Here is a 57,671-nt window from a genome sequence, read left to right as displayed (position 1 = left end):
CTTTAGAAGCTATTTTCAATGAACCATCTGATTCTGGTATTACAACTGTTATGGATGAGTTTTTTAGTGCTCTTCATGAGCTTAATAAGGCACCTGAGTCACTTACTACTAGAGCACTTGTACGTCAGAGAGCTATCGCTCTTCAAGAAGCAATTGGTGGTTTAAGTGAATCTCTAGAAAGAGAACAGAAAAACTTAGATTTTGAAATTGAAGTAGTTTCTACTCAAATCAATGGTTATGCTAAGCAAATTGCAGATCTAAACAAAACAATTTATAACACAGAACTTAATGGTCAAACTGCAAATGACTTAAGAGATCAAAGAAACCTTGTATTAGATAAATTATCTGAGTTAGTAGATATCAATTATTATGAAGATTCCATGGGAAGATTTTATGTAGATGTAACAGGTAGATCTTTGGTGTCTCACTATGACTATGATCAACTGAAATTAGTTGAAAGAACTTCACGAGATAATCCTTATGATATTGATCGATTAAATGATTTAGAATGGGAATCAGGTTCTACTTTTACAACAACAGGTGGTAAACTTAAAGCCCTAATCGATATGAGAGACAATATCGACGGTGAACAAAAGGGTATTCCATACTATGTAGATAAACTCAATGAGTTTACAGATACATTGATTACCGAAATGAATAGAGTTCATAAATCTGGTTATGATTTAAATGCTGAAACTGGAACCAACCTTTTTACCATTAATAATATGACAACTGCTGAGTTTGAAGATTATCTTTTAACATCAGGATTTAATGGTCAAGCAGGTATTGATGTGACAACAGCAGTATTAGAAGATACAGCTGGTATGACTGATCAAGAAGAAATTGAAGAAAAGATTCACGATAACATCACTGATATTCTTGAAAATAACCCAGCATATGATGGTAAATCAATTAAGTTTGTTCAAGGTAAATATATCGTTGTAGATAGAATAGAAGCAAAGGAATTAACTATTTCTAAAGATATAGAAAGTGACTTAGATAAAATAGCTGCTTCTGCTACAGCGGAAGGTGCACCGGGTGATGGTGGTAATGCTTTGACTCTTGCTGAAGTTAGACATAATACTGGTCTTTATGCATGGGGTTCTCCTGATGACTTCTTGAAATCTTTAATTTCAAACTTAGGTGTTGATGCACAGGATGCTTCAAGAAATGAAGACAATGAAACAGTATTATTAAAACAGATTGAATTTAACAGACAATCGATTATGGGCGTTTCCTTAGATGAGGAAATGACCAATATGATCAAGTTCCAGCAGGCATACAATGCGAGTGCTAGAATGGTTAACGTCATTGATGAAATGATTGACTTAGTGGTTAATAGACTTGGAACTGTAGGAAGGTAGGTAAGTTATGCGCGTTACAAATAATATGATGACATCGAATCTACTTTATAATGTGAACAAGAACTTAGAATATATGTCAGAAAGACAAGATGAACTTGCAACGGGTAAAAAAATTCAGAGACCATCTGATGATCCTGTTTTATCATCAAAAATATTATCAAGAAGAACAGATCTTGCGGAATTAGAGCAATATGACAAAAATACTAGAGATGCTTTAGGCTGGTTAGAGGTTACTGAAAAAGCATTAGAAGATAATGGTGATATATTTCAAAGAATTAGAGAGTTAACTGTACAAGCGGCTAACGGGACAAATACAGCTGGTGATACTCAAAAAATTAAGCTTGAAATAGAGCAGATGAAAGAACAGTTAATAACAAATGGAAACACAACATTTGCTGGAAGATATGTGTTTTCGGGATTTGAGACAGATAAGAAACTCTTAAATAAAGACGGTTCATACAATTTGGATTTAGATGCATACACAATTAATGAGAAACCAGTTGTCAAGTATGAGGTTCAAGTTGGTGAATCTATGAACGTTATGACATCAGGTCTAGATGTTTATGGCACTGTAGACGAAGTTAACATTTTAGATTCTATCATGCCAGTGGATGGTACAGATCCTACCAAAGCTGCAACTGATGAGGGTGTAGCTGCAACCAAATCTTACATGCAAGGGTCATTTGATATGTCAGGAACGTATGGACCAGGCTCATTAAGCATGACAATCAATGGTACTGCAGTAGTTATTCCACCGACAGCACCTGCACCAGGTGTGACTTTAGACGGTTCTGTTGCACCACTAAATAAAGAATTAGTTTTGGATACAATCAATGGTGAACTAGGTACAAATGGTACGGCATATTTTAATGCAAATGACCAATTAGTAATTGAGTCTGCAGGTTATGGTGCTGCTAATTCTATTACAGGTTTTACAGCACCAGCTGGTTATACTTTAGCAGCACCAGGAGTTGTTGCAGGTGTAGGTAAAGTTGAGGCAACGGTTTCTGGACCAGCTTATCCTGTTCAGCCACCAGCACCGAATTTTACAGCTGCAGAACAGGATTTATTAAGAGATAATCCCATGATGGTGGTTGTGGATGGTGTTTCGAAAAAATTATCACCACTTCCAACAGATACGTTGGACACCTTACAAGATTATGCAACTGCGATTAACAACAGAGCTATAGCAGAGTTTGGAGCTGATGTAGTTACAATAAGTGTTAATGGTGCAAATGAACTAACAGTTACAACTGCTAGTCCGGCTCCTGATACAGAAATTCATAAACAGCCAACTTTAACAGTAGATTTTCCTAGAACGAGAACATCAGAGATGATGGCGGATTTGGATGAATTAATTGCTGCGCTTGATACTGGAGATCAAGCAACCATTGATGCCAGTTTAGGCAAAATAGATGGCCATATGAATCGTATGCTTTCTTTAAGAGCAGATATTGGTGCAAGAGTGAATCGTATGGAGATGATTGCTAAAAAGATTTCGGCTAACAATGTTTCTTTTACATCGTTATTATCAGATGCTCAAGATGCAGATATGTCTGAAGTTATTATGAAACTAAAAAATGCTGAGAATGTTTATAAAGCATCATTGAATACAGGGGCAAGAGTTATTCAACCATCTTTAATTGATTTCATCAGATAGTTTAAAATATCTTGATAGAGGTATATAATTAGAGTAGAGGTGAGACTATGGCTTTGGAAATAAGAACAACCCCTGCAATACTGGGTCATAATATTACTAAACCACAGCATTCTATTGAGCAACCCAAAGCTCAAGTAGAAGGCGGTTTTACCTTGCCGACAATTAAGGTGGAAGTATCTTTACCTACAGTAGATATTGATCAGAATCAGTCGTTTAATGAATCAGGCCTAAAAGACAATCAGTCTTTTAGTGCCGATTATGTCGCTTACGCAAAGCAAAAAATGCAGGAGAGTATAGGAAGAATCGCTGACCAAGGTAACGAACTCACTAACGTTCATGAGGGTGGTAATCAAATTGCTGATCAAGCTCTCTACAATGCCTTTGATCAATTTTACAATGAGTTTGGCATGGTAACTATGCCGAGAACTAGACCTCAAATAACACTTATAGAAGGACAAGTAGATATTCAAGTTACTGAAGGTCAAAATAATCAAAGAGTTATAGCACAGAAACCAAGAATAGATTATCAACCTGGAAGGGTTGAAAGATATATGGAACAAAAAAATAGTATTTCAATAAAGTATATAGGCGAAAAAGTAGACTTGCAAGTTTGAAAAGGAGGTCAAAGTTGAAGCTAGTAACGGATTATAGAGGTGAAGTAGAATACACAGAAGAAGATGTAATAGAGTTTGTAGATTCTATATATGGATTTGATGGTAAGACAAGGTTTCTTTTAATTGGTAATGTAGAACCAGGACTTCCATTTCATTGGTTACAATCAATTGAAGAAGAATCACTGACATTTGTAATAACAGATCCATTTCTTTTTGTTGAGAATTATGACTTTGAACTTGATGATTTTACAGTAGAGCAATTAGAGATTGATACTGTTAATGATTTAATCGTTTATACAACTGTTATCATTCCAGACGAAATAGAGGATATAACAGTTAATTTGAAATCTCCAATTGTGGTAAATGCGAATAATAGAAAGGCAAAGCAAGTTATTTTGAAAGAGGAATTTGCCTATAAACACAAAATATTTGATAAAGGAGAGGATTAATGTTAGTACTCTCAAGAAAGAAAAATGAAAGTATAATCATTGGTGGTAATATTGAGATTAAAATAATTGAGTCTGATGATGGTAAGGTGAGAATCGGTATTGATGCTCCTAAAGAAATCGAAATACATAGAAAAGAAGTATTTGATTTAATTATGGAAGAAAACAAGGCTGCTATGAACACCAAATCGAAATTGGATCAACTTAAAGGTAAAAAGTTAAATCTTAATATGAAAACTGACAATAGAAAGAAACAGGATAAAATGTTAAAGTAAGTTTGGATGATTTTATTCAAACTTTTTTCTATAAATAGGGAGGAAAGATGTTAGTAACTCAAGCTTATCAACTATCTCAAAAAATTGCAGAATTATTTTATATCGGTGATGATCAAGTTGCATGGAATTTAGTTATTGAGTTTGTGGATGTTTTAGCGAAAATTGAAGCAAAAAACTCTGGAAGATTAAATGAAGTGTTTCTTGATTTAGAGAAAGTTTATGTTTATAAGGAGTCAATAAACTATCCTTTAATTGCTGATATTTTTATGTATAACATTGGACGACATATTTTAATGTTGGAGGAAGCTTAATATGATTTTAAAGAATTATGAATACTTAAAGAAACACATGTTACCTTTACATAATTTACTTAAGCAAAATCCATATAATATGGAAAATGCTATGATCAAGAATGATGATAAGGGAATGTATGTAGTTAGAGACAAGAAAGCAGTCTACCTTCATAGTACAGTTGATTCTTCAAAAGAAGCAGCTCTTGTGATAGATCAAATTGAAGACTTATATTCAAATGACGAAGTGGTAATATTTGGTGTAGGGAATGGTCAGATTCTGAAAAAGATTACTGAAGCTGTTAATGAGAGTTGTAAGATATATGTTATTGATTATATGAACACAATACAGTTATTGTTGAATTATTATGATCTTGAAGGTATTAATTTTGACAGAATAGAAACAGTTACTTTGATGAATAAAGACTCTATTTATGGTACTTTTTTTAAACAATTTTCAGAAAATACAAAGGGGAATTTTGACATAATTATTTTGCCGCAATACAAGAGACTGTTTAGTAGTGTTATTGATGAGTTTTACCATGACTTGACAAAAGTGGTCGAACATAAAAGAAGAAGTACAGTAGCAAATAATGCATTTGAGAAAAGATGGATTCTAAATGCTGTAAGGAATTTTCCTAAAGTAATGAAGACTTCTAATTTTATGAACCTATCTAATTATGATTTAAGTGAATCTACAGCAATTATGATTGCATCAGGACCATCACTTAATTATGATCTTGATATACTTAGAGATATATCTCAGAAAAACAATGTATATATGTTTGGAGTGGGATCGGCTAATAAGACACTACTGAAGAATTCGATTAATCCTGATGGTATAATAACTTATGACCCTAAGTTTAGAAATCAGTTTGTTATTAAGGAATATCTTGAATCAGATGTGATGACGCCTATTATATTTGGTTCCACTGTCGGTAATGAAACACTAGAACCCTTTGATGATCGATTTATGTATCATATTCTAATTAATCAGGACACAGTGTCAAATATTTTGATTAATCAAGAATATAACACGACAGTTATAAACGATAGCCCAACCGTTGCATTAATAACACTACAAACCTTAATTAAACTAGGTTTTAAGGAAATTATTTTGTGTGGACAAAATCTTGGTTTCCACAAAAAGAAGAAGTTTGCAGATGGTATTGATTATGCTCACATCCCAACTGCTGTTAGTGATAAAGAAATGGAAAATAGTATTGAGATAAAAGATGTTTATGGCGAAACAATGTATACTAATGATATGTATTTTACAATGAAGAAGCAATTAGAGATGTTAATAAATAGCAACCCTAATGTTAAAATAACAAATACTACTAAACATGGTGCTTCTATTGAGGGAACAAACTTTGAGGCATTAGAAAACATACTTGATAGACTGGAGTTATCAAAGAAACCTTTTGATTTGAAGAGTGATAAATTAATTAATGAATACGAAATTGATGAAATTCAAAAGAACTATAATTCATTAGATTCGGAAAGATATAAATGCAGAGAGGAGTTTAAAGTAATCGATCAAGTACTAAATGAAATCGGTTTTGCATTAAAGAATGGAAACATGACAAAACTTGATGGTCTGGATATTACTTTAGAGAAATCTATAAATAGGCTATCGAAAAATAAGTACTATGTTTCGATATTAAGACCAATGAATCGTACATACTATTCAATACTCCTAAGTGAACTGAAAAAGATTAATATTGAAAAAGATGTAGAAAAGAAATATTTGATGATTTTCAGCAAAATAGGAGGCTATTTTGCAAAAGTTTTTAATGACTACAACTTTATGAACAAAGAGTTTGAAAACATCAATAGTATTTTTTAAATCTATTCATAAAACTCCTGAGTCGAATGCGATTCAGGAGTTTTTATATTATTTTAGATTTTGATGTAACCAACTTTGAAGTGATGTGTAATAATCCCTATGATCAGATTCAAAACGAGTTGTTCTTTTTTTATAAAGAGAAGCTATTTCCTCACTATTTTCGATACTTTGATTAATAAATCTACTCAGTTCTACAATTTCGAGAGGATCATTTACTTTTATTAATCGGTTTTCTAATGAAAGAGTAGTATATAAATTTTCAACTTTTTCATAACTATTTAATCCAATAGAAGGTATTGCCTGGCCTATTGAACACACATTACTATGAAATCTCATACCTAAAATTAAGTCACATTTTTTATATAATCCAAAGATATATTCTTCTGAACCAGGTCCAGATAAGTATGGAGCAACTGATATTCTAGTACGTCTGAACTTGTCATCAATATGCTTTAAAAAGTCATTGATGGCTTCTAAATCGCTATAAATATGTGGGAATAGAACTAAGTTGTTCTTAGGATTTTCAATTAAAAAATTGTTCATTATTTTTGCAAATTCTTTTATAAATTGATCATATGTCCAATTGGTATTTGGGAATCTAAGTTCTTTCATATCTGTTACTATGTTAATACCAATCAAGTTATCCTTATACAATTTATATGATTCAAAGTTCTTGTCAGTAGTTAGATACATTCCAGCGTCTGGTATATAATGAATATTTGGGAACATATCATCATATAACGCCTCTATATTCTTTTGTGATCCATCATTTCTTAGACTAACAAAGAATTGATCACTTTCGGAAAGTATCTTCATAAAATTTTCGAATTTTTTTATTGAATTATTTGTAGTACCTTTAGCATAGTCACAACCTAAAGCATTAAATAGTATTGGTGTCTTAATTTGCAATAATGTTTCTTCGCTAATATCTATTGTTGTACCTGTATGTGAGTATTCCCACTGCAGTTCGAAAAAGTTTCCGCCACCAATTATGACCAAATCATGAGCATTACATAGATCTGTAAACTGACTTGTATTAAAAGACCTCAGATTCCATGACTTGTAGAATTCTCGTATCTCTAGCTCTGTAAATTCTAACTCATCTTCAATTAGCTTTTTAAGTAGATTACGAAAGCCGCTATGATTTGCATTGTCTCCAATGTTTCCATGAAAACTTGCGATATGCAATATTTTGTATTTGTTCATTTGCCTCTCCATTATGTTCTTCCATATATATCAGAGTATCGAATTATGTCATCTTCTCCAAAGTATTCACCAAGTTGTACCTCAGCAACAATTAAAATATTTTTAGTATGATTTTGTAAGCGATGCTTGCACCCTTTTGGTATATAAACGTGGTCTCCTGCATGTACTTCTTTTACTGTTTCACCAAGAGTGAGTTCACCGACTCCTTTAATAATAACCCAATGCTCCTCGCGTTTTTTGTGTTCTTGTAGACTTAGAGCGCCACCAGGAAATACCTTGATAATTTTTGATTGAGAGAAGTCACTAAAGAATGTAGTCTTATAGATACCCCATGGTCGATTATATATTTCGTATTCTAAAGTGTTTTCATCTAACTCGTCAAAGTTGTAAGATAAATCAAAACTGATATCAGACATTAATAGTATATGAAGATGTTTTTTAGTTAAGAAATTAACAAGATAACCTTTAGAATCCAGGATAGGCAAAAATCCAATTTTTTTGTTCTTAAATTTTGAGATTAAATCATCAATAGAACTGTCTGTTTGTAGATATTCATAATCAGTAGACATTATGGTTGTTATTGATTCTTCTAAAGAAGTTTCATTAAGCAAAGCTCTTCTGATATCGCCATCAGTCACTGTACCGAGCAGTTTATTACTCTTATTAGTCACGAATACAAAACTTTTCTTATTTAACTCAATTTGCCTAATTGCATTAATAATTTTTTGATCTTCTAGAACTATATAGTTTGAGTTCATAGTCACCATCCTTAATCAGCTAAGTATTTCAAAATCATATCAGATGCTTCTCTAACAGCACCATTGCCACCTTTGTGTTTTAGAATGAAAGTAGCTTTCTCTTTTACATCAGTATGTGCATCAGCAACTGCAAATGATAATCCAACAATCTCTATTGCAGGTAAATCATTAATGTCATCACCTATATAGGCAATTTCGTCTAATGGAATACAATACTTTTGGGAAACTTCTTGAATACAAGTTCTTTTATCTTTTATACCTAAGTAAACATCCTCTATCCCTAATTTTTTTGCTCTGGCTTTGGCGATGGGCGAGTTTTCTCCAGTAATCATTACAACAGGGATGTTGCGTTTAATCAAAGAACCTATTCCCATACCGTCTCGAGTATTATATTTTTTAAACTCTTCTCCAGACTCGCTGTAATACATTCCACCATCTGTTAACACACCATCGTTGTCTGTTACAAATAGTTTGATTTTTTTCATCGGATTGTCTATTCTTCGGTTGGAAAGAGTATTCTCTATTACGATCCAGTCATTTGGTTCATCAATTTCAAGATAGTTCTCATCTGACATTTCATAGAACCCGATTTGTCCAAACAAACGTGACTCTGTACTAATTAAACCTTTATAGTTCATGAAATAGAATGAACCATTTTCTACAAGGTAACCATCAAACTCTTGTCTGCGTGGTCTTTTGTTATAATCATAGTTTACTGGCGAGTAACCGAGGTCACTTTTCTTCCAAATGAAGCGCTTTTGTCTTACTCCTGTTAACATTGAATCGTATTTGTTTTCTACGAAATCGTGATAGGCTTCTTTAATGTCAGTTGCTGATGTGAGAGGGCTAGTGGCTTGTAACAAGCATAATGTTTGACATATATATTGATCTGCAAACTCAAGCAAGACTGATTCTGTAGAAGCTTCATCTGTAGAAGTTTCTATACTACGAGCAATAATTGTAATATTGCTCGAGTATTTATATAGAAATTTATTAATGTAGTCTATACAAGTTTTCTTTATTTCATCAGAATCTGTTGAAATAAAAATGTGATCAAAAACCTCGCTTTTAGCAGAAGCTTCTAGTATCCAAGCTAAAAGTGGTTTACCGGCTATAGTTTTAATGTTCTTTAAAGGGATAGATTTAGAACCTCCCCTAACTGGTATTATTGCTATGTTGTTACCGACATTTTTTTTCAAAATTACCTCTTTCTATACTTTAGCTTATCTCTTTGAACTTTTTCTATTTCTAGAATTTCTTCCTTTTTATATGTTAACGCTTCAAAAGTAGACATTAAGTTTCTTTTGAGTAGTCTAACACCATTAGGCTCTAGGGAAGCAGCATGATCTGTACCTTTCCAAGTACGATTAAGTGTATAATGCCTTTCAATCGTGCTAGCACCTAATGTATATGCTGCCACATCAATAGCAATACCATTATGATGTCCTGAAAACCCCACTTCTTTTACTCGATGACCATATGTGGAAATCAATCGAGTAATTTCAAGTAGAGATACATCTTTGAAAGGCACAGGATAACCAGAGGTACAACTATAAATAACAAGATCTTTGTTACGTTTTTTCTTTTCGAATAACTGGATGATTTGCTCTTCTTCTTCGTGAGTTGTCATACCGAAAGATAGATGAACATCTCCTTTGTAGTTGTCACATAGCCATTCAAGCATTTCAAAATGATTGTTGCAAGCTGATGGTATCTTAATCATTTTAGGTTCCAGAGATGATATTTCTTTAGCTGATGTCAAATCCCAAACAGAGGTACTATATTCAATATTGTACTCCTCGCACCATTCTTTTAATTGTCGATGTTGTTCTACATCGAATTCGAGAAATTCTCTATGAGCACCGTACGTATTACCATAAGAGTTATGTGGAACTGGATGAGGTGTATTATATTGTTCTTCAGTTAATAATTCCTTGTTGTTTCTTTTCTGAAATTTTACAGCATCAACCTGACAAAAATATGCAGCAACTTTTATAAACTCGTGAGCTAACTCCATATCGCCTTTGTGATTGCAGCCTATCTCTGCTATTACTTTTGGTTTTTTATAGTTCATGTTATTCTCCTTTACTTGTTAAATTTACATTAATATCATACCCATAACACTAGTCTCAAAACTACTCCACTTCAAATATTAGTATTATGGTATCTGAGATAAAGTTATCAGTTAGATAGCTTTTGAAGTAACTTTCTAACCATTGGTATTCGTTGCATAAATTAAAAGATGTATTGGTAATCTGTGGTTGTTTATTTATAAGCCAATTAAATGTATTCTCTATACTATATCTTTGAATACCAGAGGCTGATATAAGTCTAAAACCGCGATTTTCGAAGTAATCAATTAGTATATCTTTAGTAAAATATGATACATGAGCACTTTGATAGTAAAAATCAGAATATTCCTTACAAGATTTAACGAGTAGATCATCTGCATTAGGTACTTCTATTATTATTTTACTCTTATTGTGGGTTATAAACTTTAGACTATTAACGAATTTATCTAGGTCGATAATATGTTCGAGGACATGGAATAAGAGAATACCATCATACTTTGAAAGATGCTGGACCATATCAGGATGCGTGATATCAATATCTAATAAATCCACATTGTATCTTTCTTTTGCAATTTTTCTCCTATCATCTCCTAGCTCACAACCTACAACGTTAAATTGATTAGCTAACGCTTCATTAATAAAAGTACCATATCCTGAACCAATTTCAAAAATAGATGACTTTTGATGGAACTCTTTTTTTAAAAGCTCGAGTCTTCTTTTAGTGTCAGCAGTTGCTTTTTTTTCAATTAAATCCATATCAATGATTTTATATATTGTTTTCGCTTGTTTATTATTGGAATAGAAATCCTTTGCTTCATCATCTGTATATATAGGATGTAACTGAATGTGGTTACAATTATTACAGATATAAACTGATTGCTTATCAGAATCTCTTAATGTTTCCTTTACTAACTGAAAGTTGTTACTATGACAAATAAGACAATTTTTTTCCATAATTAAATCCTCCCAAAGTTTTATCGGTCATTTTTTAATAATTTTGAAGAAATTTAATAAAAGATGTAAAGTAAATACAGAAAATGACGATAATACTTATGAAGTCATCAATATATCGGCCGTAATATTGATGGTTTTGATTGGTAATGGACAAGGATGTCCTAACTTATAAATATATTCAAGGAGGAATATTATGAGAATTAATAATAACTTAATGGCTATGAATACTCATAGACAACTAGGCATGAACTCAGCTAATGGTGCAAAATCTATCGAGAAATTATCATCAGGTTACAGAATTAACCGTGCCGGTGATGATGCTGCTGGCTTAGCAATTTCTGAAAAAATGAGAGCTCAAATTAGAGGTCTTAACCAGTCTTCTAGAAACGCTCAAGATAGTATTTCATTAGTACAGACTGCAGAAGGTGCGTTAAACGAATCTCAAGCAATCTTACAAAGAATGCGTGAACTAGCTGTTCAGTCTGCCAACGATACTAACGTTGATGCTGATAGATCTGCTCTTCAAAATGAAGTAGACCAATTATCTACAGAGTTAACTAGAATTTCTAATAACACTGAGTTCAACGAAAGAAAACTTTTGAATGGTGGTTTACAAACAGGTAACCTTGATGGCGAATTAACTTTCCATATTGGTGCTAACCAAAGCCAAAATATGTCTTTAGGTATTGGTGCAATGGATGCTAAGTCATTAGGCGTATCTAGAGATGTTACTGCTGGGACATTAGATGCTACTAACGCTGCTGGTGTTTCTAGTGTTGCTGCTGACTCTGTTGACGTAGACAATGTATTAGCTGCTGGTGATTACCAAGTAACAGTAGCTACTGTAGCTTCTGGTGCAACAGCTTCATTCCCAAGTGGAACAACTTTAGCTGATGCTGGTTCATTAATTACTGGTACTCCAACTGCAGATTTTACTTCTACATTCACATATAATCATACAGTTGCAAACACTCCAGCTACAGCTACAGGTATTACTGTAGGTGATCAAAATGACTGGGCATTTGCAGGTGGTACGAATGGTAATATGTCAGGGATTTCGATTAAGATTCATGATGGTAATGGTGCATCAGATGGTGCTGCATGGTCTGGAAACACTTTAGTAGTTAATGTAAACAACACAATTGCAGTATCAGGTGGTTATGTTGAAGGTTTAATTCAAGCAGCTGCTGCTGGACAACCATCTGGCATAGATGTAACTCAAATAACAATAACTGCAGGTTCTGATGCAACCGCGGGTTCTGCTGGTGATACTTCAGGTGCTGCTGCGGCTATCAACTTAACTGGTGGTGTAGATGCTGCTGCTGCTAATTTCACTATTACTGGTGATGGTGCTCAAACAGTTGCTGCTTCAGGTACAGTTGTTATTAATGGTACTTCTATTGATTTATCACAAGTAAGTAACCGTGCTGCTGGTCAAAATGGTGACTCATTCACAATTACTGGTTATGCATCTGCTGGTACTACTGTTCAATTAGCAAATTCAAGTGGTACTGCTATTGGTTCAGCTGTAACAATTGATCAAGCTGCTGGTGGAGAATACACTATTGGTAACTCTGGTACTGGTCAAATGGACGTAACATTTGCTGCTGGTGGTGCAACTGTAGGTACAACTACTGTAACTGTTGCTCAAACAACTTCAGATGCTGCTACATTCACAGGTGGTAATACAACTGCTGCGACTGTACAAGGTGGTTTAAGTATTTCTAGTCAATCTGATGCTGATGCTGCGATTACTACAATTAACAGTGCAATCACAAAAGTATCTGATGAAAGAGCTAAGCTTGGTGCTGTTCAAAACAGATTAGAGCACACTATTAAGAACTTAGATACATCTTCTGAGAACTTACAAGCTTCTGAATCTAGAATCAGAGACGTTGATATGGCCAAAGAAATGATGAACTTCACTAAGAATAACATCTTACAACAGGCTGCTCAATCTATGTTAGCTCAAGCTAACCAAGCACCTCAAGGTGTACTTCAGTTATTAAGATAATAACTATATAGTATAATTAAAGGGATGCTTATGCATCCCTTTTTAACCTAGGGAGGTGTGATCATGCGAATTAATAATAATTTGATGGCTATGAACACACACCGTGTGCTTGGAATTAATCAGGAGAATGGTAGTAAGTCAATTGAAAAACTATCTTCAGGATTTAGAATCAACCGTGCTGGAGATGATGCTGCAGGTCTTGCAATCTCTGAAAAAATGAGAGGGCAAATTCGTGGTCTTAATCAGGCATCAAGAAATGCCCAAGATGGTGTTTCACTTCTTCAGACCACTGAAGGTGCATTAAACGAAACTCATGCAATTCTACAAAGGATGCGTGAACTTGCAGTTCAAGGTGCCAATGATACGAATGTTGATGAAGATAGAAAACAACTTAATGCTGAGATTTCTCAGTTAAAGAGTGAAGTTGACAGAATTGCCAACGCGACAGAATTTAACACAAAAAAAATGTTGAATTACGGTGCACAACTTCAAGCAGATGGCTTCGATGGTATTAGTCAATCAGTAATCAACACATTGAATACAAAAATACCGGAATGGATTAACGACTCTATGGTCGCTATTAATGAACGGTTTGGTATTGAGTTTCCAGATAGTCCAACTAATAGGACTATGAATATAATCTATGAACAAGGTGCATCTTACGGTGCTGCAATGGCTTCGCCACCAGATGCTTCTGAGTTAACTCTGAGAATTAATTTAGATTCTTTTGTAGATTCTAATGGCAACTTAAGAGATGAAGGTACCTTGGATACTTTAATAGCACATGAAGTCATGCATGCATTTGAGTTTACCGAGATGTCATCACTGCTTAATGCGGGTACATCACCAGAAGAAACGTGGTTTATGGAAGGCTTATCAATGTTAGTTCAAGGTGGAAATGGTTGGACTGCAAGTGAGTTAGGTGGTGCTGAAAACGCTGTTGTTTCAGGGGCATTTTCTAATTCATTAGCTGATTATGCTTCTGCATTTGTAGCCTTAAAGACGCTACATGAAATAACTTCTGGCGGTATCAACTCTGTTATTGATGCTATGGAATCTGGAGCTACATTAGATCAAGCGATTCAGGCGACAAGTCAAGGAGATAGAGGTGAAGTAACTTCTACTGGTACTTATGATCATGTGGCTAGTGGTGATACTGGTTATCACAGCTGGGCTGAGTTTATCACTGACTTTAATGCTGGTGATTTTGATAACTATTTAAGTAGTAGTACGGATTTTACTCAAGGTACAGGTACAATTGTGAGTGGTTCTGTAGCGGGTTCATCAAGTAACTTGTCTTTAGATGCTACAATACCAAATGGTACTGGAACGGCCGAAGTGTATACACACTATACTTTGAACTTTACTTCTGATAGTGCTTCAACCACAGAAAGCGATACTCCTGAGACTATTTTATTCCATATAGGCGCAAATCAAGGACAGAATTTAACATTTAACACCTTTGATGCAACATCTAATGGACTAGGAATTGACTCTGTGAATGTATCGACTCAAGCGACATCTGATTCTGCAATTAAAACTATTAATGATGCGATTATAAAGGTATCAGATAAGCGTAGTGAAATTGGTGCGATTCAAAATCGTCTAGAGCATACAATCAAGAGTTTAGATATTTCTGCTGAAAACTTACAAGCATCAGAATCTAGAATCAGAGATGTAGACATGGCAAGTGAGATGATGAACTTTACGAAGAACAACATACTTCAACAAGCGGCTCAATCCATGTTAGCTCAGGCAAATCAAGCGCCACAAGGTGTGTTACAGTTATTAAGATAAGATTTAGACATGATTTTTTAATCATGTCTTTCTTTTGCTAAATATTTTGAATTAAATGCCGATAATACTATTAGGAACCGTAAATAATTGTATAGGTGGTGAAATAATGAGTGATATGCTAAGAATCACAGGTTTGGTATCAGGAATGGATACTGATACAACCGTTAAAAAATTGATACAAGCTGAACAAACGAGAGTAGATAAAGCCAAACAGGAAAAGCAATTTTTAGAATGGCAGAAAGAAGATTACAAAGAAGCAGCCAATGTACTTAGAGCATTTAATGATAAATACTTTGACTACTTGACGCCTGAAACTAATTTTAGATCTACAACAACATTCAATATGTTCTCTGGTTCTGCAATTATGTCTGGCGCTTCGACAAGTGCTATTGGAGTGAGTACAACTGTGGACTCAAAGGTAACTAGTTTTACTATTAACAGTGTGTCAAAACTAGCGACTAAGGACAAGTACACATCTTTAAATGAAGTGATTGGTGAGATGACAACAGGGAATATCGATATCAATACTTTGAATACAGCTGTAGAGGCTAATAATGCCTTATCTTTTACCTTAGATGGAGTAACTAAATCTATTGCCCTTGATAAAACGGACTATTCTACAATTGATGATTTTATTTTAGATATTAACACTAAATTACAAGATGCTTTTAAAAACGTTGATATCACAGGTGTAAAAGATGGATCTACTGTAAAATTTGAAATAAGAGAAGATGGTGGGGCTTCTGTTGAAGAAGGTCATAGTTTTTCATTGAATAACTCTAACTCAACTCTATTAAGTGCTTTAGGATTATCAGGTGGTTATGAAGGGACGTTAGATACTAATAAGACGCTAGCGAGTGCATTTGGCTTAGGTGGCGAAAGTAAAATGGCCATCAATGGTGTTGAGTTCACCTTTGATGGTAGTGATAAAATAACTGATGTTATGGAAGAAGTGAATAAGAGTAGTGCAGGTGTGACGCTTTCTTTTGATAGTTTAACAGATCGGTTTACATTAGAAGCCAACCAAGAAGGGTCAGAACATATCATATCAATTACTGATACATCTGGGCTACTTGAGAAAATGAAGTTACAAGGCGCAGAATCAGATTATTCAGCGGCCGACAATGCTGTATTTGAATTAAATGGTGTAACAACTTCTAGAACAACCAATACAATTGAGTTTCAGGGCACAACTATTACACTAAATGAAATTCCTGATTCAGCTGTCACAATTAACGTTGAAGCTGATACCTCTGATGTCAAAGATATGATTGTTAAGTTTGTTGATGAGTATAACGAAATGATTAAAAAAATCAATGACATGACAGATACATCAAAAAACCGAGATTATGATCCATTAACTGAAGCTCAGAAAAAAGAGATGTCCGAAGATGACATTGAAGCATGGGAAAAAGAAGCTAGAAAGGGGACTCTTTATAATGATTCAACTCTTGAACAATTTACAAGTTCAATGAGACAAGCCCTATATGCTTCTGTAGATGGACTAGATATAACACTTTATGATATTGGTATTCAAACCAGTTCAAATTATAAAGATGCTGGTAAACTGGTAATTGACGAGGGTAAGTTAGATGCAGCATTAAAAGAACGTCCAGACGAAATTGTAGATTTGTTTACCAAAGAATCTGATATTGAGTATTCTGATTCTAGTAAGAGAAGTGATAGAACTAAAGAAAATGGTATTGCCTATAGAATTTTTGATGCTTTACAAGATAATATTAGAATTATCAGAGATGATAATAATAAAAGAGGTTATCTAATTGAAAAGGCAGGACCTGAAACAGGTGTTGATGTAAACTCAGATATAGCTAAGGCTATCCTTAAGATGGATGATGAAATTGATCGTTTATTAGAACTATTAGCTGACCAAGAACAAAGATATTATGAAGAATTTGCGGCTATGGAAAGTGCCATGAGCAGATATTCATCTCAATCGGCTTGGTTAACACAGCAGATGGGAGGATAAGTTGGATAAACTGAGCTTATTCGAGGCTTTTGAAAAAGTGACTGAAAAAATAATTAACTTAAATGTGTCTGACAAAAATGTTGTATCTCAAGTAGAAACTTTAATTGATGAGCGTGACAGTCTTATCAAGAAAATTGATGAGACTGACGGTCATGTTACTGAAGAGGTACTCAATCGCATTATGCAAAAAAATATTCAAGCAGAGACAAAACTTCAAGAGATTATGATGAATATCAAGGAAGATATCAGATCTGTTGTTAAAGAGAAGAGTCTGTCATCTAAAAAGAAAAAGGCTCATAGGGGATATTTTTATGCTGGACATCAAAATGATGGTTATTTTATAGATAAGAAAAAATAATTCTTAAGAATTATTGGGGTTGTGACGATATTAATATTAGGACATTAAAATAGGAGGTATTGTGATGAAAATCGATGGTATGAGTGGCTTACAAGGGACGGTAGCTTCAGCTGATAAGGTTTCGGTTGAAAAACCAGCATACCAACCAAAAGTGGCTAAATCATTAGAAACAAAAGATGTCTCAGGAGATGCACCAGCATTTCAAGAAGGTGTCGAACAACATCAAGATGTTATCAATGATGAAATGCTTGATAAGGCAATAGAAATGGCAAATAAGACATTAGCTAAGCATAATAACTTTATTGAAAGAACTGTACATGAAACAACTAAGACGATGATGTATGTTATGAAGGATACTGAGACAAATGAAGTTATCAAAGAGTTTCCACCAAAGAAGATTCAAGATATGATTGCTAAGATGTGGGAAATCGCTGGTTTATTTGTAGACGAGAAAGCATAATCTATGAAAAATGAACTAGCAAATCAAGTTATAGAAGAACTTATAGAACTAAGTAGTACAAAGCTTGGCTTTCTTAAAGTCGGCCGAGACACACTAAACATTGATATTCTATTTATTGAAAAGTACGCAACTTTAAAAGAGACACTAGGTTCTGATTTAGACACAATCGATATGACACAATTTCCTAAAATGAAGACTTTAAAAAACTTGATAGAAGAAATATCTTCTAAGGAGCAACCAAAAGAACGAAACGTTCGTATGGCAAATGCAACTAAGGCCTACCGGAAGAAATAGAATGGAGCGAATTTTATGGCTATGCAAAATATTTATAATTACTCGAAACCGAAAGTAATGCCTAAAATCAACAATAATTTTGGTAAGAAGCCACCAGTATTCGAAGCAAAAAAACAAGAAACTAAAGCAGATCCTTATTTAGAACAAAAGATTATGGCAGCTAAGCCTGAAGAGTTAACCTTAATGCTATACGAGGGCATGGTTAAATTCTTAAAGCAAGGCATACTATATAATGACCAGAAGAATATCCAGAAGACTCATAACTCTATTATGAGAGCTGAAGCGATTATCAATGAACTGAATGTTACTTTAGATGAAAACTATGAGATTAGTAAAAATCTAAGTGATATCTATATGTTCATGAAATCACGTCTAATGGATGCAAATCTTGAAAAGGACAGTGGTATTATAAGAGAAGTATTAGACTTAGCAGTAGAGTTAAGAGATACTTGGAAAGAAGCAATGCAGCTTGCTAAGTAGAAACCATGTTATATGGTTTTTTTCTTTTTTTTTTGTTAATTTACTCTTAATTTTATATACATATTTTATGGGGTATAATGGTATTATCTGGAGGTGGATTATGAAGATTCGTCATAATGTTTCTATGATGACCATTATTAATAATAGGTCTAATATCATGATGGAGTGGTCTAAGTCTTTTAGAAGGCTTTCATCAGGTAAAAGAATTACTTGTCCTGCTGATGATCCTGCTGGTTTTATGATATCAGAAAGAATGAAATCACAGATTAGAGGACTTCGTCAAGCATCTAGAAATGCTCAAGATGCCATATCACTTGTTCAGACTGCAGAATCAGGTATGGGGGAGATGGTTGATATCTTGCAGCGTATGAGAGAACTTTATGTACAGGCTTCTAATGGTACCTTAACAGATTCAGACAAAGAAAAAATTGGCTATGAAATAGATGAACTTAAAGAAGCTCTAGTAGGTATTCATGATCATACTGAGTTTAATACAATGGGTCTTTTGGACGGAAGAGACTTTACTTTTCTGACAGGTGGCAATGAAGGTGATTCCAGAGTATTACATATTGAAGATATGTCTTTAAGCTTTTTAGGTCTAGATAATCTAAAAGACATGTCATCTGATGATCTTGATTCAAATATTACTATAGTAGATGATGCTCTTAAAAGAGTTTCTAGTCAGAGGTCCTCCCTAGGTGCTCAGCAATCAGGTTTAGAAGCGACTATCAGACGATTAGATATTCAAGCAGAAAACCTTCAAGCTGCTGAATCGAGGATAACTGATTTAGATATTGCCAAGGAAATGATGAACTTTGCAAAACTTCAAATGTTGGCACAGGTCAATGATTTCTTATTGGCTCACGCTAAAAGCGATGCTGAGATGGTGCTTTCCCTTTTAAAACCTTTGAATTGATTAATACACTTTTTTTGACTATAATGAAATGGAACTTCAGATAGTTGAAAGAGGTGTTTTTATGTATAAAGAGAGAGAAGAGAATCATAATAACGATAAGAATGACTACTATGACGAACTGGTTAGATTTACATCGGCATGCTTAAACTTGTATGGTCTTATAAGCTTAAGTGATTATAAAGATCTACTTAAGAAGGTACTGGCACCAAGTGAGGACCTTTGTAATGAGTACATGTCTTATTTTGATAGACACATTGATCATGTTTCTGGGTGTGTATTAAAAGAAAATATACTGGTTACAAGTGATTTGGCTATTGATGAATCAAAAGACATTAGAGACCATCTTCTGTCACTTAGAATGAATCATTTTACATGTAACAAGGAAAACTTTCTAAAATTCTCTGAGAAAACTTATATAGAGCCTAGAAAAGAGTTAGAGGATTTAGTAGGTTTCTTGAATCATGTGATAGACTTATCTGATTCAGATTTAGATGAAAAAGTCATTCAGCTTACAGCAATGCTAGAAGCCTTATCTGTCAATAGGGCTCTTATGCTCATCAATGCGGACTTCTTTAACTTAAACAGAAAAGAAACTAAAGAGTTAAAAAGAATTTTAAATGCTTATAAGCCATGTATCAGGTCCTGGATGAATAGAGGACATACCAATAAAGAAATGAATCAGTTATACGCTGGTGTTAACAAAAGGGATTTATGTCCATGTGGATCTGGTAAAAAGTATAAGAAATGTTGTTATAGATAGAGAGCCTCTGCTCTCTATTGTTGTATATAAGAGAGACTTGTTAGAATGCTTTTTATAGAAAAAAACGAAACTCATATCTGAGCTCCGTTACTATTATTATGGCATAAAATAGTTGTATATTCAAGGTATTTTATCCATCTTTAAGAGGCCTTATTTTTCTCTTAAAAATCTTTGATAAACGTGATTATTTACCCAAAACTAGGGTATCATTATGTTAACAACAAGTTAAACTTGTTAGAAAGATTTAGACGAAACAGCAATAAAAAACGGGAGGAGAAAATCAAATAACAGGCGCATGTTTCTACTAAGTTCTTTTTAATTTTTTAAAATGAAGGGAGCTGGATGTATGAGAGTAATCGTAAGCGGAAAAAATATTAGTGTAAGACCTAGCATTAGAGAATACATTGAAGGAAAGTTGGACAAGTTCGATAAGTACTTTAATTCAGACGTAGACGTAAAGGTGACACTAGGTGTTGAAAGAGATCGACACACCGTAGAGATCACAATGCCGCTTAAGCATGGCGTAACCTTTAGAGCTGAAGAGACCAGCGAGGACATGTATTCTTCTATCGATATGGTAATGGATAAACTAACCAAACAGATGAGAAAACATAAAACTAAGATAGAGAAGAGATATCATAAACATGACAGCATTAAAACTGCTGCAATTCCGGATTACGAAGGTGAGACAGAAGAAAGTAAAATTGTGAGAACAAAATCATTCCCAATTAAACCAATGGACCCTGAAGAAGCAGTGCTTCAGATGGAAATGCTCAACCATGATTTCTTTGTATTCTTAAATGGTGATACAGATGAAGTTAATGTGGTTTACATCAGAAAAGATGGTAACTACGGTTTAATTGAACCGACAATGTAAATAATAGTCCCTAGGATATAATCCTAGGGATTTTTTAGTGGATGCCTTCAATATTGAGTAGGTGTCTTTTGACTGGGTATAAACTTGATTAGACTTGTTTCATAAAATGATAATTATTCTTGTAAATACCACATAATTGTATATAATAGTGAATTGGAAAGTATTGGCCGTTTGATAGGCGAAAAGAGGTAATAATGAAAACATTTATTGCAAGGCAACCCATGTTTAATAGTCAAGGTGATATAGTAGCATACGAACTGCTTTTTAGAAGCAGTACAGTCAATAAAGCTGATGTTGTAGATGATTATTCAGCGACTTTAAAGGTAATCAAAGATTTGATTATCAACTTTGACATACAGGAAATGTCTAATAATAAGAAGGTTTTTGTTAACTTCAACGATGAGTCCATTATTCATGGTGCACCAGAACTCTTCAACATTGATCAGTTGGTCATTGAAGTTTTAGAGGATTCTGTCATAACAGATGAGTTAATAGAAAAACTCCAGGACTATAAAAGCAAAGGCTATTTAATCGCTTTAGATGATTTTGTCTATGATGAAAAAATGGATAAGTTGATAGAAATAGCAGATATTATTAAGCTTGATTTTATGATACAGAATTATGAGGAGTTAACTGAGACTGTAAAAAAGGTTAAATCATATGATAAAATCCTTTTGGCTGAGAAAGTTGAAACTGAAGAGGATGTAAAGTTTGCTGAAAAGCTTGGCTGTTCAATATTTCAAGGTTATTATTATCAAAAACCTAAAGTGTTTGAAGGATCAGACACATTGACTCTACCAAGCATATACTTAGAACTTTTGGATATAGTAGATAAGCCGGTTGTTAACTTTGAAGCTTTGGCTGATGCTATAAAAAAGGATTCAAATTTAACATTGTCCTTTCTAAAACTTTTGAACTCACCAGCCTACTACTCACAAAGAAAAATAACCGATGTTAAACAGGCGCTTGTAAGGCTTGGTACTTCAGAATCTAGAAAAACGATTGTCATCAACATGCTTAAGTCATTTACTGCTATGGATACCTACGATGAGTTAATCAGTCTGTCTTTAAGAAGAGGCAAACATGCAGAGTTACTAGCAGTAAGCGCTGGTATGTCTGATAGAAAAGAAGAGCTTTTTATGTTAGGGCTTTTGTCATTAACCAATGTTATTTTAAAAAGACCTATGGAGAGCTTGTTAAAAAACGTACCTCTTAATGCTGATGTCATTGATGCACTGCTTGGTAAAGAGAATCAACTCAGTAAAATGCTGAATGCCATTATCCTTAATGAAAGAGGCGACTTTTTATTAAAGGAAAGACTAGAAGAATGCTATGTTAGTGTAGATAAGTTTAATGAGGCATATGTAGAAAGTATTAAATGGGCAGATGCCATACTCATATAAAAAAGATCACAATTCAATGTGATCTTTTTTTGTTAATAGCTGGTGCTCTTTAATTCAGTTTAATTTCTATGGATACAGGATTATGGTCACTGTTTTTAAACTCTAGGTCATGGTGAGTGATGGTTACAAGTTCAATGTTATCACTTAACATAAAGCCGTCTATGATGCATTCATAGTTTTGACCTTTAACATATGGTGTTTCCATTGATCGGCTGGTAGGTTGTGTATTGTCTACATACCATGAGTAGCCTTCAAAGCTTGTGTCCATTGTTTTTAACCAGTCCGGTTTAGGAATATCGTTAAAGTCATCAGCATTTGTGCCTGGTAGTTCATGATTGAAATCACCACCGATAATGACATAAGCATTTTCACTTTTCAGTTCTTCTAGATGTTCTTTAAGATAGGCAACTTGTTGTTCTCTTATAACGCCACCAGAATCGTAAGCTGACATATGAACATTTAAGACTATGACTTCCTTATTCTTGTATGGATACCTTGTTTCTGTAAAACATCTGTCTAGAAGAGCCAGTTGTCTTGGCCAAGCTTCTTCACCTGGAAACTGATATCTGTTTGCTATACCTTGATATTTTGAAAGTACAACTATACCACTGTCGACATAGCCATATGGCTTAAGGACAGGGACCGGCACCCAAGGGACCTTATAGTTAACAGCATAAGTCGATTCATAATCTGAAAAGCTTTCTTTGATATAATCGTATTGGTTGATATTCTTGGTTCTAAGGGATTTTTTATCAACTTCTTGTAAAAGATAGATATCACTTTCTTCATTTTTAAGAAAATCTACAATCTTTTCAAGGTTACTCATAACAACTTCTTTACTCTCAGCCTTAGACTGCTTGCCGCCTTCCATAAAGAAGTCTGCATTTTCATCTAAGGTTGCATAACCAATGTTAAAGGTTGTTATCTTTAGTTGTTTGTTATCAATCACTTTGTCTGTTTGTTGATCTGTTTTAAGCGAAATGATTTCATCAGGCTTGAAATCTGTCAGTGTCATCAATAATAAATAGAGTGCAATTAATCCGACTAGTATAATCAGTATTTTAAATATTGTTTTCATTCTTTCACCTCATCACACTTTATATTACACTTTTCCCCATAAAATCACAAGATTACGACACCTTATCGACACATATTTTTTATATAATGTTAATGGTCACACCGCTTGTAACTGCCTATTATATACATTATAATAAAGTAGTGTAAGAGGAAAAATTGGAGGAAACAATGTTTTTAGAAGCTACGCTATTAGGCATGTTTATCGGTGGATTTAGAGGTGGTCGTTTGACCAATATTATAGATATGAACATTAGAGGCTGGTATTTGATACTGTTGTCACTGATTTTATCATTTAGTCCAGTCTTTTTAAGAAATTTTGATGCAGGTTCGCTGCCAGTATTTCTTATGTTTTTTTCAATGATTATTATGTTAATCGTACTTGCGCTTAATTTAGATAAAAAAGGTGTATGGCTGATACTACTCGGTGGTGTTATCAATGTCGTATTTATGCTTTTGAATAATTTTAAAATGCCAGTATCAATGTCTGGTTTAGAGGCTGCAGGTTTAACATCTATGTATGAAGGCATAATGGATGGTTCCATCATCAATTATGTAGCAGCAGAAACAACAGGTGTGATGCAATTTTTATCAAAATTCATCGTCGTACCAAAACCTTATCCTATTCCTAGAATCTTATCAATTGGTGATATCATGATGACCATAGGTCTTATTTGGTTCATCATCGGAGAGATGGCGAGACCATCTTATTCTGGAAGAGGGAAAATGGTACAATATACATACAGAACAGGCATAAATAGATGAGACATGGCAATAGATGATCTATTGCCTTTTTATTTAGTATATAAGGGGTCAAACCGTCAAAATATAAGGAGTGTAAAATGGGATTATTTGATTTTTTAAATGACCGTTTCAATGACAAAGAAGTTAGAAAGATCATGGTTACGGTTAAAGAAGTGGAAAGTTATGATGCAGAATATTCAGCACTTTCTGATGAAGCATTAAAGGGGAAGACAAACGAGTTTAAGAAAAGATTATCAGGTGGAGAAACATTAGATGATATTTTACCTGAAGCCTTTGCGACTGTACGTGAAGCAGCTGTTCGTACCTTAGGTATGAAGCACTATCCAGTTCAGATTGTTGGTGGTATTGTACTGCATCAAGGTAGAATTGCTGAGATGAAAACAGGTGAAGGTAAAACATTGATGGCAACTTTACCAGTATACCTAAATGCTTTATCTGGTGAAGGTGTTCATGTTATCACAGTCAATGACTACCTGGCATTTCGTGATAAGGAATGGATGGGGAAACTCTATGAGTTTTTAGGCTTAAGTGTAGGCTGTGTTATTCATGGTGTAGCAGGTCAAGATAGAAAAGATGCTTACTTGTCTGATATTACTTATGGTACCAACAATGAGTTTGGTTTTGACTACTTACGTGACAACATGGTTATTGAAAACTCTAAGTTAACACAAAGACCACTGAACTTTGCCATTGTAGATGAGGTGGACTCTATCTTAATTGATGAGGCTAGAACACCTTTGATTATTTCAGGTGAAGGTGCTAAGTCAACAGAACTGTATTCAATTGCTGATATGTTCGTTTCTACACTAAAAAGAGATGTAGATTTTGATTTGGATGAAAAAGCAAGAACAGTTATCTTAACAGATGAAGGTGGTATTCCAAAAGCAGAAAAATTCTTTAACATAGAAAACTTAGGTGATCCTGAACATATGGAGAAGTCTCACCATATCAATCAAGCCCTACGTGCTAGACATATGATGAAACGTGATGTGGATTATGTTATTAAAGATGGCGAAATCGTTATTGTAGATAGTTTTACTGGTCGTTTGATGTTTGGTAGAAGATATTCAAATGGTCTTCACCAAGCCATTGAGGCAAAAGAGCGTATTGAAGTACGTAAAGAATCACAAACGCTTGCGACAATTACTCTTCAGAATTACTTTAGAATGTACAACAAGATTTCTGGTATGACAGGTACAGCTAAGACGGAAGAAGATGAATTCCAGCACATCTATGGTATGGATGTTGTGGTGATTCCTACAAATAAACCAATTGCAAGAATTGATAAGCCGGATGTAATCTTTAAGTCTATAGAAGGAAAGTTTGCTGCAATTATTGAAGATATTAAAGAAAAACATGAGACGGGTCAACCAGTACTTGTCGGTACTATTTCTATTGAGACCTCTGAGTATTTATCTAAGCTTCTTAAGCGCCAAGGCATCAAACATGAAGTTTTAAATGCCAAGCAACATGAAAGAGAAGCTGATATTGTTGCTCAAGCAGGTCGATTTGGTGCTGTTACCATTGCAACAAATATGGCGGGTCGTGGTACAGATATCGTCTTAGGTGGTAATGCAGACTACATGTCTCAAAGAGACCTAGGCAAGATGGGTTATGAAATTGATGTCATCAACAAGGCCATTTCACCTTTAGATTATGATGATGAACTTATTTTAGAGTGTCGTGAAAAATACAAGATAGCACTTGCAGCACATAAAGAAGTAACAGATGAGGAAGCAGAACGTGTTAAAAATGCTGGTGGTCTTCATATCATCGGTACAGAACGTCATGAATCTAGACGTATCGATAATCAGTTAAGAGGTCGTTCAGGTCGTCAGGGTGATGAAGGTTCTTCGCAGTTCTTTATTTCATTTGAAGATGACTTGATGAGACTATTCGTTTCTGACCGTGCAAAGGATACGGTTGCAAGACTGGGTATCAGTGATGATATGCCAATCGAAGCCAAGATGCTTACACGTGCCATTGAAGGTGCACAAAAGAAAGTGGAAGTTAAAAACTTCGGTATTAGAAAACATGTCCTTCAATACGATGATGTTATGAACAAGCAAAGATCCATCATCTATGCTGAAAGAGCAAAAGTCCTTCATGGCGAAGACGTGAAAGAACATATTTTAGATATGCTTGAAAAACGTATTGATGATGCCATTGACATGCACTGTTCAGGCAATGATTATCCAGAAGAGTGGGACTTAAAAGCATTAGAAGAATACTTACACCAAGTCTTCTTACCGATGAACTCACTTGTTTATCCAGACATTCAGTCTTTGACTAAAGAAAAGTTAAAAGAAGATATTCATAAGATTGCACTAGATAAATACGAAGCCAAAGAAAAAGAAGTAACACCTGACCGTATGAGAGACTTCGAAAGATTTATCCTTCTTAAGATTGTTGACCGTGCATGGATGGACCACATCGATGCTATGGACCAGTTAAAGCAAGGTGTATCTATGAGAGGTATTGGTCAGGAAGATCCAGTTAGAGCTTATCAAATGGAAGGTTTTGATATGTTCGACGAGATGATTCGTGACATTCAAATGGATACAGTTAAGTATGTTTTAAATGTAACCATAGAAACCAAGACTACAAGAGAAAATAAAATTAGAATCACAAGTGAATCTAATAAGGCTGCACCTGTTAACAAGACAGTGGTACGTAAGCAGAAAAAAGTTGGTAGAAATGAACCTTGTCCATGTGGCAGTGGTAAGAAATATAAGAAGTGTTGTGGCATAAACGAGGGTTAAGATGATTTTAAAAGACAAGTGTTTACATGAGATTAAGGAGCTGCATGCAGCAATAGAAGAATTAGGGAGGTCACTTTGACATCCCTAGTCTTGTACAAAGTGTTAAGGAGCTAGATGCTAAAATGTTAGAATCAGACTTTTGGGATGACAATGAAAAGGCCCAAAATATACTGAGAAAGTCTAAACATTTAGGCAAGAAGGTCAAGCGGTATGAAACATTAAAGGATGATTTAGAAGAAGCAGAGCTTATGATAGAAATGGCTGATGAAGAGCCTTCTTATATCAAGGATGCTGATAAGCTTTTAGAAGATATACAAGCTAGGTGTGAAGAGTTAAGACTTGAAACATTGTTATCTGGTGAGTATGATCATTTAAATGCCATTTTGACCATTCACGCAGGTTCTGGTGGCTTAGATGCACAGGACTGGGCTGAAATGCTTTTTAGAATGTATTGTAAATGGTGTGATAAGGCAGACTATGGTTATAAGATCCTTGATTTGATCAGAGATACTGAAGCTGGGGTTAAGACCGTATCCATTTCCATTACGGGTGACAATGCCTATGGCTTTTTAAAGTCAGAAAAGGGTGTTCACAGACTTGTAAGAATTTCACCATTTGATTCATCTGGTAAAAGACACACATCCTTTGCCTCTGTAGACATTATGCCTGAGTTAGATGATTCTATTGAAATTGACATCAATCCTGCTGATTTAAAGGTGGATACCTTTAGAGCATCTGGTGCAGGTGGTCAGCATATCAATACGACAGACTCTGCTGTAAGAATTACACATATTCCGACTGGCGTGGTGGTTTCCTGTCAGAGTGAAAGATCTCAGCTTAATAACAGGTCAACTGCTATGAAAATGCTGATGGCTAAGTTGATAGAATTAAAAGAACAAGAGCAAAAAGAAAAGATTGAGGATTTGAGTGGTGATTACTCTCAAATTACATGGGGTTCACAGATCAGGTCCTATGTATTTCATCCTTATAACATGGTCAAAGACCATCGTACAAATGAAGAAATCGGGAATACTTCAAGTGTGATGGATGGTAATATAGATTTATTTATCAATGCTTATCTCAAGCAAAAAATTAAACTATAGGAGGGGCTATGGGTAAAATTATCAAGATTCTCGCTGGAGAACTGAAGATTAAAGAAAGACAAGTCAGTGAAACAATTAAGTTATTAGATGAAGGCAACACAGTGCCTTTTATTGCCCGTTACCGTAAGGAAATGACAGGCGGCTTATCTGATGAGATTTTAAGAGACTTATTTGATCGTTTGACTTATCTGAGAAACTTAGAAGATAGAAAAGAAGAAGTCTTAAGACTGATTGACGAACAAGGCAAGTTAACTGAGGACTTAAAGGCTGAAATCCTTGCAGCAGATGTTCTTAGAAGAGTAGAAGATTTATATAGACCATACAAGCAGAAGAAGCAGACAAGAGCCTCTAAGGCTAAAGCGAAGGGCTTAGAGCCACTGGCTATGCTTATTTGGAACCAGGAGACGCTAGAGGGTGATTTAATCACACTTTCTATGGATTATATTAACGAAGAGCTTGGTGTCAAGACACCTAAGGATGCCATTACTGGCGCTATGGATATTATCGCTGAAATGATTTCAGACAATCCAGCCCACCGTGAAGTGATTAGAAACATGAACTTAAACACAGGCTTCTTAACCATGACAGCTACAGATGACAAGGCTGAGTCTGTCTATGAAATGTACTATGACTACAAGGAGTCTGTAAAGACCATTGCCAATCATAGAATCTTAGCAACCAACCGTGGTGAAAAAGAGAAGTTTATTAAAGTAAAGCTTCAGAGTCCTGATGAGCAAATTGTCGATTATTTAAAATCAGAAACAATCAAGAATGTAAATGCCCTTGGTAATCATGAGTTAAATGTTGCCATAGAAGATGCTTATAAGCGTTTGATTTCTCCATCAATAGAAAGAGAAGTTCGTTCTATGCTAACGGAGCGTGCTGAAGAAGAAGCCATCAAGGTATTTGCTAAAAATACAAAGCCACTTTTACTGGTACCACCAGTAAGAGACGTGATTATTATGGCCATTGACCCATCTTATAGAACAGGTTGTAAGTTAACTGTTCTTGATGCAACGGGTAAACTTCTAGATTATGCGACCATTTATCCAAATGAGCCGAGAAATGAGATTGAAAAATCTAAGAAGGTCATGAAGCAGATGATCAAGAAGTATAAGGTAGATGTGATTCCAATCGGTAACGGTACAGCTTCTAGAGAAACTGAGCAGCTGGTAGCAAATATGTTGGCTGAAATGGAAGAACAAGTTTATTATACAATTGTCTCTGAAGCAGGTGCTTCTGTTTACTCAGCTTCTAAACTGGCAACACAAGAGTACCCAGATTTAGATGTTTCTATCAGAGGGGCGATTTCTATTGGTAGAAGACTTCAAGATCCACTTGCTGAACTTGTAAAGATTGATACCAAGCATATCGGTGTTGGTCAGTACCAGCATGACTTAAACCAAAAGAAATTAGACGAATCCCTTACAAATGTTGTAGAGGATTGTGTAAACAGTGTTGGTATTGACTTAAATATTGCATCACCATCGCTGTTACAGTATGTATCTGGTATTTCATCAGCTGTTGCTAAAAACATTGTGGCTTACAGAGATGAGAATGGTAAATTCCATTCTAGAGCGGAACTGAAAAAAGTTAAACGTCTTGGTGATAAGGTATACGAGCAGTGTGCTGGTTTCTTAAGACTACACGAAAGTGACAATATTTTAGACAACACATCTGTCCATCCAGAATCATACGATCAGACATTTAAGTTGATAGAAATCCTAGGTTATGATTTAAGTGCTATTGATGTTAACAACATAAACGATGCATTTAAAAACATTGATGAGAAGATTTTGGCTTACAAGATTCCTGAAGTGCCAAAGAAGAAAGAAAAGCAGAAGTTCTCTTCTAATCAAAAGTCTCTACATGGCTTAAGTGCACTTAAGAGTTTAAAGTTTGAAGAGCCTAAGAAAAAGAACAAGGGCAAAGAAAGACTAAAAGACATTGAAAGACACTTAAAAGGCATAGCTGGAGACCTAGACATTGGTTACTTTACACTTAAAGATATCGTGGAGGAACTGAAAAAGCCTGGTAGAGATATCCGTGATGAGATGCCAAAACCGATCTTTAGATCAGATGTCTTAAAGCTTGAAGACTTACGAGTAGACATGGTTTTACCGGGTACTGTAAGAAACGTTGTTGATTTTGGTGCATTTGTAGATATCGGTGTTAAGCAAGATGGGCTTGTTCATATTTCTCACTTAAGTGATAAGTTTGTAAAAAGACCAATGGACGTGGTATCTGTAGGAGACCAAGTCAAAGTTAGAGTCATCGACGTAGACTTAGACAAGCAAAAAATTGCCTTAAGTATGAAAGGTATTAAAGAATAATAAGTACTCTAGGCTGGCCAGTACATGTTCCTGCGCGCCCTTGCATTTTGGGCATTGAGCCTTTTGTTACTTATGAAAACCCTGTTTTCAAACCAATTAATGAACTTATGCATGCTTGCATAAGTTTCTTTTTTGGTATAAAATTAACTTAAACGAAATTAACTTAATTTGAATTAAGTTAATTTCGATTAAGTAAAGGAGTTCTTATGTTTATCGGAAGAAATTATGAATTGAATCATTTGAATAAAATGTACAAGCGTTCTGGTTTTCAGTTTACAGTTGTATATGGACGAAGGAGAGTTGGAAAAACTAGACTTTTGACAGAGTTTGTTAGAGATAAATCAGCAATTTTTTATGTAGCAGAAGAACATAACGATCTTCTTTCATTATCAAAATTTTCAAGAGTTATTTACAAGTATTTAGGACTTCCTGATACTTTAGGAACTTTCGATAGTTGGATTGATGCATTTGAATTTTTGGTTAAAAGTGTAGGAGAAAAAAAAGTTGTATTAGTTCTTGACAAGTTTCCCTATCTAGCCAATGGAAACAAGAGTATACTGTCTATTTTGCAGAATATAATCGATCATAAAATGATAGAAACGAATATATACTTGATCCTTTGTGGCTCCTCTGTATCATTTATGGAAAATGAAGTATTGTCTAATAAAAGCCCTCTGTATGGTAGAAGAACATCTCAACTAAAGATTAAACCATTAGATTTTTTTGAGACAAGTAAGTTTTTTAGTAATTACTCATACAATGATCTGCTAAAAGTATACGGTGCCTTGGGAGGGATTCCGCAGTATTTGATTCAGTTTGATTCTAGCCTAAGTGTGGATGAAAATATTGTTGAGAATATGTTCGATAAATCAGCATTTTTGTATTCTGAAGTCAATATGTTACTCAGACAGGAGTTTAATAATCCTGCTGTTTACAGAAGTATAATTGAAGCAGTTGCGAGAGGTGCGAGTAAGTTAAATGAGATTGCAACAAAAATTGGTGAGTCAACTTCTAAAACAGCTATTTACTTAAAAGCTCTAACAGAATTAGATATAATTGAAAGGCTTGTGCCGATAACGGAAAAAAATAATTCTAGAAGAACCATTTATCAGATTTCGGATTTATATTATTTATTTTATTATAGATTTGTTTCAAAGTATACTGATGCAATTGAGCAAGAACTTGGCAGACATGTCTATGATACTAGAGTTTATCAGGAGTGGTCGACTTATCTTGGGTATGTATTTGAAAAAGTGTGTGTGATGTATTTGTCTAGGGAGAACACTAAAATGTCTTTACCTTTTTTAATCTTGAAATTTGGAAAATGGTGGGGAACTGATCCAATAAAAAAGACCCGGGAAGAAATTGATATAATAGGTTTAGGTGATGACGGTATGATTTTTTGTGAATGTAAGTACAAAAGTGAAAAAGTCGATTTATCTGTATTGAATAAGTTGATAGAAAGAAGCAGGCTTATACCCACGGATAAAAGAGTGTACTATATTTTTTCAAAATCAGGATTCACTGATCAATTACTTGAAAGAGCCAATGATGATATACATTTAATAGACTTAAGTCATATGTAAGAAAACACTGCATCAGCAGTGTTTTCTTTAGTTAGTTTATTTATTAGGATTAGATGAGTTTTTCTATATCCTTTGGCTTTAATACTTTACCCTTAGAAACAACTTTACCGTCAATAACTAAAGCTGGTGTAGACATCACACCATAAGCGATGATTTGTTGTACATCTTCTACTTTCTCTACGTTAGCTTCTTTACCAGTAGATGATAAAGCTGTTCTTACATTCTCTTCTAATGTTTTGCACTTCTTGCAACCAGTGCCTAATACTTTGATATTCATGTTTGCCTCCTATATGAGTAGATAGCTAAATGCATTAAACAAATAACCGATGATTAATATACCGACAGTTACTAAACTTGCGAAGATGACTAGTAACTTTGTTTTTACAACTTTCTTTAATAAGATCATTGATGGAAGTGATAAAGCTGTAACCGCCATCATAAATGATAGAGCTGTTCCTAAGCCAACGCCTTTTAGTACAAGGGCTTCAGCAATCGGTAAGGTTCCAAAGATATCTGCATACATTGGTACACCTGCAAATACTGCAAGAACTACCGAATACCATTTATCCTGACCCAAAACTGCTTCGATGATATTTTGTGGAATCCAGTTATGGATAGCTGCACCAATACCTACACCGATTAGGATATAAAGCCATACCTTTTTAACGATATCTAGAACTTGTTCTTTTGAGAAGTTCAGTCTATCTGCAACGGTCATTGCATCCTGTTCTTCTTCAGTCATTGCATTTTGGTAAACAAAAGGCTCTACGTACTTTTCAAGTTTCAGTTTAGAAATAACTGAACCACCGATTACTGCCAGGATCAGACCAACGACTACATAAGCGAAGGCTATCTTCCAGTTGAAGATACTAGCCAGTAGGAGTACTGAGGCTAAGTCTACGAGTGGTGATGATATTAAGAATGAAAATGTAACACCGATTGGTAATCCTGCACTTGTAAATCCAATAAAAAGTGGAATAGAAGAGCAAGAGCAAAATGGTGTGATTGTTCCCAATAAAGCACCTAAGATATTAGCAGTAATACCATTGAATCTTCCTAAGATACGTCTTGTTCTTTCTGGTGGAAAGAAAGACTGGATATATGAAATTGTAAATATGAGCACTGATAATAAGATGAAAATCTTAATCACATCATATATAAAGAAATGTATACTACCACCAAGACGTGATGTTAAGTCTAATTTAAAAACGTCTGTAACCAGTTTTGCAACAAGGTCTGATAGCCATTCCATTTTTAGAAGATGAGCATTTAGCCATTTAAAAATGAACATAAAGCCTCCTATAATTTAACGATAGATGAAGCACAGTTTGATAGAAATTCATCTTTTAATTCAACGCGATTTTTATCTTCTTCAAGCTGTGTATATAAGTTGATGTTATTTTTAAGATAATCGAGTATATGGATCAAGAATGGATTATCTTCATTGAGTGTATAATACACAAATTTATCTTTTCTGGTATCTGTCACTAGATTCAGATCTCTTAACTTAGACAAGGCCTTTGAAGCTTTAGGTTGAGAGATGTTTAAAATACCCGTCATTTGGCATACACATAACTCGTTGTCTTTTAACAAAAGAATGATTCTTAATCTGGTTTCATCAGATAACAGTTTAAATATATTGATTAGGTTGTTCATAGGATATCCTTTCTCATATGCACTTATAAGTATATGAGAATATTAACATGTCAATTTACATCTGTCAACAAAAAAAGCAGAAAAAATCTGCTAGTTTAAATACATTAACAAGTCTATTGGTGTTTTTAAGTGGATGTTAGGTGCAACAAGGTCAAAATCTTTATTCCCCCAAGCTGCCTTAAAGAATCTGATGCCAGCACTTGTAGCTGCCTGATAGTCATAAATGGAGTCGCCGATATAGATGGTTTCTTCTGGCTTGTAATCAAATTGATTTATGGCTTTTAGAAGGGGAGCTGGGTGCGGTTTATGTTCTTTTGTATCATCATAGCAAATAAGGCCATCGAAGTAGGCCATGATATGATTAAGTTTTTTATCGTATGCCACTTCTTTTTTATTACGTGAAGTAACCAAAGAGAGCTTGTAGTCTTTTGACAAGAGCTTTAAAATAGTTGGAATGGCATAATAGATGGTGAACTCATCTTTATGATCTTGAACATAGTCATGCCACTTTTTCTCTACTTCAGTTAGATTATCGATTTTTAATTGACTAAGCGTCACAGAAGAAGGCAAACCATCATAATCGGTAAGTTCTTCTATGGTTTTGTAGATCTTTTCTTTTTCAAGAACTGATTGAAGGCCTTTCATATTGACGTGTGTCGTGTTGATAAGTGTGCCATCGATATCGAAGATGATGTTTTTGATCATAAGGACTCCTTTGCATACATTTGCAGTTTTGTGCCGTTTTCTACAGTTTATACGAATTATCTATAAATTTCAAGCAAAAAACGGTATAATAAAGTATAAACATGCAAAAATGATGAAAGGTATGTCTAAGCTGATATGCTTTAGACATAAAGAGGTATTATGCTAACTCAAGAAAGATATAAGAAAATCATGGACCAACTAGATAAGAAGCAGACCATAAAAGTTGGTGAAATGGCTGAATTACTAGATGTGTCTGTTGATACCATTCGAAGAGACCTCAAGTACTTAGAAACTAAAAGACTCCTTGTCAGGACCCATGGTGGTGCAGTTGTATATGATATGGCTTATGAAAATACCAGTATTCCTGAAAGAAAGAAGAGGATGACCACGAGCAAGGTCAATTTAGGCAAGGAGATCATAGATGAACTGAAAGATGGGGATGTTCTATTTTTAGATGGTTCAACTACAACCATGTTGATGGTGCCTTTGTTAAAAGGTTTAAAAGATCTGACAATCATTACAAACTCTATGTATACAGGGATTGAGGTGGTTGAAAATAAGCTGGATGCCAAGCTTCATATTTTAGGGGGTGTTGTACTTGATCCTATAGGATCAGTTGTTGGTATAGAAGCCTTAAAATCACTGAGTCTGCATACTATTGATAAGGCCATCTTGTCTTGTTACTCGGTTACTCAAGAAGGTTTTTATGATATAGACTTTGATGAATCTGCTTTTAAAAGAGAGATTATTGAAATGTCAGGGGCTGTATATTTCTTAATGGATGCTTCGAAGTTAGTCGCTGAAGGTAAGATGTTTATCAGTCAAATGAATGACAAGATGACATTGGTATTAGAAGAACCTGCTTTTAAAGTTCATAAGGGAAGACTTTTAATAAAGAAATAACGCTTCAGATGAAGCGTTATTTTAAGCTAAAGTTTCTTTATAGTTTTTATCTAAGTGTAGCTTTAATTCTATCGGAGATAGAGGGGTAGAGTATAAATAACCTTGGTAAAGGTCGCAGTCGTAAATCTTTAGAAGATCGAGTTGATCGTCAGTTTCTACACCTTCAGCCACAATTTTCATTTTTAATCGATGGCCCATACCCACGATAAATTCGATGATAGGTTGGTCATCTTCAACCATGCCATCGATAAAAAGCTTATCGATCTTAAGTACATCTATCGGCAATTGTTTCAGATAGCTGAGTGATGAATAGCCTTTACCAAAGTCATCAAGTGCTATTGAAAATCCAAGTTCTTTTAGCTGCATCAGTACTGTAACAGCAGCATCAAAGGAGTTGATAAAGACATTTTCTGTTATCTCAATCTGAATCTTATTTGGATTAAAGGTGTACTTGGCAATCAAAGTTCTAACGTGTTTTAAAAGCTCCTGGTCCATTAAAAATTCTGGTGACATGTTAACAGAGATATAGTCAAACTGATAACCGTTTAAGGTCCATTCAATGACTTGTCTGATACTTTCCTCAAGTACCCATAAATCTATCTTGGCAATCAGGCCTCTTTCCTCAGCGATAGGTATAAAATCATTTGGAGGAATAATACCTTCTTTAGGCGAACGCCATCTGATAAGGGCTTCTACTGCCTTTACCTTATTAGAAGCTACATCAACCTTTGGTTGATAAACCAAGAAGAATTCATTGTTCTTTAGTGCCAGGTTAAGGGCGTGGTCAAACTGTCTTAGTTTGGTCAACTTCTCCTGCATGCTAGATGTAAACTTGGTTATATGATTCTTACCTTTACTTTTAGCGTCTTTTAGAGCGGTAACCCCGTTGAGTAATAATCTATCTGGATCTGTCCCACCTTCAGGGAAGATTGAGATACCAACACTCGCGGTTAAGTTATAGTTTTTCCCTAAAAGTTCAAAGGGATCATTAAATAAACGCAGTATTCTTTCAGATGTCTTTTGAATAACCTCAGGATGGTCTTCCTTCATAATAAAGATAAACTCGTCACCACCATAACGGTACAGCTTTAATCTTTCATCAGATATCTTGTTAAGTCTGCTGGCGATAGAAGTTAATAACTTATCACCTAAATGGTGGCCGTAAAGATCGTTGATGTCTTTGTAGTTATCAACGTTTAACAAGATAACCGATAACTTGCTGTCGTGATGAGACTTTAAATAATCAAAGGCATCTTCTAAATCATTGAGCATTTGATTTCTGTTATTAATACCTGTAAGGCCATCTATGTAGGCCATATGTTTGATGTAATTTTGATGGTTGATGTGTTCAGTCACATCATCTAGAGAACCACCAATGCGAATTGCCTGATTGTTTTCTCTTAAGATCTTACCTTTAGCATGTATCCATTTGAGGTTGTTGTTGCCATCAACAATCCTAAATTGATCTTCATAAATTTCATCATGCTCAAGGGCGTCCTCAAATATGTAAATGGCCTTATCGATATCTTCTGGATGAATCAAATCAATAAGACTTTTCATCGGTTGTTCTTTTATGTATTCTATATTGGTTATGTTCTCAAAACTTTTAGACGTATCAAGCATCATGGTTTCTATATTAAGATCCCAAATGACTGAACTGGCACCCTGAGCGACTAGGCGGTATTTTTCTGTTGCCTCTTTTAGCTCCTGATTTCGTTCAACTAACATATCGTAATGGTTTCTTAACTCATCTTCTGTGGCAACAAGCTCTTCATATACAGCTGAAAGTTCTTGGTTTTGTTCATGTAACTCAACATTAGACTCACGCATCTTTAAGTTGGCTAGGCCCATATCAGCAATAAAACCACTTAATTGAACCAGAAAACTGATCATCTCTTTCATTTCTTCTTTAGAAACTACAGCCGTTTCTTTAATGGCCTTTATATAAGCTTTCTCATCAAAGTTGGCCAAATAGGCTTGTTTTTTAAAGTATTCAAGATCAGGCTTTTCAAAAAAGAATTGACCTTGGAAGATAACTGCTATTTGCTCGCCATCAATAATGATAGGAGCACCAATGTCAATTAAACCATTTCTACACTTAGAAATAGCATACTTGCCTGTTTCTTTTATGATTCTATTAAGTTCTCGATCACTCTCGATACACCTTTGACAAGTGATCCCGTTGACCCGATGAAATTTAGAACAAACATCACGCCAAGGTGTTGAGACCACTTTAGATCCATCTGGATTAAATATTGCAATGGGTACACCATTGGATGCAAATAGGTGATCTAAGATAACTTGTAAACGCTGAATATCTATTAAATCAGATAACTTCATATATACTCCTGTCATTAATCTTTCTCTTTCAATTATACAATAAAAAGAAAGCATCCTCATCATATATCGACAAAAATGCTCATTTTGTGAAGTTAATTATTCAATTTCCATCATTTTTTCTATTTGTGAAGCCAGCATAGGTTTAGAATGGAAATAGCCTTGATACTTGTCGCACTTATACTTCTTTAAGAGTTCCAGTTGCTTATCTGATTCCACACCTTCTGCAACCACTTTAAGTTTCAGTCGTTGTCCCATACCAATGATGAATTCTATGATTGGATCCTTGTGTTCTAAACCATCTACAAAGTACTTGTCTATTTTAAGAACATCGATTGGCAGTGACTTTAAGTAGTTAAGTGATGAGTAACCTGTTCCAAAGTCATCCATGGCAATTGTAAAACCAAGCATTTTTAAAGTGGAAAGTACTGAATAAGCCAAATCGAATGACTCAATGATGATATTTTCAGTGATTTCTATCTGAATGTCACTTGGTGAAAATGGATATTTTCTAATCAGTCCTTCAAGCTTTGTCATTAAGTTTTCTTCCATTAAGAAGTTAGGAGAAACATTGACTGAGATGTACGTAAAATCGTAACCTTTTTCTCGCCATGCAACCAGTTGTTTGATGGCTGTTTCTAAAACAAAGTAATCGATTTGCCTGATAAAGCCATTGGCCTCTGCTTGTGGAATAAACTTAGCCGGTGAGATGTACTCGTAACCTCTTTTCCACCTGATGAGTGCCTCAAGACCATCAATTTCACTCGTTTGTGTATCGACTATAGGCTGATACATAAGTTCAAACTCCTTGGCATGAAGGGCAGCTTCCATAGATTCATCTAAGTGTTTCTTTTCTACCAGTGATTCATGCATGGCAATATCAAACTTAGCATATTGATTTCTACCACGATTTTTAGCCTCGTACATGGCTGTATCAGCATTCTTAATAAGGATATCTGCGGTCATACCATCTATGGGATAGGTTGCGATACCAATAGAGCCTGTTAAAGAAAAGGACTGGTCATTGTGTATATATGGCAGTTCAAAGTCTCTTAATATCTCTTCTGTAAGGGATATAATGGCGCCGTTAGGATAGGATGAGACAAATATGAACTCATCACCACCAAATCGATAGACTGTAGTATCTGTAGAACAGTGTTGCTTTAAACGATTGGCAACTTGTTGTAATATATCGTCACCTGTTGAATGACCATAGATGTCATTGATATTTTTAAAGTTATCTAAATCAAGAAAAACTATGGCAAGTGATTCCTGGGGATGCTCTTTTTTTCTTTTTAAGTGGTCATGTAAGTCCAAGTACATTTGATTACGATTAGAGATACCAGTAAGATTATCGGTATAAGCCATCTGTTTGATGGTCATTTCATTCTCTAGCTTTTCAGTAATATCACCAATTGAGCCAGCAACTCTAATGGCTTTTCCATCTTTTCTCTGTATTTTACCTTTGACATGAAGCCATTTAACACCAGAAGGTGTATGGATTCTAAATCGATCATCGTAATTAGGAGCATCCGCTAATGCAGAAAAAAAGTTGTTTTTAACAGAATCAAGATCCTCTTGGTGAATGATGTTTTTCATGATGTCAGAAACTTCTGGTACAGTGTCTCTTTCTATAATATGAACAATGTTGGATGAAAAATAAGGCTCTTTGCTTAATAAGTCTACATCCCATGTGGCATCATAAGACCCCTCTGATATAAGTTCATAACCAGCATTGGCAAACTTTAAATCGTTGTTTAAAGTCTCAAGTGAATCATTTCTTTCATTGATGAGCTTGTAATTGCCTCTAAGTTCCTCTTCGGTTGCAACAAGCTCTTCGTAAACAGCACCGAGTTCCTCGTGCTGAGTTTGTAGTTCTAAATGCTGCTTTTCGACTTTTAACCTAGAATAACCAAGATCCGCAATAAAGGATGCCAAATCTGTTAAAAATTCAACAACAGGCTTAATTTCTTCTTCTGTGATAATTGGTGTTACCTCGATTGCTGACAAGTAGCTTGTTTCATCGAAGCCTACTTCACTGGCTAGGGCTCTATAAAAATCAAGGTTGGGTTTTTCGAAGAAAAATTGGCCTTGAAATATAGTGGCTATATGTTTGTCATCGATGATGATAGGTGATGCAATATCAACCATACCATTTTTACATTCTGATACCACATATTTTTTCCCAGACTTTATATCAATCTGGATGCTTGTATCACTTTCGATACACCTTTTATTGGTGATATCATTAACCCTATGAAATTTGGTACATATATCTCGCCAGCCAGTTGCTGTTATGACCTCACCGTCTGCCCCGATAATACCTGAGGGGATGCCAGAGGCGTCATAGAGATTGTCCAGTAATTGTTGTAATCTTTCAATATCAACCAAGTTTTGTAATTTATAGTCCATAGTTTCCTCTCAATCATACTTTATTATATCAGTAGACTTAAATTGATGGAAGGCTATTGTCTTCAATTTTTTGTTGAATGCTACTAGATTTTTTTGAAGTTTTAAGCTACACTAGTCATATATGAAAGGAAGGGTTATGAATCAAAATAAAGTAAAGTCAATGATGCGCTATAGATGGCTTGTTTGGGGCTTATTAGCGACAGCATACATTATTGTATTTTTTCACAGATTTGCAGCAGGTGTTGTTAAAGATGATTTGATTAGAGATTTACAGATTTCAGAATCAGCTTTTGCTAGTCTTGGGGCAATGTATTTTTATGCTTATATGTTTATGCAGATTCCAGTAGGTTTTTTAGCCGATTCACTTGGCGCTAGAAAAACTGTAACAATCGGTTCATTACTAGCAGCGATAGGGTCAATTATGTTTGGTTTAGCACCAAATGTATTCTTTGCCTTTGCGGGTAGATTCGTTGTTGGTTTAGGTGTGTCTGTTGTATTTATATCTACACTAAAGATCTTATCGCAGTGGTACAAGGAATCTGAGTTTGGTACCATGTCAGGTATCACATCATTTGTTGGTAATATGGGTGGTTTAATTGCCCAAACACCACTGGTATGGATGGTAGCCATGTTTACATGGAGAAATACCTTTATAGCTATCGGTGTTGTAACCTTAGTTGTCACTGGACTTATTTATTGGTTGGTAAGAAATACACCACAAGAAAAAGGCTATCCATCTATTGCTGAAATAGAAGGTAAAGAAGAAAAGCATATTACTAAGGAAAAGGTCAACCTTGTTAAGGCTTTAGGTGAAGTGTTAACCAACTGGAGAACATGGCCACCATTTGTTATCTTTGCAAGTTTCTTCGGTGCATTTACTGTCCTGTCAGGTTTCTATGGTACATCTTATATGATGAATGTATATGGTTTAGAAAAGGGTGCTGCAGCCAACTATATGATGGCAGCTGTTTTAGGTCTGGCAATTGGTTCTATTGTTATCGGTAGAGTATCAGATGCACTTAAAAGAAGAAAACTGCCAATGCTTATTTCAGGGGGATTGTTACTCTTAACATGGACCATTCTGATATTTGCAGGTGGGGGTAAACCGCCAATCGGTATCATGTATCCTTTATTCTTTGTATTAGGTCTGTCAACTTCAACATTTGTTTTAGGCTGGGCATGTGGTAAAGAACTTAACAACCCAAAGGTAGCTGGAATTTCTACATCAGTTGTTAATATGGGTGGCTTCTTTGGATCAGCTGTACTACCGACAATTGTTGGTAATGTCTTAAATGGCGGTACAAGCGTAGCGGACTACAATGCAGCATTTAAGATTGCCTATATTTGTGTAGTCGTAGGTTTCTTAGCCATCTTCTTAGTGAAAGAAACCAATTGTAAAAATATTTATCAAGGTTAATTTTGTCCCATGTGTTTATACATGGGCTTATTTTTTTCTTATATTTCCTAATTGGCTAGACTTGCTTATTTTATAAGTGGTATAATGATTTTGGTATTTAGTGAATCGAAACAAAGGGGGAAAGCATGTTATTTATTAAAAATGGTAAAGTATTGACCATGGCAGGCGAAACTTATGATAATGGTTCAGTACTTATAAAAGACGGCAAAATCTTAGACGTAGGTAATATTGAAGCACCTGAAGGCGCTGAAATTATTGATGCTAAAGGGCATTATGTACTTCCGGGATTTATCGATGCTCACTGTCACTTAGGTATGTGGGAGACAGCTATCGGCTTTGAAGGTGATGATGGTAATGAGATTACAGATCCTGTAACACCTCACTTAAGAGGTATTGACGCCATCAATCCTATGGATGTGAGTTTTGAAGAAGCAAGAGCCAAGGGTGGTGTTACAACTGTAGCAACTGGTCCGGGTTCTGCAAATGTTGTAGGTGGTCAGTTCTGCGTTATTAAGACTTATGGTGATGTAGTAGATGAAATGGTTGTTAAAGAGCCACTGGCTATGAAGATTGCTTTTGGTGAAAATCCAAAGAGATGTTACAACGCTAGAAAAGAAACACCAACAACAAGAATGGGTACTGCTGCTAAATTAAGAGAAATCTTATTTAAGGCAAAAGAGTATAAAGAAAAATTAGAGTTGGCTAAAGACGATCCAAGTAAGAAGCCAGCATTTGATATGAAGCTAGAAGCATTGCTACCGGTAATGAACAAGGAAATTCCTTTAAAGTCACATGCTCATAGAGCAGATGATATCATCACATCTTTACGTATTGCTAAAGAGTTTGATGTAAACATAACTTTAGAGCACTGTACTGAAGGTCACTTGATTGCTGACTACATCAAATCACAAGATGTTGTTGCAGTTGTTGGTCCAACATTTGGACACAAGACAAAATTTGAGCTTCAAAATCTATCGTTTGAAACACCTAAGACATTAATTGAAGCGGGTGTTAAGATTGCGATTATGACAGACAGTCCAGTAATTCCACTTCACCACTTAAATATGTGTGCTGCACTTGCAATGAAAGCTGGTTTAAGTGAAGAAGATGCACTTAAATGTATCACAATCAATGCGGCTGAGATCTTAGAATTAGGTGATAGACTTGGTTCATTAGAAAAAGGTAAAGATGCCGATGTTGTAATCTGGGATAGACATCCATTTGATTTACAGTCTTCACCACTTTACACAATCATTGATGGCGAAATCGTTCATAGACTATAAAATTCAACCTTCGGGTTGTTTTTTTTGACTTTTTCTGCCAGTATTTTTAATATTATTCCCATTTAGTCTTAAGAAAGCTTTAATAACTATCTGATAGAATCGGGTAAACACTTGAAGTTCCTTAAAAAATTATATACTATAATAGAGATATATTATAGAAAAGAGGAAATCGAGTGATTAGTTTAATATGCCATAATGAAGCTGAAACAACTGCTTTTGGTCATGCTTTTGCAAAAATACTTGGACCTGGTGATTTTGTTGGATTAGATGGAGACTTAGGGGCTGGAAAGACCTTTTTAAGTAAAGCTATAATCCATGCACTAGGGGTCGATGACTATGTGACAAGTCCTTCTTATACCATTGTGAACGAATATCAAGGACTGTATAAGGTCAATCACTTTGATGTGTATAGAATTGATGATATCGATGAGATGTATGAGATTGGTTATGAGGAATACTTTTTCTCTGACGGCATATGTCTTGTGGAGTGGTCTAAGATGGTTGAGGAGCTCTTACCAGATGAACACTTTAAGATATCACTTAAAATGGGTGAGGACTTTAATACAAGAGTGATTGAGATACAAGGTTCTAGCAAGCGTTTAGAAGATAAGTTGGAGGCTTTTTATGAAGATTTTAGGCATTGATACAGCAACAAGTGTTGCAACTGTGGCTTTAATGGACGATGACAAGTTAATAGGTTTAATGACATTAAACGATAAGAAAACACATTCTCAAAAGTTGATGGTTTTAATAGAATCTCTTTTAACACAAACAGGAAACAGCATGGATGATATCGATCGAATTGCAGTGGCTGTAGGACCAGGGTCTTTTACAGGATTAAGAATTGGTGTAACAACTGCCAAGGCACTTGCTCATGGTTCTAAGAAGCCTGTTATAGAGATATCTGCCTTAGAGAGTCTGGCTAGAAATGTGATGCATGAACATGTTTGTGCAATGATGGATGCAAGACGTGATACTGTATTTATGGGTCTATATGGTAAAAGTCCACTTGCAGAAGATCAGATTCACATTGATGACTTATTAGAATCATTAAAAGCGTATTCTTCAATTTGCTTTATAGGCGATGGTGCGACTAAACACCAGGCTAGGATCAGTGAAGTGCTTGGAGAGCGTGCAGTATTTGCACCGAGACATCTCAATATTTCATCGGCGGGTTCCTTATGTGAAATAGCTTTTGATAGAAGTGAAGAGAAAAGATATGATGATGTACATGTAACATATCTAAGAAAGTCTCAAGCAGAAAGAGAATATGAGGAGAAGCAGAAATGATTAGAAATATGACTGTGGAAGATTTGGATCAGGTGATGTCGTTAGAACTAGCCTGTTTTTCTGTTCCTTGGACAAGAGAATCTTTCGAAAATGAGCTGACTAAGAATATGTTGGCAAAATACATTGTTATTGAAGAAGAGGGAGAAATCATTGGTTATGGTGGTGTCTGGTATATTATGGACGAAGGACATATCACAAACGTAGCCATTCATCCGGAACATAGAAAAAAAGGTCTTGGCAAACTTTTGGTTGAGAAGATGAAGCATAATGCAAGGATACAAGGTATCAAGCATATGACACTGGAAGTTAGAGTCTCTAATGTTGCAGCCATTACGTTATATAGTAGAATGGGTTTTGAAAAAGCTGGTATACGCCCAAAATACTATACAGATAATAACGAAGATGCATTGATTATGTGGGTGGAGTTAGGAGATTAAAAATGAAGAAGAGAAAGATATTTCTTATTATTGTAGTGATTGCAATTTTAGCTATGATTGGTTTAGGATTTGCATTTGGAAATAAGGAGGATGTATCTACAACTTATGTGACTACAGGTATAGCAAAATCTGAAGATTTAACAGCCTATGTCAACACAAATGGTATGATCACAGCAAAGTCGTCATACATTGTTTATCCCAAGGCTACTGGAGAAGTAACTGCGATTCATGTTAAAGAAGGCGACAAGGTAACAAAGGGTCAAGTCCTTTTAGAACTAGACAAGTCGGGAATAGAAAAGCAGATTACAGAAACAGAAATTCAACTTGAAATAGCAAAAGAGTCATTACTACAAATCATCAACAGAGGCAGCAACAATTATAAAACATCTTATAAAAATGCTGTTTTAGCAAGAGATGATGCTAAAAAAGCTTATGATGATGCTTTGGCTTTGTATGAAGCGGGGGTATCAACAAAAACATCTAAAGATGCAGCATACTCAGCTTATCAGCAGGCTTTAAATGCTTTTGAAGAAACTAGGTCCAATTACAACAATGAAAATTCTGATTCTGAAATTAAAATCCAAGAACTTAGAATTCAATCATTAGAAAATACAATTGCTGATTTAAATGAGCAGTTAGAAGATACATATGTAAAAAGCCCAATTGATGGTTTTATTACAACAGAAGATGTTAAGCTCTTATCAATTGTTGGTATGACGACACCTTTATTTACAGTTGAAGACTTAGACAATCTAATTGTCAACATCAATGTGAGTCAATATGATATTCATAAGTTACAATTAGGTCAGAAGGTGACCATCAAGGCCAATGGTTTAGAAGATGAAACTTTTGAAGGTCTTGTGTCTAAAATCGGTTCAAAGGCTTTAGCCAAGGTGGTTGGTGCCAGTCAAGAAATGGTAATTGAAGTTGAAATCGATGTAACTTCTAAAGAAACGCCTCTAAAGCCAAACTACTCTGTAAAAGCTGAAATTGAAACAGCGCATGTAGAAAGTGCACTTGTTCTGCCATACGAATCAGTATACGTCAACAAAGATGACGAGCTTGTTGTCTTTACTGTAACAGAAGGTAGTGTTAAAAAACATATAATTGAGCGTGGTGTGGAAGGTATCTTTAACTTCCAGGCGATTTCTGATTCTATTCAGGCAGGTGACCATGTCATCTTAAATCCAAATGAAGAAATTTCAGAAGAAATTGCTGTGTTTGAAATGGAAGTGAAAGAATGATAAAGATAGAGAATCTATGGAAAGTTTACGACACGGGTGCTATTCAAGTAAATGCACTAAGAGGCGTTAACCTACACATTGAAAAGGGTGAATTTGTATCAATCATTGGTCCATCGGGTTCTGGTAAATCAACACTTATGAACATACTTGGTTGTTTGGATAAATCAAGTGATGGGTCATATTCACTAGATGGCATCAATGTAGAGCACTTAGATGATTTAAAACTTGCTCGAATCAGAAATGAAAAGATAGGATTTGTATTCCAATCCTTTAACTTATTGTCACGTGTCCCTTCTATACATAATGTAGAAATACCTTTGATTTATGGAAAGGTTAAAGGGGATGAAAGAAAAAGACTGGCAAAAGAAGCACTTGTAAAGGTCGGTCTTGGTGACAGAAGCCACCACAAGTCCAATGAACTATCAGGTGGTCAAAAGCAGCGTGTGGCAATTGCAAGGGCACTTGTAACCAATCCATCTATTATTCTTGCAGATGAGCCGACAGGTAATCTAGATACGGTTTCTACCCAAGAGATTATGGATATATTTAAAAAACTGAATGCTGAAGGTGCAACAGTAATTATTGTTACACATGAAGATGACATTGCTGCTCAAACCAAACGTATTATAAAATTTACAGATGGTGAGATTGTCAGTGATGTAAGACAGGAGGCCAAATGAACTTTTTAGAAAGCGTAAAAACGGCCCTCCAAGCCATATGGATCAATAAGCTGAGATCGTTATTAACCATGCTAGGTATCATCATCGGTATCTCATCTGTTATAGCGGTTGTTGCCCTAGGTAATGGTACTGAAAATGCCATTGGTAAAGAGTTTGAAAACTTTGGTGCCAAAAGAATCATCATTTATATGAATTGGTCTCAAGATGTCTTATCAAGAGATATTTTAAACCATGATGATGTGGATGCCATAGATGACAACTTTTCTGATAAGCTGTCTGCTCTGAGTGTTACAAGAAATGCTTCAGGTACTGTCTATTCAAACAGCAATAAGAAAAAGCAGTCTGGTGTCAATCTGAATGGTGTAGATGATGACTTTAATGAAATCGAAAACATCAACATGATTGATGGACGTTTCTTATTAAAGAATGAAATCGACTCTAAAAGAACATCGATTGTTATAAGTGATAAAATGGCTGAAGATGTTTTTGGTAGAAAAAATGTTATCGGTGAAGAAGTTCAACTAGAAGTAGGTGGTCTTTTACAAGACTTTAACATTGTAGGTATCTATGAAAAGAAAAACTCCATGTTCGGTGGCTTTATGGAACAGTCATTTGAAACTTATGTACCTTATACCTATGTAGAGAAAATTTACGGCAATGAAGATTATGTATATACCCTACAGGGTAATATAGCTGAAGGTGCTGATTCTCAAGAAACCTTGAACCAAATCATTACCTTTGTAGAAAGACGACACAACAATGTTGGTCAAGACAAGTACAACTCATATTTGCCTGAAAACGAGCTAGAATCCATTAACAAGGTTATGGGTATCATAACAGCTGTTATCAGTGCTATCGCCGGTATATCCCTTCTTGTAGGTGGTATTGGTGTTATGAACATCATGCTTGTATCTGTAACTGAAAGGACGAGAGAGATTGGTATCAGAAAAGCACTTGGTGCTACCCATAAAGAGATTTTAAGTCAGTTTCTGATAGAGGCTGTCATCATTTCTTTGATTGGTGGTATGATCGGTACACTATTGGGTATCGGTATTGCAGAGATCATTTCTAAGTTTGCCAAAATACAGGCAAGTGCAGATCTTGTTACTATCATTATAGCTTGGTCATTCTCAGCACTTGTTGGTATCCTATTTGGTTTACTGCCAGCCAATAAAGCGGCAAAACTCAATCCTATAGATGCCCTAAGATATGAATAGAACTTATAAAAGAGACTGTTTAAGTCTCTTTTTTAGTGTCTTTTTACTTTATTTTAGAAAGTTTTTAGAATTGCATTATAAGGCTTTTAGTATCTTCTTTTATCATGTAAGTGTAATAAGAAATCGAAAGGAGATTAACATGAAAAAAAGAACAATAACAATTATTGCAGTTTTAGCAGCAATATCTATGTTATCATTTGCAGTCTTTGCAGGTAATGATACATACGCAGGCTATGAAAGATTTAAGGATTTACTTAGAAATGACCAAGAGTTTGAATCGGGTCAAGGACAAGGCAAGCTTACAGTGATCGACAACGGTGAGGAAATCTTATCTTTATCAGGTAACTTTGTTGGTGACAAAACATCAGAAGAAGGTTTTGGTAACTTAAACATTCAAGCTGGAGATTTAAACAAGTCTTTAGAACTCTATGGCCAAGATGAAAAGATGTATATCGTTGATGGTGATGATGTTTATATTACATCACATGATGAGTCATTAGAAGAAAGAGACTACCATCATAAGTATGATCAAACTGAATATGATGGCAAAGAATTTGATGCAAAATCGGAAGCAATCATGGATATCTTAATGGCAGACTTTAAAGATGACTTCTCATTAGAAGGAAATAATGTAGTCTTTGAACTTAATAAAGAAGAGATTCCTGCTCTTGTAAACTTAATGGCATCAAGTGATTATGAAAAAGAAACTTATCATGATGATATGTCAGAAGAAATGATGGCTTATCCATTATTTGAAGAACTAAGTTCACTAGAAAATCTTGTTCCAGAATTAACTGAAACAGAAATTGAATACATCAAATTTGTTTTACTAGTTGAAGATGATGTCGTTAATGGCTTTGAGATGAATGTGATTGTAAAGGGTTTAGACCAAGCAGGCGAATCTCACCAAGTAGAGGTTCAAGGTCATTTTACAAAATCAAGTGAAAGTGTTGAAATGAAGACGTTTGAATTAACAGATCAAACAGTTTATGAACTAAAAGAGAACAGATAGCTCCTTGAGAGCTATCTAAGGAGGTAGCGATGAATATTTTGAAAACGAATAATCTAACAAAGGCTTATGATAGCTCTCATGGTATTTTTGGTCTTGATTTAAGTGTAGATGCAGGCGATATCTTGTTGCTTTTAGGGCCTAATGGTGCTGGAAAAACAACAGCGTTTAACGCTATTTTGAACTTAACACCTTCTACTTATGATACATTAAATCTTTTAAATGAGCCTTTAACAGATAAGAGTAAAATTCATATTGGTGCTATGGTTTCAAAACCCAGCTTCTATGAAGAGTTTTCTGGTTTAGCCTATTTGGAGCTTTTTAAGGACATCTATGGTATTTCATCTACTAGAATTATAGAAGTACTGGCCTTAGTTGGACTGAAAGTTGAAATGAACAAAAAGATTAAGACTTATTCAACGGGCATGAAACAGAGGTTGGATTTTGCAAGGGCCATTATGCATAATCCTAAACTACTCATGTTGGATGAACCTTTTTCTGGCATGGACATTGAAGCTAAGGCAGATTTTAAGAGGATTTTAAAAGGTTTGAATCAGACCGGCATCGTTATTTCTAGTCATATGGTTGGAGACTTAGAAAACATAGCCAATAAGCTTGTCATCATTTCACAAGGTAAAACATTATATTCAGGTTCTATGGATCAGGTAAAATCATCTGGTTTAACACTAGAAGAGTTTTACTTAGAACGTATTCAAGCTTTGAAGGAGGTCAGCTGATGTTTAAAATAGAATTTAAGAAACTTTTAAATAAGAAAAGTACTAAGACACTTTTGATCATATACGGCCTTTTGTTTTTAGGCTTAATGGGCATTTACGCTTATGGAGAAGCTGGACTAGGACTCAGTATTTATAACAGTGGCCAGTTTACTTTATCTTCTTTAAATGCAATGATGACCTTTGTCCTACCCTTTATCGTTCTTTATATGACGGCAAGTACATTTGTATCTGAATTTAAAAAAGGTACCATAAAGAACTTATACCTTTTACCAGTTCAAAAACATGAAATATATATTTCAAAGCTTTTGAGTGTTCAATCACTAGTCGGTATTCTATTGATTGTACAAATGGTTCTTTCACTTATAGCAGGTGGTTTACTAGATGGCATCGGACTTAGTTTAGCAACGATTACAGGCTACATTGGTGCATTTATTCTATTGGGTTTAATCAATGTCTTAAGCTCACTGCTATCTATGTTTTTAAATACATCAGGTATGGTTGTTCTAGTTACTTATATAGCTTTTATGGTATTAAACGTTGTGGGTATCATGGTACCATCATTACAGACCATTTCAATCAGTCATATGATGGGACAGTATCAAATGATTTTTAGCTCTTTTAGCTTGTTGTTATCTGTTATTGCTTACTATATACTTTTAAGTGTAGTAGGTTATCAATTATTTGACAAGAAAGAAGCAATGATATGTCTATCAGAATAAAGTTGATGATAACTTATGCAGTACTCGTTTTAGTGAGTGCTGTTGTTATCATTTTTTCGGGTATAAGTTTATTTACTATGGCTATGACAGAAATCTCTGATGCAGTTCTTCAGGATGTGCCTGTAGAAAGAATGTTTACAGAAGTGGTAGATCTTTTGGCTGACTTAAAGCAGGCTGAAAAGTATGAACCTGACCAGCTTATCGAGCCGTCTTATGTAAATGACATCAGCAGTCATCTCGATTTTACGAAGGGTGGCGTTGTGGTCAAGTATTCGGATCAAGTGATTGTTTCGGATAATTTATCAGCTGATAAGATTATCATTGATAAGTTAGAAAAAAGCAGTGAGTACAGAAAACATGATAATTATGTTACTTCTGGAGACATTGAATATGCATTTATGGACTATGTCTTTACAGTAGATAATAAAGAAGTGGTGTATTTCTTCTTAATTGACGTCAGTCAATTGGGAGACGTTGAAGCGACTGTCGGTAGACAATCCTTTAGGGCATTTATAATGGTTCTTTTGATTGTTATGTTACCAATTTTGTGGATCATTACTAGAGATATCATCAAGCCTCTTAATCAGTTGAGTAAGGGTGTTGATAATATAACCAAGGGTGATTTGGATTTTCAACTGACCACTAAAAAGAGAAATGAAATCGGTTCTGTTATCAAGTCTTTTGAAACCATGCGTGCCCATCTTAAGGATTCTTTAGAGAAACAGGTTAAGTTTGAAGAGAATAGAAAAGAATTGATTACGAGTATCAGTCACGACTTAAAGACGCCTATCACATCCATTAAAGGTCATGTAGAGGGCATTCGTGATGGTGTGGCCAATTCACCTGAAAAACTTGAAAAGTACTTAGATGTTATTTATCAAAAGAGCCAGGATATGGACCAGCTTATAGATGATTTGTTCTTATTTTCAAAGTTAGACTTGAATAAGGTACCATTTGAATTGAAACAAGTACCTATCAAGGAGTTTGTTGCAGAAATTGTTCAAGAGATGTCTTTTGAATTTGACAAAGACAATGAACATATTCAGATGCAGTCTCATATATCTGATGACACACTTGTGAATCTTGATGTGGTTCAGATGAAACGTGTTTTGGTAAACATCATTCAAAACAGTATGAAGTACATGGACAAGGATCAAAAGAAAATAGATGTAACCCTTAATGATCTAAAGTCAAGTGTTCAAATTGTGATCACAGACAATGGACAAGGAATCTCAGAAGATCATCTAGAGTTTATCTTTGACAGGTTTTATAGAGTGGATGAATCAAGAAACCCTGAAACAGGTGGTACTGGTCTCGGACTTGCCATCTCCAAGCAAATCGTCATTCAGCATGGTGGAAGGATTCAGGCCTACAGTAAGTTAAATCATGGTACTAAGATGGTAATTGAGTTAAATAAAGAGGTAAAAAATGACTAGAATTTTGATTGTTGAAGATGAAAAAACCATAGCAGAACTAGAACGAGATTATTTAGAAATAGAAGGCTTTACTGTAGAAATTGCCTCAACGGGTTTGATGGGGCTTGACATGGTCAATAAAAATGAATACAACCTGATTATATTAGATCTTATGTTACCTGGTATGAATGGCTTTGACTTATGTAAAAAAATTCGTGAAAACCATAATATTCCACTCTTGATGGTGTCTTCAAAAAAAGAAGATATCGATAAGATAAGGGGACTGGGATTGGGCGCTGATGATTATATTACAAAACCCTTTAGTCCAAGTGAACTGGTGGCTAGAGTCAAAGCTCATTTAGCCATTTATAAGAGACTTGTGGGTCAACCTAAGGAACAGGAACTTCTTATTAGAAACTTAAAGATCATTCCAAAGTCAAGGCGGGTCTATTTAGATGATGGTGAAGTATCTTTAACTACAACCGAATACGACTTGCTCTACTACTTGGCCACCAATCCTGACCAAGTCTTTACTAAAGATCAGCTTCTAGATAAAATCTGGGGTATGGATTATTTTGGTGATGGTGCAACTGTTACCGTTCATATAGGTAAGTTAAGAGAAAAAATAGATAAACATGTAACTAGCCCCTTTATAGAAACTGTATGGGGAGTCGGGTACAGATTTCAAATTTAAGCCAGCTTTTGCTGGCTTTTAGCAAGTTCAGACATGTTTGTGGTTTAATGGGATGTTATACTGTAGTCAGTACTGAAAGGAAATATTCATGGATATTAAAACAATCAACTTAAGTTTAGACTATATAGAAAAACACTTACACAGGCAGTTAACCGTAGATGAAGTGGCAAATCATGTATTGTATTCTTCTTATCATTTTACAAGGATGTTTTCTGATGCAGTTGGTATGACTGTAAAAAGATACATCAGTAAAAGAAAGGTCCTTCATGTCTTGTATCAAACACAAGAAGGTAAGTCCATGATTACAGCAGCCTTTGATTATGGCTATGAGGATTATTCAAGCTTTTATAAGGCTTGCAAGCGGGTATTTGCTATGTCGCCAAAAGCTTGTTTATCTGAGCTCAACTTTGATAAGCCTGTGGTGTTTTTTATAGGAAAGGAGAAATATCCTATGATTACAGAACAGAAACTAAAAAATTTATTGAAGAAGTGGTCTTTAGACCAAGAAGAAATCAGACCAGTTTTTTCTGAGAATCATCAAAAGAGAAAAGATTTATTTTTAGTGGGTGATTATAGAGTCATTATCACAAACAATTATAATAAGATATTAGAAAGCAAGCGCATCTCTGATGCCCTTAACATGGACGGTATAAAAACACCTAAGTACATTGAAAACAGTGAGGGTGATTATTATCTTAAACTAGATGATCTCTACCTTGTTGTAAAAGAAGAGTTTAACTACTCCACATACTCAGTCGAGGAAATTGCCTCTTCAAAAGACATAAGATTTAGGTTAGGACAGTCAATTGGCAAACTCCATTATACTCTAGGATCTATGCCAGACATAGACCAGGAATCAAATTCTTATGAGGTTTGCAAAAACTGGGCCATGCCTATTGTAAAAGGCCTGGACACAGACAATATTCTTGATAAAGCGTTTTATGTAGATTATGAAGAGTTTGAAGAGCTTTCTAAGACCATCCCATATGGTATCATTCATAGAAATCCTCATATGCACAACATTTATTTTAAGGATGATGAACTTGTCGGTTACGGTGATTTCTACCTGACGACTCAGAATATGAGAATTTTCGATATTTGTTATTTAGCCACTTCTATATTGGCAGAAGCTAAGATGGATAAGTATCTTTGGTTAGAACAATATCATGATTTAATAGATGGCTATAAAAGTGTGATTGATTTAAGTGAAGATGAAAAAAATGCCATTCCTTATATGATGTATTCTATACAAATGATTTTCATATCTTATTTCGAAACTCAGGATGGTTATCATGATTTAGCAGTAAAAAACTTAAAACTTCTAAAGTGGTTATATGAGAACTTAGCTTAGCTAGGTTCTTTTTGTTTGACAGATTGTATCGAAAGGACTATAATAAATTCGAAAAGACTTTCGTTAAGTCTTATCGAAAGGTGGTTATATGGATACAAGTGTATTGAAAAGAATCAATAAGAATAAAATACGTACAGCTCTTAGGACATGTGAAACAGCCAGTAAAAATTCACTGGCTCAAATGACCGGTTTAAGCGTTGGTACGTGTAACAACATGTTAAAAGAGCTGATTGAAGAAGGGGAAGTCTTAGAACTTGACCATGCACCTTCTACAGGTGGTCGAAGATCTAGAGTATTCAGGTACAATATGAACTACGCCTATTTGATGAGTCTCTATACAAGAATAGAAGACAATGTGGAAAGTATCTATTACCAGGTAACTGATTTAAGCGGAAACATTAAAGAAGAGGCCCATAGGGAGTACGACTTCATCACACTTAAAGATATTCAAGTCTTAGTAGAAACGATGCTTAGTTTGTATCCTCAACTTAAGCTTGTTTCTCTAGGTGTACCTGGTGTTGTCCAAAATGGACAAATTAAGAACTGTGATATAAAAAAACTGGCTGATACTCATCCAAAGATGATCCTTGAAGATCACTTTAAGCTTGGTGTTGTTGTTGAAAATGATGTCAATGCATCTGCCATAGGTTATTATGCTAAGACCGACTATGATGATGAATCGTTTGCCTATATCTATTATCCCTTGAATGGGTTTGCAGGAGCTGGTTTTATTGTACATAATCAGATTCTTAGAGGTTTTTCTTCTTTTTCTGGGGAAATGAACCATATGCCCTTTGAATCTTTTGTACCCAGTCATGAAGAAGGTTTCTTAAACCAAGTTGCCAAGGCATTGATTTCCATTGTTTGTATTTTAAACCCCAATCACATTGTTCTATCAGGTTTAGGGTTTACAGATCTTGACCTTGAAATTATAGAGGCAAAACTGCAAGCACATTTGCCAGGTATGCACGTACCTGAGCTGATGTGTGAGTCGGATTTTCACGATTCTTATATATATGGTTTAAGAGAACTTGCTTTAGACCATTACAATAAAATGATTTAGGAGTTTCTATGGTATTACTAGTAATTATTTATATGGCTTTCATAAGCTTAGGCCTTCCAGATTCTATATTAGGTTCGGCTTGGCCAACCATACACACTGAATGGGGACTGCCTTTGGATGCGGCAGGTTACATTTCTTTTATCTGTGTTTCTGGCACCATTGTGTCAAGTTTCATGAGTGGTAGAGTCATCAGAAGATTTGGTACTGCTAAGGTGACCTTAATAGCATGTACCATGACTGGATTGTCCCTTTTAGGTTATTCTTTTGCACCTTCTTATATATGGCTCTTGTTATTAGCTGTGCCACTTGGATTAGGTGGTGGCTCTGTTGATGCAGCCCTTAATAATTATGTGGCGACTCACTATGAAGCTCATCACATGAATTGGCTGCATTCCTTCTGGGGTGTTGGCGCGACAGCTGGTCCTGTTATTATGTCGGGTTATCTATTGAGGTCTTGGCAATTGGGTTACAGAACCATCTCTATGATTCAGCTGACCCTGGCTGTCATTCTGTTTCTAACTCTTCGCTTGTGGCCTAAAGAGCAAATACAAATTGCAGATGAACATTTAGAAAAAGGTGCATTTAAAGTAAAGGGCGTCAAATATGCTCTGGCTGTATTCTTGTTTTACTGCATGTCTGAGTTTTCAACTGGACTTTGGGGGGCTACCTACCTGGTAAAGGTCAAGTCTTTATCACCTGATACAGCTGCAAGATTTATTGCCATTTATTATGGTGGCATTACCCTTGGTCGCATGGTATCTGGTTTCTTAACTTTTAGATTAAGCAACCAACAACTGATAAGGTATGGGACATATTTATCCATAGGTGCTATGGCTTTACTTATGTTACCTTTACCAAAGTTTGGCTTGATGATCGCACTACTTCTGATTGGATTTGGATTAGCACCAATTTTTCCTGCCATGATACATGAAACGCCCAATCATTTCGGTAAAGAGCTTTCTCAAACCGTTATAGGCTATCAAGTTGCATTTGCTGGTATAGGAAGTGCCTTCTTGCCACCAGTCATCGGATTAATTGTTAAACATACTTCCATGTGGATACTGCCTATCATCCTGATACTGGGTATGGTTCTTGTCCTCATATGTACAGGTAAGGTTTTCAAACTCAAGGTATCTTGAGTTTTTTTTTCTTCATGATATAATAACCAAAGAAAGAAGGTGTAAATATGGATGTAACCATTTTAAGTATAGAGACGTCTTGCGATGAGACATCTGCTGCCATTGTTAAAAATGGTCGTGAGGTCTTATCCAATATGATTTACTCGCAGATTGATATTCATAAGAAGTTTGGTGGCGTTGTACCAGAAGTTGCGTCAAGAAACCATGTAGAAAAGATCAGCCAGGTAGTGGATGAAGCCATGGAAGAGGCTGGTGTTACATTTGATGATATAGACGGTATTGCTGTAACCTATGGGCCTGGCCTAGTAGGCGCCTTATTGGTTGGTGTTTCATATGCCAAGGGTCTTAGCTTTTCTTTGAATAAGCCTTTGGTGCCTGTAAATCACATAGAAGGGCATATATGTGCTAATTTTATTGCTCATAAGGATTTAGAACCGCCATTTATCAGTTTGGTTGTTTCGGGTGGTCATACCCATATTGTTCATGTTAAGGATTACGGTGAGTATGAAATATTAGGTAAGACACGAGATGATGCAGCGGGGGAAGCCTTTGACAAAGTGGCCAGATCGTTAGGACTTGGTTATCCAGGTGGTCCTTTAATTGATAAACTTGCCAAAATCGGTAATGAAAAGGCCATTGACTTTCCACGAGTTTATCTTGAAAAAGATAGCCTAGATTTTTCATTCTCAGGTATTAAATCTGCCGTGCTAAATTACTTGAACCAGCAAAAGATGAGAGATTTACCAATTGTAAATGAAGATGTCGCAGCATCTTTTCAAAAGGCAGTTGTAGAAGTCATTACTGATAAGGTCATTGCTGCTGCTGATAAGGTTGGTGTAACAACCATTGTTTTAGCCGGGGGTGTTGCAGCCAATTCAGGTTTAAGACATGAATTTGAATCTAAACTTGAAAACAGAGATATTGACTTTAAATATCCACCAATTGTACTTTGCACAGACAATGCTGCAATGATCGGCTCAGCAGGTTATTATGAATATATAAACAAGCGATTTGCGGATCAAACTTTGAATGCCATATCTAATTTAAAGCTAGGCGAAAAATATTATGTAAACCAAAATTAGCCATAAATTGCATATAAAATTATACTAACTTTGTGGGGATAAAATTGTGGATAATGTTGATAACTTTAAGAAAAACTCATAAAATCAATGAAATGCATGTGGATAACATTGTGGACTATGTGAATAAAGTGTGGAAAAACATTTTTTTCGTTAAAAAGTGTTTAAGTTAGTGTTAAGAATGGTATACATAAAATTGAGAGAAAAAAATAAGGTCTCATATTCTGAGGCCTTATATTTATGCAAAAAAAGATTGCAATCAGTGATTACAATCTCAATGGGAGTGTAAAATAAAGTGTGTAAATCAGAACTAAGGATCTGATAGCACACTTATTTTTATTGACTTTGTGTGCTACAATCTAGAAAGGACACAAAGGATGGTAAATGAAGTAATGGCGTCAAGAAAACAAAGAAACAGAAAATCAAA

At 35.1% G+C, this 57,671-nt stretch carries 53 protein-coding genes (1 of these 53 running past the window's edge); 41 read left to right on the top strand and 12 right to left on the bottom strand.

The window, feature by feature from the left end:
* The 7 genes in view from flgK to EZV73_RS17135 are tightly spaced (at most 47 nt apart) and all read left to right on the top strand, a layout consistent with a single transcriptional unit that may run on beyond the window.
* Positions 1-1,364, top strand: partial view of a flagellar hook-associated protein FlgK gene (gene flgK, locus EZV73_RS17165; RefSeq protein ID WP_240841637.1) — the 3' portion only. Its footprint begins 295 nt before the window's first position; the window shows 1,364 of its 1,659 coding nt (coding positions 296-1,659); its start codon lies off the left edge, out of view; its stop codon occupies positions 1,362-1,364.
* A 7-nt stretch (positions 1,365-1,371) separates the two neighbouring features.
* Entirely contained in the window at positions 1,372-3,024 is a 1,653-nt protein-coding gene (gene flgL / locus EZV73_RS17160; RefSeq protein ID WP_240841636.1) for a flagellar hook-associated protein FlgL, read from the top strand.
* A 47-nt stretch (positions 3,025-3,071) separates the two neighbouring features.
* A complete protein-coding gene (locus tag EZV73_RS17155) occupies positions 3,072-3,638 on the top strand; it encodes a DUF6470 family protein (RefSeq protein ID WP_240841635.1) in 567 nt (188 codons plus the stop codon).
* A 14-nt stretch (positions 3,639-3,652) separates the two neighbouring features.
* On the top strand, positions 3,653-4,087 hold the full coding sequence (gene fliW, locus EZV73_RS17150) for a flagellar assembly protein FliW (protein WP_240841634.1): 435 nt from the start codon (positions 3,653-3,655) through the stop codon (positions 4,085-4,087).
* Positions 4,087-4,359, top strand: a complete 273-nt coding sequence (gene csrA, locus EZV73_RS17145) for a carbon storage regulator CsrA (RefSeq protein ID WP_240841633.1) — start codon at positions 4,087-4,089, stop codon at positions 4,357-4,359. The genes fliW and csrA overlap by 1 nt, the downstream gene beginning before the upstream one ends.
* Before the next feature lie 47 nt (positions 4,360-4,406).
* Positions 4,407-4,670, top strand: a complete 264-nt coding sequence (locus tag EZV73_RS17140) for a hypothetical protein (protein ID WP_240841632.1) — start codon at positions 4,407-4,409, stop codon at positions 4,668-4,670.
* Between the two features lies 1 nt (position 4,671).
* Positions 4,672-6,498 carry a motility associated factor glycosyltransferase family protein gene (locus tag EZV73_RS17135; RefSeq protein ID WP_240841631.1) on the top strand — a complete coding sequence of 609 codons (1,827 nt, stop codon included), beginning with the start codon at positions 4,672-4,674 and terminating at the stop codon, positions 6,496-6,498.
* A 48-nt stretch (positions 6,499-6,546) separates the two neighbouring features.
* Here EZV73_RS17135 and EZV73_RS17130 read toward each other — a convergent pair whose 3' ends face one another.
* The 5 genes from EZV73_RS17130 to EZV73_RS17110 form a co-directional block, all read right to left on the bottom strand.
* Positions 6,547-7,704, bottom strand: coding sequence for a polysaccharide pyruvyl transferase family protein (locus EZV73_RS17130; protein WP_240841630.1), 1,158 nt, complete (start codon positions 7,702-7,704; stop codon positions 6,547-6,549).
* 11 nt (positions 7,705-7,715) lie between these two features.
* The gene (locus EZV73_RS17125; protein ID WP_240841629.1) at positions 7,716-8,462 is read right to left on the bottom strand and encodes a CBS domain-containing protein; all 747 of its coding nucleotides are present in this window, start codon (positions 8,460-8,462) and stop codon (positions 7,716-7,718) included.
* An 11-nt stretch (positions 8,463-8,473) separates the two neighbouring features.
* Positions 8,474-9,661 carry an acylneuraminate cytidylyltransferase gene (locus EZV73_RS17120; RefSeq protein WP_240841628.1) on the bottom strand — a complete coding sequence of 396 codons (1,188 nt, stop codon included), beginning with the start codon at positions 9,659-9,661 and terminating at the stop codon, positions 8,474-8,476.
* 2 nt (positions 9,662-9,663) lie between these two features.
* A complete protein-coding gene (locus EZV73_RS17115; RefSeq protein ID WP_240841627.1) occupies positions 9,664-10,536 on the bottom strand; it encodes an N-acetylneuraminate synthase family protein in 873 nt (290 codons plus the stop codon).
* Between the two features lie 61 nt (positions 10,537-10,597).
* Complete coding sequence (locus EZV73_RS17110) at positions 10,598-11,488, bottom strand: class I SAM-dependent methyltransferase (RefSeq protein ID WP_240841626.1); 891 nt, start codon at positions 11,486-11,488, stop codon at positions 10,598-10,600.
* A gap of 193 nt (positions 11,489-11,681) precedes the next feature.
* Between EZV73_RS17110 and EZV73_RS28790 the strand changes: the two genes are divergently transcribed.
* The 11 genes from EZV73_RS28790 (at position 11,682) to EZV73_RS17045 (ending at position 22,834) form a co-directional block, all read left to right on the top strand.
* Complete coding sequence (locus EZV73_RS28790; protein WP_305037117.1) at positions 11,682-13,502, top strand: flagellin; 1,821 nt, start codon at positions 11,682-11,684, stop codon at positions 13,500-13,502.
* Positions 13,503-13,565: 63 nt separating this feature from the next.
* Positions 13,566-15,299, top strand: coding sequence for a flagellinolysin (locus EZV73_RS17095; RefSeq protein ID WP_255813626.1), 1,734 nt, complete (start codon positions 13,566-13,568; stop codon positions 15,297-15,299).
* Between the two features lie 106 nt (positions 15,300-15,405).
* Entirely contained in the window at positions 15,406-17,286 is a 1,881-nt protein-coding gene (gene fliD, locus EZV73_RS17085; protein WP_240841625.1) for a flagellar filament capping protein FliD, read from the top strand.
* Between the two features lies 1 nt (position 17,287).
* Positions 17,288-17,644, top strand: coding sequence for a hypothetical protein (locus EZV73_RS17080; RefSeq protein ID WP_240841624.1), 357 nt, complete (start codon positions 17,288-17,290; stop codon positions 17,642-17,644).
* Positions 17,645-17,708: 64 nt separating this feature from the next.
* Complete coding sequence (locus tag EZV73_RS17075; protein WP_240841757.1) at positions 17,709-18,104, top strand: flagellar protein FlaG; 396 nt, start codon at positions 17,709-17,711, stop codon at positions 18,102-18,104.
* Positions 18,105-18,107: 3 nt separating this feature from the next.
* A complete protein-coding gene (locus tag EZV73_RS17070; RefSeq protein WP_240841623.1) occupies positions 18,108-18,398 on the top strand; it encodes a hypothetical protein in 291 nt (96 codons plus the stop codon).
* Between the two features lie 15 nt (positions 18,399-18,413).
* Positions 18,414-18,878, top strand: coding sequence for a flagellar export chaperone FliS (gene fliS, locus EZV73_RS17065; RefSeq protein ID WP_255813624.1), 465 nt, complete (start codon positions 18,414-18,416; stop codon positions 18,876-18,878).
* A 100-nt stretch (positions 18,879-18,978) separates the two neighbouring features.
* On the top strand, positions 18,979-19,794 hold the full coding sequence (locus EZV73_RS17060) for a flagellin (protein WP_240841622.1): 816 nt from the start codon (positions 18,979-18,981) through the stop codon (positions 19,792-19,794).
* A 61-nt stretch (positions 19,795-19,855) separates the two neighbouring features.
* On the top strand, positions 19,856-20,554 hold the full coding sequence (locus EZV73_RS17055; RefSeq protein ID WP_240841621.1) for an SEC-C metal-binding domain-containing protein: 699 nt from the start codon (positions 19,856-19,858) through the stop codon (positions 20,552-20,554).
* A gap of 346 nt (positions 20,555-20,900) precedes the next feature.
* Entirely contained in the window at positions 20,901-21,431 is a 531-nt protein-coding gene (raiA, locus tag EZV73_RS17050) for a ribosome-associated translation inhibitor RaiA (RefSeq protein WP_240841620.1), read from the top strand.
* Positions 21,432-21,625: 194 nt separating this feature from the next.
* Positions 21,626-22,834 (top strand): EAL and HDOD domain-containing protein, encoded by a 1,209-nt coding sequence (locus tag EZV73_RS17045; protein ID WP_240841619.1) that lies wholly within the window; start codon positions 21,626-21,628, stop codon positions 22,832-22,834.
* 49 nt (positions 22,835-22,883) lie between these two features.
* Here EZV73_RS17045 and EZV73_RS17040 read toward each other — a convergent pair whose 3' ends face one another.
* Complete coding sequence (locus EZV73_RS17040) at positions 22,884-23,912, bottom strand: endonuclease/exonuclease/phosphatase family protein (RefSeq protein ID WP_240841618.1); 1,029 nt, start codon at positions 23,910-23,912, stop codon at positions 22,884-22,886.
* Positions 23,913-24,079: 167 nt separating this feature from the next.
* Between EZV73_RS17040 and EZV73_RS17035 the strand changes: the two genes are divergently transcribed.
* From EZV73_RS17035 to EZV73_RS17015, 5 genes are all read left to right on the top strand, one after another.
* Positions 24,080-24,673, top strand: a complete 594-nt coding sequence (locus EZV73_RS17035) for a DUF5317 family protein (protein WP_240841617.1) — start codon at positions 24,080-24,082, stop codon at positions 24,671-24,673.
* A gap of 77 nt (positions 24,674-24,750) precedes the next feature.
* On the top strand, positions 24,751-27,435 hold the full coding sequence (gene secA, locus EZV73_RS17030; RefSeq protein ID WP_240841616.1) for a preprotein translocase subunit SecA: 2,685 nt from the start codon (positions 24,751-24,753) through the stop codon (positions 27,433-27,435).
* 1 nt (position 27,436) lies between these two features.
* A protein-coding gene (prfB, locus tag EZV73_RS17025) for a peptide chain release factor 2 (protein WP_240841615.1) occupies positions 27,437-28,538 on the top strand; the annotation gives its coding sequence in 2 pieces (ribosomal slippage) (positions 27,437-27,511 and positions 27,513-28,538; 1,101 coding nt in all).
* Positions 28,539-28,546: 8 nt separating this feature from the next.
* Positions 28,547-30,871, top strand: coding sequence for a Tex family protein (locus EZV73_RS17020; RefSeq protein ID WP_240841614.1), 2,325 nt, complete (start codon positions 28,547-28,549; stop codon positions 30,869-30,871).
* A 206-nt stretch (positions 30,872-31,077) separates the two neighbouring features.
* A complete protein-coding gene (locus EZV73_RS17015; protein ID WP_240841613.1) occupies positions 31,078-32,457 on the top strand; it encodes an ATP-binding protein in 1,380 nt (459 codons plus the stop codon).
* Positions 32,458-32,506: 49 nt separating this feature from the next.
* Here EZV73_RS17015 and EZV73_RS17010 read toward each other — a convergent pair whose 3' ends face one another.
* The 4 genes from EZV73_RS17010 to EZV73_RS16995 form a co-directional block, all read right to left on the bottom strand.
* Positions 32,507-32,734: a thioredoxin family protein gene (locus tag EZV73_RS17010; protein ID WP_240841612.1), complete on the bottom strand. Its 228-nt coding sequence runs from the start codon at positions 32,732-32,734 to the stop codon at positions 32,507-32,509.
* Positions 32,735-32,743: 9 nt separating this feature from the next.
* The gene (locus EZV73_RS17005) at positions 32,744-33,748 is read right to left on the bottom strand and encodes a permease (RefSeq protein WP_240841611.1); all 1,005 of its coding nucleotides are present in this window, start codon (positions 33,746-33,748) and stop codon (positions 32,744-32,746) included.
* Between the two features lie 8 nt (positions 33,749-33,756).
* On the bottom strand, positions 33,757-34,113 hold the full coding sequence (locus EZV73_RS17000; protein ID WP_240841610.1) for a metalloregulator ArsR/SmtB family transcription factor: 357 nt from the start codon (positions 34,111-34,113) through the stop codon (positions 33,757-33,759).
* 90 nt (positions 34,114-34,203) lie between these two features.
* The gene (locus EZV73_RS16995) at positions 34,204-34,818 is read right to left on the bottom strand and encodes an HAD family hydrolase (RefSeq protein ID WP_240841609.1); all 615 of its coding nucleotides are present in this window, start codon (positions 34,816-34,818) and stop codon (positions 34,204-34,206) included.
* A gap of 159 nt (positions 34,819-34,977) precedes the next feature.
* Here EZV73_RS16995 and EZV73_RS16990 point away from each other — a divergent pair, with 159 nt between their 5' ends.
* Entirely contained in the window at positions 34,978-35,721 is a 744-nt protein-coding gene (locus tag EZV73_RS16990; protein ID WP_240841608.1) for a DeoR/GlpR family DNA-binding transcription regulator, read from the top strand.
* 21 nt (positions 35,722-35,742) lie between these two features.
* Here the strand turns inward: EZV73_RS16990 and EZV73_RS16985 are convergent, their stop codons facing one another.
* Positions 35,743-38,061, bottom strand: a complete 2,319-nt coding sequence (locus tag EZV73_RS16985) for an EAL domain-containing protein (protein ID WP_240841607.1) — start codon at positions 38,059-38,061, stop codon at positions 35,743-35,745.
* 96 nt (positions 38,062-38,157) lie between these two features.
* Positions 38,158-40,470 carry an EAL domain-containing protein gene (locus EZV73_RS16980; RefSeq protein ID WP_240841606.1) on the bottom strand — a complete coding sequence of 771 codons (2,313 nt, stop codon included), beginning with the start codon at positions 40,468-40,470 and terminating at the stop codon, positions 38,158-38,160.
* Between the two features lie 136 nt (positions 40,471-40,606).
* Here EZV73_RS16980 and EZV73_RS16975 point away from each other — a divergent pair, with 136 nt between their 5' ends.
* The 17 genes from EZV73_RS16975 to tsaD all read left to right on the top strand — a co-directional run bounded on the left by EZV73_RS16975 (position 40,607) and on the right by tsaD (position 57,247).
* A complete protein-coding gene (locus tag EZV73_RS16975; RefSeq protein ID WP_240841605.1) occupies positions 40,607-41,887 on the top strand; it encodes an MFS transporter in 1,281 nt (426 codons plus the stop codon).
* A gap of 125 nt (positions 41,888-42,012) precedes the next feature.
* Complete coding sequence (locus EZV73_RS16970) at positions 42,013-43,170, top strand: amidohydrolase (protein ID WP_240841604.1); 1,158 nt, start codon at positions 42,013-42,015, stop codon at positions 43,168-43,170.
* A gap of 173 nt (positions 43,171-43,343) precedes the next feature.
* Positions 43,344-43,814 carry a tRNA (adenosine(37)-N6)-threonylcarbamoyltransferase complex ATPase subunit type 1 TsaE gene (gene tsaE, locus EZV73_RS16965; RefSeq protein ID WP_240841603.1) on the top strand — a complete coding sequence of 157 codons (471 nt, stop codon included), beginning with the start codon at positions 43,344-43,346 and terminating at the stop codon, positions 43,812-43,814.
* The gene (gene tsaB, locus EZV73_RS16960; protein WP_240841602.1) at positions 43,795-44,460 is read left to right on the top strand and encodes a tRNA (adenosine(37)-N6)-threonylcarbamoyltransferase complex dimerization subunit type 1 TsaB; all 666 of its coding nucleotides are present in this window, start codon (positions 43,795-43,797) and stop codon (positions 44,458-44,460) included. Before tsaE ends, tsaB begins: the two co-directional genes overlap by 20 nt.
* On the top strand, positions 44,457-44,897 hold the full coding sequence (rimI, locus tag EZV73_RS16955) for a ribosomal protein S18-alanine N-acetyltransferase (protein WP_240841601.1): 441 nt from the start codon (positions 44,457-44,459) through the stop codon (positions 44,895-44,897). Before tsaB ends, rimI begins: the two co-directional genes overlap by 4 nt.
* 2 nt (positions 44,898-44,899) lie before the next feature.
* Positions 44,900-46,141, top strand: coding sequence for an efflux RND transporter periplasmic adaptor subunit (locus tag EZV73_RS16950; protein WP_240841600.1), 1,242 nt, complete (start codon positions 44,900-44,902; stop codon positions 46,139-46,141).
* The gene (locus tag EZV73_RS16945; protein ID WP_240841599.1) at positions 46,138-46,821 is read left to right on the top strand and encodes an ABC transporter ATP-binding protein; all 684 of its coding nucleotides are present in this window, start codon (positions 46,138-46,140) and stop codon (positions 46,819-46,821) included. Before EZV73_RS16950 ends, EZV73_RS16945 begins: the two co-directional genes overlap by 4 nt.
* Positions 46,818-48,038, top strand: a complete 1,221-nt coding sequence (locus tag EZV73_RS16940) for an ABC transporter permease (RefSeq protein ID WP_240841598.1) — start codon at positions 46,818-46,820, stop codon at positions 48,036-48,038. Before EZV73_RS16945 ends, EZV73_RS16940 begins: the two co-directional genes overlap by 4 nt.
* A gap of 139 nt (positions 48,039-48,177) precedes the next feature.
* Complete coding sequence (locus tag EZV73_RS16935; RefSeq protein WP_240841597.1) at positions 48,178-49,050, top strand: hypothetical protein; 873 nt, start codon at positions 48,178-48,180, stop codon at positions 49,048-49,050.
* Positions 49,051-49,079: 29 nt separating this feature from the next.
* Positions 49,080-49,784, top strand: coding sequence for an ABC transporter ATP-binding protein (locus EZV73_RS16930; protein ID WP_240841596.1), 705 nt, complete (start codon positions 49,080-49,082; stop codon positions 49,782-49,784).
* Positions 49,784-50,503, top strand: coding sequence for an ABC transporter permease (locus EZV73_RS16925; RefSeq protein ID WP_240841595.1), 720 nt, complete (start codon positions 49,784-49,786; stop codon positions 50,501-50,503). The genes EZV73_RS16930 and EZV73_RS16925 overlap by 1 nt, the downstream gene beginning before the upstream one ends.
* The gene (locus EZV73_RS16920; RefSeq protein ID WP_240841594.1) at positions 50,488-51,939 is read left to right on the top strand and encodes a HAMP domain-containing sensor histidine kinase; all 1,452 of its coding nucleotides are present in this window, start codon (positions 50,488-50,490) and stop codon (positions 51,937-51,939) included. The genes EZV73_RS16925 and EZV73_RS16920 overlap by 16 nt, the downstream gene beginning before the upstream one ends.
* Positions 51,932-52,612, top strand: a complete 681-nt coding sequence (locus EZV73_RS16915) for a response regulator transcription factor (protein ID WP_240841593.1) — start codon at positions 51,932-51,934, stop codon at positions 52,610-52,612. The genes EZV73_RS16920 and EZV73_RS16915 overlap by 8 nt, the downstream gene beginning before the upstream one ends.
* A gap of 88 nt (positions 52,613-52,700) precedes the next feature.
* Complete coding sequence (locus EZV73_RS16910; protein WP_240841592.1) at positions 52,701-53,963, top strand: helix-turn-helix domain-containing protein; 1,263 nt, start codon at positions 52,701-52,703, stop codon at positions 53,961-53,963.
* A gap of 88 nt (positions 53,964-54,051) precedes the next feature.
* Positions 54,052-55,026, top strand: a complete 975-nt coding sequence (locus tag EZV73_RS16905; RefSeq protein WP_240841591.1) for an ROK family transcriptional regulator — start codon at positions 54,052-54,054, stop codon at positions 55,024-55,026.
* 8 nt (positions 55,027-55,034) lie between these two features.
* Positions 55,035-56,165 carry a sugar MFS transporter gene (locus EZV73_RS16900; RefSeq protein WP_240841590.1) on the top strand — a complete coding sequence of 377 codons (1,131 nt, stop codon included), beginning with the start codon at positions 55,035-55,037 and terminating at the stop codon, positions 56,163-56,165.
* Positions 56,166-56,212: 47 nt separating this feature from the next.
* Complete coding sequence (gene tsaD / locus EZV73_RS16895; RefSeq protein ID WP_240841589.1) at positions 56,213-57,247, top strand: tRNA (adenosine(37)-N6)-threonylcarbamoyltransferase complex transferase subunit TsaD; 1,035 nt, start codon at positions 56,213-56,215, stop codon at positions 57,245-57,247.
* Positions 57,248-57,671 lie beyond the last annotated feature (424 nt).

The sequence above is a fragment of the Acidaminobacter sp. JC074 genome (genome assembly GCF_022496765.1).
Lineage (GTDB): Bacteria > Bacillota > Clostridia > Peptostreptococcales > Acidaminobacteraceae > JABXKX01.
This window is presented reverse-complemented; position numbering and strand designations above follow the sequence as displayed.

Bases quoted from the DNA above. Each gene is read 5' to 3' on its own strand.
- raiA (WP_240841620.1), top strand. From the start codon at position 20,901: ATGAGAGTAATCGTAAGCGGAAAAAATATTAGTGTAAGACCTAGCATT.
- EZV73_RS16985 (WP_240841607.1), bottom strand. From the start codon at position 38,061: ATGAAGTTATCTGATTTAATAGATATTCAGCGTTTACAAGTTATCTTA.
- EZV73_RS17015 (WP_240841613.1), top strand. From the start codon at position 31,078: ATGTTTATCGGAAGAAATTATGAATTGAATCATTTGAATAAAATGTAC.
- fliS (WP_255813624.1), top strand. From the start codon at position 18,414: ATGGCTATGCAAAATATTTATAATTACTCGAAACCGAAAGTAATGCCT.
- EZV73_RS16930 (WP_240841596.1), top strand. From the start codon at position 49,080: ATGAATATTTTGAAAACGAATAATCTAACAAAGGCTTATGATAGCTCT.
- EZV73_RS16910 (WP_240841592.1), top strand. From the start codon at position 52,701: ATGGATATTAAAACAATCAACTTAAGTTTAGACTATATAGAAAAACAC.
- EZV73_RS16905 (WP_240841591.1), top strand. From the start codon at position 54,052: ATGGATACAAGTGTATTGAAAAGAATCAATAAGAATAAAATACGTACA.
- secA (WP_240841616.1), top strand. From the start codon at position 24,751: ATGGGATTATTTGATTTTTTAAATGACCGTTTCAATGACAAAGAAGTT.
- EZV73_RS16975 (WP_240841605.1), top strand. From the start codon at position 40,607: ATGAATCAAAATAAAGTAAAGTCAATGATGCGCTATAGATGGCTTGTT.
- csrA (WP_240841633.1), top strand. From the start codon at position 4,087: ATGTTAGTACTCTCAAGAAAGAAAAATGAAAGTATAATCATTGGTGGT.
- EZV73_RS17075 (WP_240841757.1), top strand. From the start codon at position 17,709: ATGAAAATCGATGGTATGAGTGGCTTACAAGGGACGGTAGCTTCAGCT.
- fliD (WP_240841625.1), top strand. From the start codon at position 15,406: ATGAGTGATATGCTAAGAATCACAGGTTTGGTATCAGGAATGGATACT.
- EZV73_RS17155 (WP_240841635.1), top strand. From the start codon at position 3,072: ATGGCTTTGGAAATAAGAACAACCCCTGCAATACTGGGTCATAATATT.
- rimI (WP_240841601.1), top strand. From the start codon at position 44,457: ATGATTAGAAATATGACTGTGGAAGATTTGGATCAGGTGATGTCGTTA.
- EZV73_RS17055 (WP_240841621.1), top strand. From the start codon at position 19,856: ATGTATAAAGAGAGAGAAGAGAATCATAATAACGATAAGAATGACTAC.
- flgL (WP_240841636.1), top strand. From the start codon at position 1,372: ATGCGCGTTACAAATAATATGATGACATCGAATCTACTTTATAATGTG.
- EZV73_RS16970 (WP_240841604.1), top strand. From the start codon at position 42,013: ATGTTATTTATTAAAAATGGTAAAGTATTGACCATGGCAGGCGAAACT.
- EZV73_RS16900 (WP_240841590.1), top strand. From the start codon at position 55,035: ATGGTATTACTAGTAATTATTTATATGGCTTTCATAAGCTTAGGCCTT.
- EZV73_RS17140 (WP_240841632.1), top strand. From the start codon at position 4,407: ATGTTAGTAACTCAAGCTTATCAACTATCTCAAAAAATTGCAGAATTA.
- EZV73_RS17095 (WP_255813626.1), top strand. From the start codon at position 13,566: ATGCGAATTAATAATAATTTGATGGCTATGAACACACACCGTGTGCTT.
- EZV73_RS16935 (WP_240841597.1), top strand. From the start codon at position 48,178: ATGAAAAAAAGAACAATAACAATTATTGCAGTTTTAGCAGCAATATCT.
- EZV73_RS17130 (WP_240841630.1), bottom strand. From the start codon at position 7,704: ATGAACAAATACAAAATATTGCATATCGCAAGTTTTCATGGAAACATT.
- EZV73_RS16920 (WP_240841594.1), top strand. From the start codon at position 50,488: ATGTCTATCAGAATAAAGTTGATGATAACTTATGCAGTACTCGTTTTA.
- EZV73_RS17060 (WP_240841622.1), top strand. From the start codon at position 18,979: ATGAAGATTCGTCATAATGTTTCTATGATGACCATTATTAATAATAGG.
- EZV73_RS17020 (WP_240841614.1), top strand. From the start codon at position 28,547: ATGGGTAAAATTATCAAGATTCTCGCTGGAGAACTGAAGATTAAAGAA.
- EZV73_RS17070 (WP_240841623.1), top strand. From the start codon at position 18,108: ATGAAAAATGAACTAGCAAATCAAGTTATAGAAGAACTTATAGAACTA.
- EZV73_RS16990 (WP_240841608.1), top strand. From the start codon at position 34,978: ATGCTAACTCAAGAAAGATATAAGAAAATCATGGACCAACTAGATAAG.
- EZV73_RS16945 (WP_240841599.1), top strand. From the start codon at position 46,138: ATGATAAAGATAGAGAATCTATGGAAAGTTTACGACACGGGTGCTATT.
- tsaB (WP_240841602.1), top strand. From the start codon at position 43,795: ATGAAGATTTTAGGCATTGATACAGCAACAAGTGTTGCAACTGTGGCT.
- EZV73_RS17035 (WP_240841617.1), top strand. From the start codon at position 24,080: ATGTTTTTAGAAGCTACGCTATTAGGCATGTTTATCGGTGGATTTAGA.
- EZV73_RS17040 (WP_240841618.1), bottom strand. From the start codon at position 23,912: ATGAAAACAATATTTAAAATACTGATTATACTAGTCGGATTAATTGCA.
- EZV73_RS17010 (WP_240841612.1), bottom strand. From the start codon at position 32,734: ATGAATATCAAAGTATTAGGCACTGGTTGCAAGAAGTGCAAAACATTA.
- EZV73_RS16925 (WP_240841595.1), top strand. From the start codon at position 49,784: ATGTTTAAAATAGAATTTAAGAAACTTTTAAATAAGAAAAGTACTAAG.
- EZV73_RS28790 (WP_305037117.1), top strand. From the start codon at position 11,682: ATGAGAATTAATAATAACTTAATGGCTATGAATACTCATAGACAACTA.
- EZV73_RS17115 (WP_240841627.1), bottom strand. From the start codon at position 10,536: ATGAACTATAAAAAACCAAAAGTAATAGCAGAGATAGGCTGCAATCAC.
- EZV73_RS17000 (WP_240841610.1), bottom strand. From the start codon at position 34,113: ATGAACAACCTAATCAATATATTTAAACTGTTATCTGATGAAACCAGA.
- EZV73_RS16915 (WP_240841593.1), top strand. From the start codon at position 51,932: ATGACTAGAATTTTGATTGTTGAAGATGAAAAAACCATAGCAGAACTA.
- EZV73_RS16950 (WP_240841600.1), top strand. From the start codon at position 44,900: ATGAAGAAGAGAAAGATATTTCTTATTATTGTAGTGATTGCAATTTTA.
- EZV73_RS16940 (WP_240841598.1), top strand. From the start codon at position 46,818: ATGAACTTTTTAGAAAGCGTAAAAACGGCCCTCCAAGCCATATGGATC.
- tsaD (WP_240841589.1), top strand. From the start codon at position 56,213: ATGGATGTAACCATTTTAAGTATAGAGACGTCTTGCGATGAGACATCT.
- EZV73_RS17005 (WP_240841611.1), bottom strand. From the start codon at position 33,748: ATGTTCATTTTTAAATGGCTAAATGCTCATCTTCTAAAAATGGAATGG.
- EZV73_RS17135 (WP_240841631.1), top strand. From the start codon at position 4,672: ATGATTTTAAAGAATTATGAATACTTAAAGAAACACATGTTACCTTTA.
- EZV73_RS17125 (WP_240841629.1), bottom strand. From the start codon at position 8,462: ATGAACTCAAACTATATAGTTCTAGAAGATCAAAAAATTATTAATGCA.
- EZV73_RS16995 (WP_240841609.1), bottom strand. From the start codon at position 34,818: ATGATCAAAAACATCATCTTCGATATCGATGGCACACTTATCAACACG.
- EZV73_RS17110 (WP_240841626.1), bottom strand. From the start codon at position 11,488: ATGGAAAAAAATTGTCTTATTTGTCATAGTAACAACTTTCAGTTAGTA.
- EZV73_RS16980 (WP_240841606.1), bottom strand. From the start codon at position 40,470: ATGGACTATAAATTACAAAACTTGGTTGATATTGAAAGATTACAACAA.
- EZV73_RS17045 (WP_240841619.1), top strand. From the start codon at position 21,626: ATGAAAACATTTATTGCAAGGCAACCCATGTTTAATAGTCAAGGTGAT.